A 57,671-nucleotide genomic window follows, 5' to 3' on the forward strand; every position below is an offset into this window, starting at 1 on the left:
AACGCCGTCCGGGGTTGACCAGTCCAGTCGCGCAAGGCCCGCTGCGGTGGTGTCGCCTGAAACCGCAGCGTTGATGACTTCGACTGCGAGGGGTTCCTCGTTGAGGCGTTTTTGTAGTTGATCGGTGAACCCTGCTCCGGATGGCAATTGATACCCAGCAGACAGGCTGTCACCAAAGGAAAGAATTTTGATGGGTTCGGCTGCTTGAATTTTGGACACACTGAATAATGCGATAAGAAAAAAAAGGCCAAATGCGATTGTGATGCGTAGAAAGGTCTGTTGCTGGCCTTGCTCGCGCGTGACTGCTTTGGCTTGGGAGTGGCGTTTTGTTGAGCTCGAAATGAAATGCATAGACGTGTTCACCTGCAGAAAATCGATCTAATTCTTTGATTCTGTCGTTATTGATCCCATATCAGGGAAATCATTTATTCATACGACGTTTGACAATACTGCGGATCATGCCCGCCCTTTCAATATAGGATAGGATAATCGTGACTTCATCCACCAATGCAAATGAATCTGAGAAAGACGGTTCCGGCGCAGTTCATACATCACGGGAAAATCATATTATTTCTCTGCATGATGTTTACTTAAGTCTTGGGTCTGGGCATTCGCGCGTTGATATTTTGCGGGGTATCGATGTTGATATCGATCGTGGTCAATCGGTCGGATTGGTTGGGCCGTCCGGGTCTGGCAAATCCACCTTGTTGATGGTGATGGCTGGGTTGGAGCAGGCCGATCGCGGCAAGGTTTTGGTTGAAGGCAGTGATTTGTCTGTGATGGATGAAGACACGCTGGCTCGCTTTCGTGGCGCGCAGATTGGTATTATTTTTCAGTCTTTCCATTTGGTGCCGACCATGACTGCGCTGGAAAACACAGCCATCCCATTGGAGCTGGCTGGTCGCGCTGATGCGTTCGACATTGCCAAAGCTGAATTGGAGGCGGTTGGGTTGGGGCATCGTATCCAGCATTATCCTGCGGAATTGTCCGGTGGTGAGCAGCAACGGGTGGCCATTGCCCGTTCTCTGGCGCCAAGGCCCTCCATTTTGATTGCCGATGAGCCTACCGGTAATCTGGACGCCGAGACGGGAAAAGAAATTTCTGATTTGATGTTCCGCCTTCACAAAGAGCGGGGCATGACCCTGATGTTGGTGACCCACGATCCCAATCTGGCCGATCGCTGCGAGCGTGTCGTGCGCTTGAAGTCTGGTCAGTTGGTCGAGACGCCGCACCATGATGAAACCGAAACATTGAATTGAGGAGACGGGAATGGAGCAAGTCGCTATCAAACCGGCTCTAAAGACATCAGCGGCACCGGATGCTGATGGATCGGGTCTTCGCGGGCTGTCTTATGTAGGACTTGCCTTCCGTTTTGCCTCTCGCGAGTTGCGCGGTGGCTTGAGCGGTTTTTATATTTTCCTTGCCTGCATCGCATTGGGCGTTGCCGCAATTGGCGGGGTTGGATCAGCCTCCAAAGCGCTAACGGGGGGATTGGAGGAGCAGGGGCGAGAAATTCTGGGTGGGGATATCTCCCTGTCTGTGACGCAGACGCGAATCTCCGATGAGGAGCGTCGATTCCTATCGCAATTTGGCACTATCAGCGAGATTGCGACCCTTCGGGCAATGGCTCGCACGCAGGATTCTGCGGAGCAGGCATTGGTTGAAATCAAGGCGGTCGATGGCGCCTATCCTATGATTGGTAGTCTGGATACCAAAGCGGGGGGCAAACTGTCCGATGGTGTGGTGATTGCTGATCCGTTGTTGTTGGACCGTTTAGAATTGAACGTTGGTGATCCCCTTGTCGTGGGGGTCAAAACTTTCACAATTGGCGATGTTATTGCCAATGAGCCAGATGCTCTGGCGACGGGCATGGCGTTGGGGCCGCGATTGTTGATGATGCAGTCCGATTTGCAACAGACTGATCTGCTGCAACCGGGGTCGATTGTCCGTTGGATCAACCGGATAGCCATGGCTGGAGACCCAGATCTGGCGTCGGTTGGTGCGGTTGTTGAACAAATCAAACAAGCTTATCCGGATAACGGATGGCGTATTCGCTCTCGTGCTGAAGCGGCACGGGGGCTGGCGCGCAATATCGAGCGCTTTGCAGCCTTTTTGGTGCTGGTGGGTCTTGCCTCGTTGATTACCGGCGGCGTTGGCATTGCCAATGCGGTGCAGGCTTTCATTGCATCGCGTCAAACAACCATTGCAAGCTACAAATGCATGGGGGCACCAAGCTGGTTGATTGTCGGGATTTATCTGGCGCAAATCATCTTTATTGCATTGATCGGTATTGCCATTGGGCTGTTTTTTGCCTCGCTGGTGCCGTTCGTTCTAGAGTCCGTAATTCCAGAAACGATGCCACTGGCATCGGCTTTGTTCCACCCATGGGAGTTGGGTAAGGCGGCGCTTTTCGGTCTATTGGCGGCATTGCTATTCTCCATTCGTCCGTTGTTGCGGGCGCGCTCCATTCCGGCAACGGCGCTGTTTCGGGATCAGGTCGCGCCGATACATTATCATGCCAGCAAAATGGATTGGCTGATCACTCTGGGCCTTGCATTGATGCTGGTTGGTCTGGTCTTGGCAACGGCCAGTGTGTTTATGGTTGCGGCGAGCTTTCTAGCCGGCATGGTGGTGGTGTTCGTCCTGCTGCGTTTGATTGCTTATGCCATTATGAAAGGGGCTGCCAAGATGCCCCGCCTCAAACGTGTTGTGCCGCGGTTGGCGATTGCCAATCTGCACCGGCCGGGTGCGTTGACCCCGTCGGTGGCGCTGTCGTTGGGACTTGGGCTTAGTTTACTGGTTACACTGGTGTTGATTGATTTGAACTTGCAGCAGCAATTGACTGGCTCTTTGCAAGAGAAGGCGCCGAATTTCTTTTTCATCAACATTCAGAATAATGAAGTGGATTCATTTGAAGCACGCTTGGATGCTTTGGCACCAGGGAGTGAGCGAGACCGGGTGGCGATGTTGCGGGGCCGCATTGTTTCGCTCAAGGGCATTCCGGCCAGCGAATACAAGGCGCCCGAAGGGGCAGGTTGGGTTTTGCGTGGCGATCGGGGCCTAACCTATTCGGATGTTTTGCCAGAAAATTCCACATTGGCCAAAGGCGAGTGGTGGCCTAAGGATTATACAGGCAAACCCTTGGTTTCGTTCGATGCGGAATCGGCTGAAGAATTGGGGTTGGACATTGGTGATGTCATCGCCGTGAATGTTTTGGGTCGCACAATCGAAGCGGAGATACACAATCTGCGTCAGGTGGAATGGCAATCTTTGGCAATTAATTTTGTCATGGTATTCTCACCCAATACATTTGCGGGCGCCCCCCATGCTCACTTGGCAACCCTGTCTTTGAAGCCACAACAAGGTGCAACTGCGGATACAACACGCCAGCAAGAATCTGCCGTGATGAAGGCGATTGTAAAAGACTTCCCGGCGGTGACATCCGTGCGGGTAGGGGAGGCGCTTGATCAGGTTAATGATTTGGTGCGGCAGTTGGCTTGGGGGATGCGGGCCGCGTCTTCGCTTGCTATCATCGCTTCGATCCTAGTGCTTGCTGGTGCTCTGGCTGCGGGGCAGCGAGAGCGCATTTATGATGCGGTTATCCTAAAGACGCTTGGCGCTAGCCGAGCGCAGGTGCTCGCCGCATATAGTCTTGAATATGGTTTGCTTGGTTTGATTACGGCTATTTTTGCCCTCTTCATCGGGCACGTCGGGGCCTATTTGGTGCTGACTGAGGTGATGACGATGCCCTTTACATGGCAACCCGTTGCTTCTGCTTTGGCCGTCCTGCTGGCGATGGTTTTGACCATCTTTCTGGGGCTTGTCGGGACTTGGTCTAGCCTTAATCGCAAACCTGCGCAGATCTTGCGCAATGGGTAGCGGGTGCTATGAGCGGGTTCAAAATTGGCAGCAAGGTTACAATATTGTAACCTTGCTGCCTGAATTTACAAAAGAACACAAAAAAGACTTGAGCTTATAGTAAAAGCTCCCCATATAATTATCGCAACACCGTTTTAGCGAGCGGCGAATGGGTGTGCTTGGGCAAAGCCTTTAACAGGAGCCGTGCAGCCAAGCCGTTCAGATTTTTGAGTTTATGAGGAGAAACCATGTCGAATGATTTCCGTCAGAGCGCACAGCTTGGTGGCCGCGCCGCCGAAATGGCGCGTATTGATCAAGGCCTGCGCAGCTATATGCTCAAGGTCTATAATTACATGGCCATTGCACTGGGGTTGACCGGTGTTTTTGCTTACGGCATTTTCAAAATGGCGTTTGTACAGCAAGGCGGTGACGTTGTCGGCGTTACCCAGTTGGGTGCAACGTTGTTTAACAGCCCTCTGAAGTGGGTTGTGATGTTTGCGCCGTTTGCAATGGTGATGTTCTTAAGCTTCCGCATTCAGAAAATGAGCGCAGGCACCGCGCAGGTGGTGTTCTGGGTTTATAGTGCGATGATGGGCGTGTCGCTGGCTTCGATTTTTGCCATTTACACTGCGCAGTCTATTACTCAAGTCTTCTTCGTCACGGCTGCCGCTTTTGCCGGTCTCAGCCTGTATGGTTACACCACAACCAAAAGCTTGTCCGGTTGGGGCAGCTTCTTGATGATGGGGCTGATCGGTATTGTGATCGCGTCTATTGTCAATATTTTCCTTGGCTCAAGCGCTCTGCAATTTGCGATCTCGGTGATTGGTGTATTGGTCTTTGCTGGTCTGACCGCTTATGACACCCAGCAGATCAAGGAAATGTACTATGAAGGCGATTCGTCTGACACCATGGGCAAAAAAGCCATTATGGGTGCGTTGCGTCTGTATCTGGACTTCATCAACCTGTTCCTGATGCTGCTGCAACTGTTCGGCAATCGCGACTAATCAATGCCAATATGACAAACAAAAAGCCGCTCCATTCGGGGCGGCTTTTTTGTGTCTTTTTCTAACTTGGATGGGTTGGGCTTTGGTGACAAGGGCGCCTATTTCTCCACGATCTTTAAGAGCTTTTGATTGAGCAATTTTATGATTGTGTTGAGGTCCTGACCACGTTTGAGGATAAGCCCTTGTTGAGACAGCAAACTGTAGGCACCTTGTTTGCGGGCCAGTTTGGGGTCTTTTTCGATGCGGTATATCGGCATTTCGCCTGTACGACGGAAGATGGAAAAGACAGCGCGGTCTTTTAGCGCATCAATGGCATAGTCTCGCCACTCTCCTTTGGCCACCATGCGACCATATATATTTAAAATGGTCATCAACTCAGTACGATTGAAGCTGATTTGCTGAATTGGCTTTTGTTGACTGGAAGGCTGGCTGGCTGATTGATTGGCGCGGCGACTTGCCAGCGAAGTCACACTTTCATCTGCATTGTCGAGCAAGCGATCCTCCTTTTGCGGGAACAGAGCGGCGCGTCTGCGGCGAAAGCAGATCACATCTGTCCATGATTGCCGCAAAATCAAGGCTTGGCAAGGGCAGGGCACACAGAAGCCTGAAAACGAATAAAGCGGCACGCTTCCATGCCGCTTTATTCGTCTATCTGTGGTGTTTTGTCGTTTTAGGCTTAACGGCCTTTGAGCAACATGCCTGCCAACCCGGTTAATACGCCGCCACCAGCGGCACCACCGGCGATTGACCCAACAATCGCACCAATGTCCAGCCCTGAACCTGCATCCCCTGATGCGCCCCCAATCAAGCCGCCAATGATGGGGCCAAGAGCCTGTCCACCGGCAAGGCCGCCGATGCCGCCAGCCAGCAGCTTTGGTAGAATTTGCATGGCTGCCTGTTTTACAACAGTGCCAACGATGCCACCGCCAACGACGCCTGAAATGACCTGAATAATGATTGGAATGAGCATTTCCATTGATTTTTCTCCACAAAATCTGTATCGGACTGCCCCTGGGCAGCCCGTCGCTTCTTGTCTCAACCCAACATCCGTAAATACCACTATAGCAAAAATCACGATGTAGTAACCTGATATTTCGATATTGTTGTTGTGGCTTAGATTTCTATGAAATGATCACAAAATTGCCTTAATTCAGCCCTTGGAAAGCCATGCTACAGCACCAATATTGAACCTGTTGCCTCACGGTACGGCGTTACAGCGGGTGTCTGCCTCTGCCCCCATTGTCAAGCACTCGCACGCTGGGTCTCGATAGGGCGTCTTCGGCCCTAGCCATCGGTTGATGGTGCCTTCTTATTCGAGGAACTGACCGACTTGTCAGGAATTTTTGTCGGTCTTGCCAATTGTGTGACAACATCCCAACAGCTCCTTATCGGGGTGTCTTAACCGGCATCCCGTTTTTTTTGCCTCATTGGGCCGTCTTCACTTGAAAGCGGTTGGGTGTGTTGCTAGATCAGCCGTGACAATCATTAGTGGAAGGACCAATCTATGTCTGATCAAACGCAACAAGCGGCGGGCGAAACCGAGACGCATTCATTCGAAGCAGAAGTCTCCCGTTTGCTCCATTTGATGGTGCATGCGGTATATTCCAACAAGGACATCTTTCTGCGTGAGCTGATTTCGAACGCGGCAGATGCCTGCGAGAAATTACGCCACGAGGCTTTGACCAATTCCGACTTGATCAAGGATGATCCCGACTTCAAGATCACCTTGTCTTCAGACGGTGAAGCGGGAACGCTGACGGTGTGTGACAATGGCATTGGCATGAGCAAAGCCGAGTTGATTGATAATCTGGGTACCATTGCAAAATCTGGTACCCGTGCTTTCCTCGATCAATTGGCCAACAATTCAAACGGCGACGATGGGTCTGCTCTCATCGGTCAGTTTGGTATCGGTTTTTATTCTGCCTTTATGGTGGCGGATAAGGTCGAAGTGGTCTCGCGTCGTGCGGGCGACAGTGAGGCGTGGAGCTGGGTGTCTGACGGGCATGGCTCTTATGAGCTGTCTCCGGCTGCCGATGAAGATGCATTGCCGCGTGGCACCAAGATTGTGATGTATCTAAAAGATGAAGAAAAAAGCTTTGCCGATGCGGTTTCTATACGCCGGATCGTGCGGGATTATTCTTCTCACGTGCCTGTGCCGATCCAACTGATGCAGATGGATGAAGAGTCCGGCCAGCTGGAAGCGGAAGACCTGACCGATGGGTCTGCACTTTGGACCAAGTCCAAGTCAGATATCACGCAAGAGCAATATAAAGACTTCTATCAATATAGTTCTGGTCAGTTTGATGAGCCGGCTTTGACCATCCACTATCGCGCCGAAGGGCGTACCGAATATAGTGTGCTGGCCTTTTTGCCTGAGACCAAACCATTCGATTTGTTTGATCCCAATCGCAAAGGGCGTATCAAGCTTTATGTGCGTCGGGTGTTTATCACCGATGATGCCGATATCCTGCCTGCCTATTTGCGCTTTGTGCGTGGTATCGTCGACAGCGAAGATATTCCGCTGAATATTTCTCGCGAAATGCTGCAAGACAACCCAATCCTGACGGCGATTTCCAAGGGTGTAACCAACCGCATTTTGTCCGAGCTGGAGAAAATGGCGCAGAAAGACGAAGAGAAATTCACGTCTCTCTGGGAGGCATTCGGCGCGGTCATCAAAGAGGGGCTTTATGAAGACCCCGAGCGTCGGGATCAGCTGTTCAAGCTGGTGCGTTTCAACACCACCAAGGGTGAGAATCGCACTTTGGCGCAATATGTTGAGGATATGAAAGAAAACCAGACCTCAATCTATTATGCCTTGGGTGACAGCAAAGAGGCGATTTTGGCCAGTCCTCAGCTGGAAGGGTATCAGGCTCGCGAAGTTGAAGTGTTGCTGTTGGCCGATTCCGTTGACGCCTTTTGGGTTCAGACCGCGCTTGGTTTTGATGGCAAGAGTTTCAAGTCGGTCAGTCAGGGTGGTACGGATCTTGATGCTATCGAGAAACCCAAAGCTGAAGAAGAAACCGACGATAAGAGCGATGAAGACAAGGCCAAAGAGCAGGGCTCTCTTGCCGAGCTGATCACCTTCGTTAAAGAAACGCTGGGTGAAGATGTGTCCGATGTGCGTATTTCAAACCGGTTGGCGACCAGCCCTGTTTGTATTGTTGCGCCTGACTTTGGTCCTGATCGTCAGTTCGAGAAATTGATGCGCGGTCAAAAAGGCATGCAGGTTTCCTTGAAGCCAATTCTGGAAATCAACCCAGATCATGGTTTGGTTCTGGCGCTTGCCAGCCAACTGGAAGGTGCAGCTGACAAAAGTGATCTGAAGGACGGGGCTTATTTGTTGCTCGATCAAGCGCTGATTCTGGATGGGGAGCACCCTGCCAATCCGGCTGAGTTTGCTTCGCGCTTGTCCAAGGTCATGATGGCTGGTTTCAAATAACGGACCGACGCTTTTGATGTTTGACATCTGAATTGAAGCCGCGAAAGATCCTGTCTTTCGCGGCTTTTGTTGTATTTATAGCAAAATCGCTTTGTTTGCGCCGCTGGGATACCGTCTTTGGGGTGGTAATTGGCGCTGTTTTTCGCCATATAAGGCGAAATAGATCCGTCCAGTCTTACTGATGGCGGATCCTATTCTCATTGAAATAACAGGATTGGCTAAGACAGAATGGCCTCGCACGTGCAGTTTTTGAAAATGAATGGTCTGGGTAACGCATTTATTGTGATTGATGCGCGAAAGACGATGCCCCAATTGGGGGCCGATGCTGTGCGTTCTCTTGCCAATGCCCAGACCGGGCCGGGCTGTGATCAGTTCATCACATTGGAAGCGTCCCCCGCTGGTGCCGATGTTTTCATGCGCATCCACAATGCCGATGGTGGCGAAGTGGAAGCTTGCGGCAATGCTACCCGCTGTATTGGTCGTTTACTGCTTGCGGAGACGGGCAAGACTGTCGTCAGCGTTGAAACCGTTGTTGGCGTGTTGACCGCCTATCGCGGCGACAGTCAAGACATGGTGATGGTTGATATGGGCGTGCCCAAATTCGGCTGGCAGGATATTCCGCTTTCCGAGCCGTTTGAAGATACCCGCGCTATTGAGTTGCAGGTCGGGCCGATTGATGCCCCGATATTGCATTCCCCATCGGTTGTTAATGTGGGCAATCCACATGCAATTTTTTGGGTCAAGAATGACGTTGAAAGCTATGGTCTTGAGGCCAATGGGCCAATGCTGGAAAATCATATGATTTTCCCAGATCGTGCCAATATATCTCTGGCTCAAGTGCACAATAGCAAAGAGTTGACGCTGAAGGTCTGGGAGCGGGGTGTTGGTCTGACCCGTGCGTGCGGAACAGCAGCCTGTGCCGCAGCGGTGGCGGCTCATCGCAATCGTTTTACCGAGCGGAAGGTGCTGGTGCATTTGCCCGGAGGCGATCTCACCATCGAATGGCGAGAGGCGGATGAGCATATTTTGATGACGGGATCGACCGAACTGGAATATGTCGGTGACATTTCCCTTGATGATCTGACATGGCGCAAGTTGCCCGATCAAGACAGGGTGGGGTAACTGGATATGACAATCAAGGTTTTAACCTTCGGCTGTCGCCTCAACACTTACGAATCTGAAGTGATGAAGCAGCAGGCAACCGAGGCCGGGCTGGACAATGCCATTTTGGTCAACACTTGTGCAGTGACCAGCGAAGCTGTGCGCACTGCCAGACAGCAAATTCGCAAAGCCAAACGCGAAAACCCCAATGCGCGTATTATTGTGACGGGCTGTGCAGCCCAGACCGAAAGCGAACGCTTTGCTTCGATGGATGAAGTGGATCTGGTGCTTGGCAATGATGACAAATTGAAATCTGAGAGCTACGCCTCTGTGCCTGCATTTGGTGTGCCAATGGCCGAGAAGATACGCGTCAATGACATTATGAGTGTGCGTGAAACCGCGCTGCATCTGATTGACGGCCTTGAGGGGCGCGCGCGGGCTTTTGTGCAGATTCAAAATGGGTGCGATCACCGTTGTACCTTCTGTATCATTCCATTCGGGCGAGGAAACAGCCGTTCGGTGGCGATGGGGCCCATCGTCGATCAGATCGCCAAATTGGTAGACAATGGTTACGCAGAGGTGGTGTTGACCGGCGTGGATATTACCTCCTATGGCGCTGATTTGCCGGGGGAACCCAAGCTGGGGTCCTTGGTTAAATCGATCCTCAAGCATGTGCCTCAGCTGGAACGCTTGCGCATTTCATCTATCGATTCAATTGAAGCCGATCCAGATCTGATGGATTGCATTGCCAATGAGTCTCGTTTGATGCCGCACTTGCATCTGTCGTTGCAATCAGGTGACAATCTGATTCTCAAACGCATGAAGCGGCGGCACAATCGCGAGCATACCATTGCCTTTTGTCGTGATGTGCGGGCCTTGCGGCCTGATATGGTTTTTGGTGCTGACATTATTGTGGGCTTTCCGACCGAAACCGAAGAGATGTTCCAGCGTAGCCTGGATATCGTCGAGGAATGCGATTTGACCCATTTGCATGTCTTTCCTTATTCGGCGCGGCCCGGTACACCAGCGGCACGTATGCCGGCGGTGCGTGGTCCTGTCATTCGTGAGCGTGCCGCGCGTTTGAGACAGGTGGGAGAGGCCGCTCTTGCACGCCATCTGCAGTCCCAGATCGGACGGGATGTGCAGCTGTTAATCGAACGCAATGGTTTGGCGCGCACAGAGCAATTCACCATGACCGAGATTGCTGTCGGTGCGCCCGGTGATATTGTTGCTGCACGCATTGTGGACGCGACACACCGTCATTTGATGGCAGTTGGCCTGTAATAATCGACAGATCGGGCCAATGGGGTTGCGGTCTGAATTTGAAAAGGAGTGGGATCATGGCGAAACAAGGACGTTTCTCGCGGTTTCTGTTTGGGTCCTATGAGGAACCAAAAACAGCCGAGCCCACAGATGCTGATGCGGTTGATGGTGCAGTAGACGATGTTGAAGGCAACCCTGTTGACGTCATCGAAATCGCCGCCGATGATCGGCCCAAAGCTGACACAGATGCAGCTGCTCTGGTTGAAGTTGAGCCTTCACAAGAAGAGCTGCAAGAGATTGCTGCTGATGTGCTCAGCCAAGCCGAGCCAATTGCGGCCCCAGATGCAGACGTTGTGGCAGAAATTCCGGTTGAGCCTGAGACGCAACTGCCTTGGTATCAACGGCTCAAGCGCGGCCTTTCGCGCTCGTCGGGTGCTCTGGGCGAGGGTATTACCTCTATTTTCACCAAGCGTAAACTGGATGACGATACGCTTCAGGATCTGGAAGACATTCTGATACAGGCCGACCTTGGTGTTGAGACGGCGATGACCATCACCGAACGCTTGTCTGATGGGCGCTACAACAAACAAGTCACCGACCATGAAGTGCAGGAAATTCTGGCCGAGGAAGTGGATAAGGTTTTGGCGCCTGTGGCGAAACGGCTGCAGATTACCCAGCTAGAAAGCGGTCCTCATGTCATTTTGATGATCGGCGTTAACGGAGCGGGTAAGACCACCACCATCGGCAAGCTGGCGCAAAAGTTGGGCGCTGAGGGCAAAAAGGTGATGTTGGCTGCGGGTGATACCTTCCGTGCTGCGGCAATTGATCAGTTGAAAGTCTGGGGCGAACGCACGGGTGCGCCTGTGATCGCACGGGATGTCGGTTCTGACGCTGCCGGACTGGCCTATGATGCGATGAGCGAAGCCAAAGAGCAAGGCATGGATGTGCTATTGATTGATACGGCTGGGCGCTTGCAAAACCGCAAAGAGTTGATGGCGGAATTGGAAAAAATCGTTCGTGTGATCAAAAAGCACGATGAAACGGCACCGCACTCGGTGCTTTTGGTGCTGGATGCCACAACCGGGCAGAATGCGCTCAATCAGGTAGAAGTCTTTACAAAAATGGCGGGTGTGACCGGTTTGGTCATGACCAAGCTTGATGGGACCGCGCGCGGTGGTATTCTGGTGGCGATTTCCGCCAAGCATAAAATGCCGGTGCATTTCATCGGGGTGGGTGAAGGCGTGGATGATCTGGAGCCGTTTGAGTCCCGTGATTTTGCGCGTGCGATTGCCGGTTTGGCTGATGAATAGGATGCATCGATCTTGATGAGATCGGTCAAAGGAAATAAAATTATATTATGAGCAATTCAAATATCCCTACCGGACAGACACCAGAGCCGAAAGCTGAGCAAGGCCAATTGATGAAGTTGGTCTTGGAACTTGGGCCGCTGGCTGTATTCTTTTTTGCCAATGCCAAGGGAGACCTTGTGGCAAGCTGGTTGCCGTTTCTGTCTGATATGGAGCCGATCTTTATCGCCACGGCGTGTTTTATGGTCGCCACAATCCTCTCGCTTGCCGTTTCTCGCATCAAGTTTGGCAAGTTACCAATCATGCCGATGATATCCGGCGTGGTGGTGTTTATCTTTGGTGGCCTGACGCTGTATTTGCAGGATGATACCTTTATCAAAATGAAGCCGACGATCGTTAATTTGTTGTTCGGCTCGATTCTTCTTGTCGGTCTGTTGTTCGGCAAAAGCTTGCTTGGCTATGTGTTTGACTCGGTGTTTCAGCTCAATGCCGAAGGCTGGCGGATCCTGACCTTTCGCTGGGGTGTTTTCTTCTTCTTTCTGGCAATCGTCAATGAAGTGGTTTGGCGCAATTTCTCGACTGATATGTGGGTTAATTTCAAGGTGTTTGGCGTCATGCCGATCACGATGATCTTCGGGATGTTGCAAATGCCTCTATTGACCAAACATGGTTTGGAGCAAGACTAGCTCTTTTGCTTTCCTGGCCGCTTTGCTATTTGCTTGGCTTGATGCGCCGGTGGGTGCGGCCGTCCTTGTTGCTTTTGGGCAAGCCGAGCCTGTATTGTTGGCCACGGTTTGATTTAAGGTTTGACTGGCATGCTGCCTTTTTGTTTTTGAGGCAAATTGTGGTGTTGGACTGCTTGTTCTTGCCTGCTGCAAAGGCGGGATGGGCCATTGCTGCAAGGCACATGAAACAAATAGCCAGAGATATAGTGGATCGCATGATGGTCCTTTCCCAGCCCTAGGGGCTATTATGCATTAGGTCGTGGGGAAGAACGCTTTGGTTCAAAAAAAACGGGACCCAAATGAGGTCCCGTTTTTGTGTCTGCCATATTGCCTGATTTATTCTGCGAGAATTTCTTCCAGCTTGGGCATAAAGCTTGCCGCTAGAGAGCGCGGTGTCAGTGCGCCGATATGCTTGTAGCGAATGGTGCCGGTTTTATCGACGATGAATGTTTCTGGTGCGCCATAAACCCCCCAGTCGATGCCAACCCTACCGGATATATCCATGCCAACCGAATCGAAAGGATTGCCGTGATTGGACAGGAAGCGAGCGGAGTTTGCCGGTTCGTCTTTATAGGCAAGGCCGATCAGCTCGAACCGGTCGTCTTGAGTCATGTTTAGCAGCATCGGATGTTCATCCCGGCATGTCGGGCACCATGAGGCCCAAACATTGACGACCGAAACCTTGCCAATAAAATCCGCTGTTTTGAAACCGGGCATACTGCCACCGTCTGGTCGTTTGATGCCAAAGCTTGCATCAAGTGCAGGCAAGTCAAACTGCGGGGCCGGTTTGTTGATGAGCACTGACGGAATTTGGTTGGGGTCGGCCCCGTTGGCCATTTGCCATAAGAACAGGCTGGCCAGTCCCATAAAAATGACCAAAGGCAGTAGGATAAAAACGTTGAAGCCGCCCTTCTTGGTGTCGCTTTGATCGGTATTTTGACTGGACGGTTCGCTCGATTCTGAGGACTTTTTTGTTTCGCTCATCAGGTTTTCTTGCTCGTTTCTAATGTGCTGCAGGGCTGTTGCTGCGTTCGGACCGGCGGTGAATGCCGCGCGCTTCCAGTTCAGTCATCGTTTTGGCCTGTATCCGTCCGTCCCTGATGACCCAGATGATCAGCAAGGCGATTGTCGCAGCGACAATGCCGTAGGAAGCAAGGATAAAGCCGGCGTAATGTCCAAACATGTGTGCCTCCTATTGGCTTGCTGCAGGGCTTTGATTGCCCGGTATGGAGCGGGATGCCGCGGCACCGTTGCCAGAGGCGACTTTGCGTGCTGCCTGCATTTGCATGGTGCGGATACGGCGGCGCAAGATTTCATTGCGCATGGCTTTGAAATGCAAGGCAGTGAATAAAAGTGTGAAAGCCAAGGCCATAACCAAAAGCGGGATCAGGATGGAACTGTGCATCTTGGGGCCGTCCAGTGTGATGACACTGGCGGGCTGATGCAGAGTGCTCCACCAATCAACCGAGAATTTTATGATTGGCACATTGATGTAGCCCACAAGGGTGAGAATGGCGGCTGCTTTTCCCGCACGAATCGGGTCTTCCACGGTGCGCCATAGGGCGATTAGGCCAAAATAGATGATCAGCAGCACCAACATAGAGGTCAGGCGCGCGTCCCAGACCCACCAGGTGCCCCACATGGGTTTGCCCCAGAGGCTACCGGTAATAAGCGCAATGAAGGTGAAAGCGGCGCCCAAGGGGGCTGCAGCCTTGGCGGAGACATCAGCAAGCGGGTGTTTCCAGATCAATGTCCCCAAAGAGGAGATAGCCATCATCGTATAGGCAAACATCGCCAGCCAAGCCGCGGGGACGTGGACGAACATAATCTTGACTGTTGCACCCTGCTGGTAATCGTCAGGAGCAACAAAGAAAGTAAGATACAGCCCGATGGTAAATGTGATGGCAGTCAGTACCACAAGAGGGGTCATGATCTTGTCCAGTATGGCAAGAAAGCGAGTCGGGTTGGCCAAATCCCAGATACTAAACGATTTCTTTTCTGTCGTGGTCATGCCTAGTCCCTGACGTTCGATCATGTGAGCGCATTGGAATGGTCTGGTCAATTCATTCCGTTGGTCCACCTCCCGCATTTATACTTGGTCGGGAGGGGCATTTGTTGGCACATGATTATGGCGCAAAAATGCTCGTTGCTTTGACCAATATCATGTGTTTGACCTCTGGCGGATTACGATTTCGTAAGGAATAATCGCGCCCAAGGTGTTTGTTTTATTCCTGCGCGCTTCTGAGCGCGGCGGCGGCGGCCACGGGCCCAACGATCAAAGATAGTAAGGTGATGGCGCATAAAAAATAGAAAGGCGTGGTGAAAGGTGCTGGATCGGTGATGGCGCCAACCGAAGCACTGACGCCAAAAATCAAGATCGGAATGGTGAGCGGCAAAATCAGGATCGAGAGCAATAGGCCGCCACGTCGTAATATAACCGTCAGGGCAGCACCGATGGCCCCGATCAGTGTCAGCGCGGGAGTACCCACCAGCAAGGTGGCAGAAACGGCGGCGATGCCAAGCGGTTCAAGATTGAGGAACAGCGATAACAGTGGCGTGGCCAGCACCAGTGGCAGGCCGGTGGCGATCCATTGTGCTGCACATTTAACCAGAACCATCAGTTCCAGTGGTTGGTCACTGAGCAACAGTAGGTCAAGGGATCCGTCTTCCTGATCAGCTTGGAACAGGCGATCCAGCCCCAAAAGTGTTGCCAACAAAGCTCCTATCCAGAGAATGGCTGGCCCAAGGCGTGCCAGTAGATTCAGGTCCGGTCCCACTGCGAAGGGAAAGACGGTGACGACGATGAGAAAAAACAGCACCCCCATCAAGGCACCGCCGCCGATGCGCACGGAAAGCTTTATTTCGCGAACGAACAGGGCTCCCATTGCACTCATTGGTCGGTCTCCAGCGTGAGTGTGCTTGGTGGCGAGTCGGCGGGATCGCTAAAGTCATCCACCAAATCGTCTGTTCTGTTGCGATCCAACAGCAATCGGTCGGGATCAAGCAGACCCAGAGGCGCATGGGTAGCTGCGACGATCAGGCCTCCATTGGAAAGATGCTCGGCCATCAGGCTTTCGAGCTTGCGTTCAGAAGCGATATCGAGCGCCGACGTCGGTTCATCCAGCAACCAAAGCGGACGATGACAAACAAGGAGCCGGGCCACTGACAAGCGACGGCTCTGTCCGGCTGATAAATAAGCGGCAGGCATGTCAATCAGGTCTTCCAAATCAACCTCCCCCAGCGCTTCAAAAGCCGATCGTGTGGGATTGCCATAATAGGCTTGCCAAAAATCAAGATTCTCTTTGCAAGTAAAGGCGGGCTTGACCGCATCGGAGTGGCCAAAGTAATGAGCCTGTTGTCCAACCGTCAGGTCATCATCGCCGCCATCAAGCCGCATTGTGCCCGCTTGGGCGCGAACAAGGCCAGCGAGGGTGCGCAACAGTGAGGATTTGCCAATGCCGTTCGGTCCGGTGACAACCAGTGCCTTGCCGCCTTGTAGCTGGAAACCTATATTTTCTAGAACGGGCCGTCCTCCGCGGATGCATCCCAGACCTTCAACGCTTAAATGCATTTTGTTCCCGTCCCAGTCTTTGCCTTACGACTTTTCCATCGCCTCGATTTGAATAGCGTAGTCTATAGGCATCGATAGAGCCAAATGTTGCCTTGATTTTCATCATATTTACATAAATTGCCCGCGTGGCGATATGTCATCTTCCGTAAGTATATGCAAGTGCGAAAAAACCCGCCTCCCGACCTTCGGTTATCTAGCTTTCAAAAACAAAAGGTCCTATATAGTTTTATATCTGTGCCTACGGTCTTATACGAAGCAAATTGGGTTTCACTCTTTGTTGAAGGCGATTTATGACTCTCGTAGCTTTTCCGTATGCGTAATTTTCAATAAGTGCCTTGCTTGATGTTTCTTGCATATCTTGCTCTGCACAACCACCTGACGATCGACGGCGAAGCAATGTTCTACTGTCGAATATATTGCAAGTCGATCTCATTTAATTTAGCACGGCAGTGAATGTGCCTGTCCCTTCTCACCCACTATGTGAGATCCGGTTTCAGGCGGAGTGTACAACTTATACACCGGGACCAACATGACCTTATATACAGACTATCTTGACGAAATTGAAACCAGAGAAATCCAAGGTTTGCACCCCAAGCCCATCGATGATGCTGCTCTATTGAATGAGATTATTGCGCAAATCAAAGATACCGCAAACGAATACCGCAAAGACTCTCTTCACCATTTCATTTACAACACGATTCCGGGTACTACGAGCGCTGCGGGTGCCAAGGCGAAATTTCTTAAAGAGATTATTCTAGGCGAATCTGTCGTCGAAGAAATTTCCACGGGCTTTGCATTTGAGCAGCTGTCTCACATGAAAGGCGGGCCATCCATTGATGTTCTTCTTGATTTGGCGCTTGGTGATGACGCATCCATCGCAGAGCAAGCAGCCGAAGTCTTGAAAACACAGGTCTTCCTTTATGAAGCCGATACGGATCGTCTCGAAGCTGCGTATAAAGCAGGGAATGCAATCGCCAAAGGTATTCTTGAAAGCTACGCCAAGGCTGAATTTTTCACAAAGCTTCCCGAGATTGAGGACGAAGTAAAGGTCGTTACTTACGTTGCCGCCGAGGGTGATATCTCCACGGATTTACTGTCTCCTGGCAATCAGGCGCACTCACGGTCTGACAGGGAACTGCACGGCAAGTGCCTGATTTCTGAAAAAGCACAAAAAGAAATTGAAGCGCTGAAGCTTCAGCATCCGGACAAACGCGTCATGTTGATTGCCGAAAAAGGCACGATGGGCGTCGGCTCTTCTCGTATGTCTGGTGTCAACAATGTGGCGCTTTGGACTGGTAAACAGGCCAGCCCTTACGTTCCGTTCATCAATATTGCGCCGGTTGTTGCCGGTACCAACGGAATCTCACCGATCTTCCAGACCACAGTGGGTGTGACCGGGGGTATCGGGCTTGATCTTAAAAACTGGGTCAAGAAGCTGGACCAAGACGGAAATCCGATCCTGAACAATGATGGCAATCCGGTGCTCGAACAGAAATATTCTGTTGAGACGGGTACTGTTCTGACCATCAACACCAAAGAGAAAAAGCTTTGCAACGAAGCCGGAGATGAAGAGCTCGCGGATGTTGCGTCCGCCTTCAATCCGCAAAAGGTTGAGTTCATGAAGGCCGGTGGCTCCTATGCCATTGTTTTCGGCAAGAAGCTTCAGACTGTTGCGGCAGACGTGCTCGGTGTTGAACCTGCTCCTGTCTTTGCTCCTTCCAAAGAAATATCCCACGAAGGTCAAGGCCTCACAGCAGTTGAAAAAATCTTTAACCGCAATGCTGTTGGATCCACTCCTGGCCTAACGTTGCATGCCGGTTCTGATGTGCGTGTGAAGGTTAATATCGTCGGGTCCCAAGACACGACCGGTTTGATGACCGCGCAAGAGCTCGAAGCGATGGCTGCGACGGTTATTTCACCAACCGTTGACGGGGCCTATCAATCCGGTTGTCACACCGCGTCAGTTTGGGATTTGAAGGCACAAGCAAATATTCCACGCCTGATGAAATTCATGAATAAGTTTGGCTTGATCACCGCGCGTGACCCGAAAGGTGTTTACCCTGCGATGACTGACGTTATTCATAAGGTTCTGAATGACATCACTGTTGATGACTGGGCGATCATCATCGGCGGTGACTCCCATACGCGCATGTCCAAGGGTGTTGCTTTCGGTGCGGATTCCGGCACCGTGGCGCTTGCTCTGGCGACGGGTGAGGCAACCATGCCGATCCCTGAATCAGTCAAGGTGACCTTCAAGGGCTCCATGGCCAGCTATATGGACTTCCGCGATGTCGTGCATGCGACACAAGCTCAGATGCTTGAGCAGTTCGGTGACAATGTTTTCCAAGGTCGTGTGATTGAAGTGCATATCGGCACATTGCTTGCCGATCAGGCCTTTACCTTCACTGACTGGACTGCGGAGATGAAAGCGAAAGCATCCATCTGTATTTCGCAGGATGACACGCTCGTTGAGTCTCTTGAAATTGCGAAGAAACGCATCAAGATCATGATCGACAAAGGCATGGACAACGATGTTCAAATGCTAAAAGGCCTGATTGCGATCGCTGATAAACGAATCAAAGAGATCAAGTCTGGTGAAAAGCCTGCGTTGACGCCAGATGGCAATGCAAAATATTTTGCTGAAGTGGTTGTTGATCTTGATGCTATCGTCGAGCCGATGATTGCTGACCCGGATGTGAATAACATCGAAGTCTCAAAGCGTTATACCCACGATACAATCCGCCCGATCTCCTACTATAACGCGGAGAAAAAGGTTGATCTCGGTTTTGTCGGGTCTTGCATGGTGCATAAGGGCGATATGAAAATCGTTGCTCACATGCTGCGCAATCTTGAAGCTGCCAACGGCAAGGTTGAATTCAATGCGCCTCTCGTTGTCGCCGCTCCGACTTACAACATCATTGATGAACTGAAAGCAGAAGGCGATTGGGAAGTCCTTCAGAAATATTCAGGCTTTGAGTTTGATGACTTGGCGCCCAAGAGCACTGCGCGCACCGAGTATGAGAATATCATGTATCTCGAGCGTCCAGGTTGCAACCTTTGCATGGGCAACCAAGAAAAAGCGGCAAGGGGTGATACCGTTCTTGCCACATCTACACGCCTCTTCCAGGGTCGTGTTGTGGAAGATAGCACTGAGAAAAAGGGAGAATCCTTGCTCGCTTCCACTCCGGTTGTCGTTCTCTCTGCGATCCTTGGCCGCACACCAACACTTGAAGAGTATAAAGCAGCCGTGGAAGGCATCGATCTGACGAAGTTTGCGCCTCCTGTGGCGATACCCGCCAAGTCACAGTCTGTGCATTTCTAAGACCTGTTGATTGCGGCGGTTTGGCTTTGTTCGTCTTGCCGCAGTATCTGAGTTTGAAAGCCCCGGCGTTCGTATGAATGCCGGGGCTTTTGTTTCTGTGGCGTGTTTTGAACGGATAGGCGTTGACAAAATTCCCCGCTTCTTTAGGCTGGCTTCATTATCCCAAGGTTGGAGATTTTATGTCCTGTTGATAGGGGAGCATCCAAAGTTCCCATGATGCATCAAAACCGATTATTCCGCTGGTTTTTGGCTGGCGTAGGTTTTTTGTGTCCTTGCGTATTGACGAAATCAGTCGCGGCACTCCTTGGTGGAGCTGCTTGTGGCGAAGATCTGGACATTTCCAAATTGATTAGAAAATATAAAAACGAAGACACGGACGCGGTGATCGCTGTCTGGCGTGCTGCCAGTGATTTGGCGCATCCCTTTTTATCCAAGGCCTTTCAGGAGATGGCCGAACAGCAAATTCGCCATCTTTATCTACCGCAGTCCGAGACATGGGTCGTTGAGCATGATGGCGCGGTTGTTGGTTTTATCGGGCTTCTCGACTGTTTGATCGGCGGCCTGTTTGTGCATCCTGACTATCATGGCAAAGGATTGGGGCGCGCCTTAGTCGATAAAGCCGTGGCACTGAAAGGGCCTTTGGATGTGGAGGTGTTTGTCGAAAACAAAATCGGCAGGCGCTTTTACAAATCCTATGGTTTTATTGGCACCAAAGAGGTGACTGACCCGCATTCCGGCTTTGAACTTTTGCAACTAAGCTATGAACTGGAATAGCGAAGGCATCTGATAAACCTCTCCCGGCGCTTGAAAGGGCGCCGGGAGAGGCCCTTTTCGATTTTTCTTGCCAGCCTACCGTGGGCTCTGCAAAGCTGCATCAGCAGAGTCCTTTCTTAATGAGATGCCATCATGACCAACCCGACCTCTCCCGTTGATGCGGATGCCCGCCGCGCTGTGAAGCCCGTCATTTGTTATCCAACCGAAACGCTACCCAAGCCCGATCTAGCGCTGTATCAAGCCGCGCGCGTGGGGGCGGAAAAGGTTGCTGAAGTCATCGTGCCGCCACGTGATGCGGCGAGCATTGAAGTGCCAGAGGGCCATTTCTTGCGCATTGTCAGCATCGAGGGGCCGCAGGTCGGTGATCTTGATCTGTTCAACAGCAAGGATCTTTCCGAGCGCTTTTATTCGGGCAAGACGCGGGCGTTGCACGGCACCCATGTGACCATTGGTGATCAACTGTGGTCCAATTTTCCGTTTATGCGTCCGATTGCTACGGTGGTGGACGATACGTTGAATTGGTACGGCATAGATGATTTCGGTGGCTCGGTGCATGATGTGATCGGCACCCGCTGCGATCCTTATACAGGACAGGTGCTCAATGGGGTGGATTATCACCATTGCTGTCATTCAAACCTGACGCGGGCTTTGGCTGCGGCACGGGTGTTGCCTCTTGATGAAGCGGAAGCCCATGTGCACGATGTCCTCAATGTTTTTATGTGCACCGGTTTCACCCGCGATACTGGGCAATATTTCATGAAAGCCAGCCCGGTGCGTTCGGGGGACCATTTTGAGTTGTTTGCTCAAATTGATCTTTTGGCAGTGATGAGCGCATGTCCGGGTGGGGATTGTTCCACAGAGCATTCCAGCGATGCTGCGGCCTGCTATCCAATGCTGATGGAAGTCTATAAAGCAGCGGACGGGCGTCTTGATGATTGGCAAAGCCCAAGCGTGAATGGCTATGATCGTAGTCACGGAACTTAGGGTCTGCTCTTAAAACAGGGCCACCAAAACAGCACCGGACCCAAAATGATCTGGCTATCAGCCCTTTGGCGATCATCTGGCGTTGGGGAGGGCTCAATCTTGCAAAGTGGCAAGCTCTGTTGGCGAGTTCCCTGCTGTCGGGTGGCTCTTTTCGCTTGGCCTTGGCAAAAAAGGGAAATTGGTGGTGGGCTCTTTCTGAAATGACAATTTGTGCTAGTGTTGCAATCAGAGGAATTGAGCGTGGTAGCCAAGATGCCTGCTCGAGAAGATAACACCACTGCTCTTTCCCCGCTGTGGTGACTGTTCAACAACAAATCTCATACCTTTAGAATGCTCAATGGAGGCGCAGATGACTTATTCTCCCGCTGAAACTCGTTATGACACGATGCCCTATCGTCGCTGTGGCACGTCTGGCTTGAAGCTGCCAGCAATCTCGTTGGGTCTTTGGCACAATTTTGGCCATGACACACCGCATGCGACGAAACAGGCCATCTGCCGCACGGCTTTTGACAATGGGATTACCCATTTCGATCTGGCCAACAACTATGGCCCGCCTCCCGGGTCTGCTGAAGAAGCCTTTGGTGATATTTTGCGCACCGATTTTAAAGGCTATCGCGATGAGCTTATTATCTCGTCCAAAGCCGGTTATTTGATGTGGCCTGGACCTTATGGCGAATGGGGTAGCCGCAAATATGTGATGTCATCCTGCGACCAGTCGCTCAAACGGATGGGGCTGGATTATGTCGATATTTTCTATTCTCACCGGTTCGATCCCGAAACACCTCTTGAAGAGACCATGGGCGCATTGGACAGCATTGTGCGGCAGGGAAAGGCGCTTTATGCGGGTATTTCCTCCTATAATTCTGAGCGCACCCGTGAAGCTGTGGCCATATTGAAGGATCTAGGCACGCCCTGCGTCATTCATCAGCCCAGCTACAATATGCTCAATCGCTGGGTGGAGCGCGACGGTCTGAAGGATACTCTGCAGGAGTTGGGTGTCGGTTCTATTGCCTTTACACCGCTGGCGCAGGGTATGCTGACCAATAAATATCTGGGTGGTATTCCTGAAGGGTCTCGGGCGACACAAGGCAAGTCTCTCAAACCAACCATGCTCTCGGACAAGGCGATTCACAATCTTAACAAACTCAATGAGATTGCAGAGCAGCGCGGTCAGACGCTGGCACAAATGGCGATTGCCTGGGTTCTGCGTGACGGCGGCATCACCACCGCTTTGATCGGTGCGTCTCGCCCCGAACAAGTGGTCGACTGTGTTGGTGCAGTGGCCAATCTGGACTTCAGCAAAGAAGAGTTGAGTGCGATTGATGTCTATGCCGATGAAGAAGACATTAATCTCTGGGCGCGCTCTTCAGCCTCCTAACGTGATTTGGGCGCGGATGGCATACAGCCTCTCGCGCCCATTTTTTCGGTAGACTAAAAATCGATTGCCCGACCGTCGATCTCATAATCGTTGTAGCGTGATGGGTCCAGTCCTCCACGACCGCCAAGCTCTTTGGGACGATTGGCACTTTCCTTGATGGCATCGCGCTCTTTGCGCCGCTCCTGAGCTTCTAGCAGGGCGCGTTGGGCTGGGGCAGGCAAATCTTCAAACTTGCGACGCGGTTCGGCCTCTTGCTCTGCCTCGGGCTTGGGTGGGTCATACGCAACTGCGGTTTTAAGCTCTGTTTGTGCCGTTTGGAGCGCTTCGCTTTTGTCTTTGTCAGCCATCACTCATCCTGTTGTGACTTGAAATCTCAATTCTACGCCTAACATATAGGATGTTGAAGCGTGATCCAATTGTTGGGTTTGGAAAAAGAGGACTAAAATCGCATGAATTTCTTCCGCACCGCACTGTTGCTGGCTGGTATGACGGCGTTGTTCATGGCCATCGGCTATATGCTCGGTGGCTCGGGAGGCATGATGATTGCCTTCATTATTGCGCTTGGTATGAACGCGTTCAGCTATTGGAACTCGGACAAGATGGTTCTCAAGATGCACAATGCCGTCGAGGTCGACGCGCGAACTGCACCTGAATATTATGAGATCGTGCAAAAATTGGCTGCAGAAGCCCAGCTGCCAATGCCTAGAGTGTATGTTCTGGACAGCGAACAGCCCAATGCGTTTGCGACGGGGCGCAACCCGCAAAATGCCGCCGTGGCAGCGTCGACCGGATTGCTCAACCGGCTGACCTATGAAGAGGTCGCCGGTGTGATGGCGCACGAGCTGGCCCATATTAAAAATTATGACATCTTGACCATGACGGTGACCGCCACGCTGGCCGGTGCTGTGTCTATGCTGGCAAACTTCGCTATGTTTTTTGGTGGCGGGCGCGACCGTGAGGGAGGCGGTGTTGGCATCATCGGCACTATTGCTTTGATGATTTTGGCGCCTCTTGCAGCTTCCGTCGTGCAAATGGCGATCAGCCGGACGCGGGAATATGAAGCGGATAAAATCGGGGCGCAGATTTGTGGCCAACCGATTTGGCTTGCCTCTGCTCTGGCAAAAATAGCCAATGCCGCAGGGCGCGAGGTGAATGTGACGGCGGAGGCCAATCCGGCTACGGCGCATATGTTCATTATCAACCCGCTATCAGGTCAGAAGATGGACAATTTGTTCTCGACCCACCCTGACACACAAAATCGTATTGATGCGCTTCAGGCACTGCAACAAGAGTGGTATGGGAGCAATGGCCCGCTGAAGGTTAGCTCGGGTGGCACGTTGGGTGCCAACCAGCGTCGTAACAGCCTTGATGACGGGCCGTGGGGGCGTGCCACACATGATGATGAGCCGTCTGGTCCATGGGGCTAGGGGCAAATGATTTGAGTATGAGATGAGCCACTCCGTTTGGGGTGGCTTTTCTTTTGGCTCGTGCGTTGTTTCCAAAGGGATTAGGCAAACTTTGAACAATCGAGCGGAGATGATGCTTGGAAATAGCCTACGGTATTCTTCGCCCTTTGCTGCATTACAGCAATCATCTTCTGATGCCGTTTGCGATCGCACCACAGGTGTTCCCCAAACAGGTTTGGCTGAAAGCGGCATTGATTATGGTGGCGACGATGGCCATAGATCTTGACCATCTGCTGGTTGACCCGACATTTGACCTCAATCGCTGTTCAATAGGCTTTCATCCGCTGCATACGGTCTGGGCGGCGTTGGTCTATGGGGTGTTTCTCATGCTACCCAACTGGAAAGCGATGTGCCATCGGGCTGGGCTGTCTGTGGCATTTGGTGACTGGCTGGATCGATTGTGTATTGGGCGGGATATGGTAATTTTACGCGGTCTGACGTAAGTGGATTATTCGGACTGTATTTGCACTTTTAAGTAGTGAAGTTACATTATGCACAGCTGTTAACTTTCTGTTAACCACCAATCGCCTCGGTGGATGCGAAAGATTAAGATTGTGTTAATTTACAACTGTAGACTGCAAATTCACGATGCATAATTTTAAGGATATTGTTGTGACCCTAAGGCTTGAACACCGTAAAAGCAGACGTCGGCGTGTCTTGAAAGGTGGAAGAATTTTTTATAACAATTATTGCTTTAGCTGTGATTGCATCATTCGTAATGAAAATGATAGTGGCATGCAGCTCAAAGTTGATTCCGGTGCGCTTGTACCAACCGAGTTTGCTATTCTTAATCGCAAGGATGGAACTTTGGCTAATGCCCGAATGGTTTGGCATAAAGACACGCAAATTGGCATCGAGTTCCTGTCCAAATTTGCTGACGTGCGAGACTCCTCTAGGGAGCATATTCGACAGATGTCTGTTCTGGTAACAAGTGGCTAATTTACTTTTTTAGAGTGCCGATTCATTGGATGCGGTAGGCAAAAAAAAGGGGATGCATATGCATCCCCTTTTTGTTTTTCGATTTCAGCTGATCAAGCTGACTTTTTTGCAGCGCGAGACTGTCTCTTGCGATCGTTTGGATCGAGCAAGATTTTGCGCAGGCGGATGGATTTTGGTGTTACTTCCACCAGTTCGTCGTTGGCAATGTATGACAGCGCTTCTTCCAAGCTCAATTTCATTGGCGTGGTCAGTTTAACCGCATCATCCTTGCCTGAAGAACGGATGTTGGTCAGCTGTTTGCCTTTGAGCACGTTGATCTCAAGGTCATTGCCGCGGGTGTGTTCACCAACGATCATGCCTGTATAGACTTTGGTGCCCGGCGTGACCATCATTGGGCCGCGATCTTCCAGCTGCCACAGGGCATAGGCCACGGCTTCGCCGTCGCCATTGGACAGCAAAACACCAGTGCCACGGCTGGCGATTTCGCCTTTGTGGAGGGCATATTCGTGGAAGATGCGGTTAAGGATGGCGGTGCCGCGCGTATCAGACAGCAATTCTGATTGATAGCCGATAAGACCACGAGTCGGTGCGTAGAAAATAAGACGGGTACGTCCGCCGCCCGAAGGACGCATGTCGATCATTTCGCCCTTGCGTTCGGCCATTCCCTTGACCACGGCGCCTGAATATTCATCATCCACGTCGATGATGACTTCTTCGATGGGCTCTAGAACCTTGCCATTCTCGTCTTCTTGCATCACCACCTGAGGACGGCCGATGCCGAGCTCAAAGCCTTCACGGCGCATATTTTCAATCAGAATGGACAGCAGCAATTCACCACGACCCGAAACGATGAAGGCGTCGGCGTCGTCGGCTTCGCGTACTTTCAGCGCAACATTGCCTTCTGCTTCCGATTCAAGACGGGCACGGATGACGCGGCTCTGGACCTTGTCGCCTTCGGTACCAGCCAGCGGGCTGTCGTTGATGCGGAAGGTCATGGACAAGGTTGGCGGATCAATTGGCTGTGCTGCGACGGCATCCTTGATGGAAGGATGACAAATGGTGTCAGCCACGGTGGCTTTTTGCAGGCCAGAGATGGAGACAATGTCGCCTGCAACGCCTTTTTCGATTGTGGTGCGCTCAAGACCACGGAAGGCCATAACCTTGGAAATACGGCCGGTTTCAACAATAGAGCCGTCACGGGCCAAAGCTTTGACCGTCATGTTGGGTGTGACTTCGCCAGCGATGACGCGACCGGTCAGGATGCGGCCAAGGAAGTTGTCAGCCTGAATGGTGGTTGCCAAGAGGCGGAATTCGCCTTCTTCGACCGTAGGCGCAGGCACATGCTTGATGACCATCTCAAACAAGGGCTCAAGACTGTCTTTTGGTCCTTCCGGATCGGTGGACATCCAACCATTTTTGGCTGAGCCATACAGGACTGGGAAATCGAGCTGGTCTTCGTTGGCGTCCAGATTGGCGAACAGGTCGAAACACTCGTCCAGCACTTCGTCTGCACGCTGTTCGGGTTTGTCGATCTTGTTGATGGCAACAATAGGACGCAAACCCAATTTCAATGCTTTGGAAACCACAAATTTGGTCTGAGGCATCGGGCCTTCGGCCGCGTCAACCAGAACGATGACACCATCCACCATGTGCAGGATACGTTCCACCTCGCCGCCAAAGTCGGCGTGGCCAGGTGTATCCACGATGTTGATGCGTACACCATCATGCTCCAGCGATGTGACCTTGGCCAGGATGGTAATACCGCGCTCACGCTCGATATCGTTGGAATCCATCATCCGGTCTTCGGTCTTCTGGTTGTCACGGAACATGCCCGATGATTTCAGCAATTCGTCGATTAGCGTGGTTTTGCCGTGGTCGACGTGGGCGATGATCGCAATGTTGCGCATAGTCATATAGATTTGTCTCTTGTCTTCCGGGCATAGCCAATGGGTCCGGCGGATACCGATTTGATTGGTCGCTCCGTGTCATGCAGGGATTTGGCGCAAGCTCTATACGAATTTTCCCCATTTGGGAAGCATTGTTTCGGCAGAAACCCGCATGTCTTGCCTGTGTTGCATACAAACATAGCTCCCTATCAGCTCTCTATGACAGGGGAATGAAGACAATTAAAGCGTGCGCGTGGTTCTTCGTTCGGAATAAAGTTGCGTCTAAATCGGCCCATCATTGTAAATTTCAAACAAAGACGCACGGGAGGAGATGCCGAGTTTTTCATAGGCTCTGCGGCGATATGTAACCACGGTTGATGGTGCAACATCCATATCCGCTGCTATGACTTCCGCTTTTTTGCCTTGCAGGATGCCATGGCACACCTGTTTTTCTCTGTCTGAAAGAGGGTCAAGGACGGAAGGGTTGGTTTGTTGTGTGTCTGTTTCGTAATGCAAAAGAGCAAGCCAACCCAGAATGGAAATTAGTGAGGGTTTCTCTTGCCGATCTTCTTTTTGGGTGTAGTAGAAGTTGATAATCAGGCGGTGTCGGCTGCCTACAACCAATACGGCATCTTTGTCTTCTATGTGGGCCGATTGGAAGATGCTGGTAAGATCGTTTTTGGATTCAAGTGGCAAAGGCTTCAAAATATCATCGAATGTCCGCAGGCTCATCGCACCCTTTGGCATTGCTAGTATTTCATCTCGCAAGGTATCCGTCTTATAATATTGGGATACATAGAGCATCATCATGCGCGTTGCGGTGAGCGTGTTATTGAAGTTTCTGCAGATAAGCGAGACCGGTTTGCCTTCTCCATAAGACATAATGACAACCTGACAAGCACTTAAGCTGTCAATCAATTCCAAATAGGGTTTGAAAAACGTCTCTGTCCCGCGATGATTGAGACACGCTTCGATCAGTTCAAGCTGTTTTTGTGTTTGCGTTGGAGAAGTCATGTGTCCCCTTCTTTAGTGGACAGAATAATTGTTTTTTATCTGCTACAAGTTGTAACTGTTGATGTATGAGTCCCCCTCCAAGCCATATATCAATATGTAAAACAGATGCGGCATCCTTGAATTAGGCATTCAAGGACAACTTCAGAAGCGATGGTCTTGTCCCCCAACTATAGACCTTCGTTCTTCTAATGTCCCCCACCAAGCGGTCCCTCCCCGTGCTTGGTGAGGGACAAAATTTTACTCGGCTTTGGTATCAATTTCTCACCAGAGTATGGGTAAATATGCCTAGTTTGTAAATACTCCAAGCAATGAATTACAGGTTTGCGCCGCACTGTCAGTCTAGTCTATTAGGATTAGGGCTGCTTCGTTGCGGAGGTAGAGCGGGTGCCGCGGGTGACCTTCTTTTGACAATCCCAAGTGGTGTAAACTGATTTTTTCTGACCTGAGTAGCGTTTGCACAGCCGGTCCCATGCCCATATAGGCCCCGTGGGTGCCCCACGCACATATGATCGTGTCTGCCCAGCGCGCGCTTTCTAGCAAATAGGCCAGATTTTCCGGGCCGATGGGGTCTTTTGCTTTTTTCAGATCGCGTGGATCGGTGGCACGAAAGGCAAACAAGTTACAGACTCGAAAAGCCCCGAATTCCAAGGTGCGAGCGCGCCGCTCACAGCGCTCGACTGTCGGATCGTTTTTAAGTTCGGTTGCCGTCGACGGATTGAGCATGATGAACAACAGTCTGGGTGTTGTGTTGTCCCATATCCGCGTCAGAGCATAACGATAGATCTCGCAAGAGGAATAAACCGCGACCGAATGCACAGCATTTTGTGTGAAGGAATTTTCTTTCAAACGGTCTTTCATGACGCTCCATCAGATGAAGATGGCTTCGGGCCTCTGTCAGGTTGGGGCTTGCTGCCTTTGAGCAGGAAAACGCCGACAAAAATAAGAGCGGTTGCAAAATAGCTGCTGAGCTGGATTGGTTCGCCAACAAGGAACACCCCGATCAACAATGCGACTACGGGGGGGATATAGGTTACGGCTGAAGCTGCGACCGCGCCAAGCGTACCGACGATGAAATAGTAGATTATGTAAGCACAGCCCGTGCCCAGCAGACCGAGGCCAATCACAAGGCCAACAGCTGCGCGTTGATCGCTCCAGAAGGCATCGGGAACGGTGAAGTCAGTCAGCAAAGCCAATGTCACAAGGCCAAAGCCCAATTGGTATGTTGCCAATGCGACAGGAGCAATTTTATGCGCGGAGAGGTATTTTCTGGCATAGACGAAAGAGCTTCCGACGCTCAGAGCACCCAGTGCCATATAGGCTACACCTTCCAGATTGGTGGCGGCGAGATCAGACCCGAAGGGGTTTGCTATGATCAACACACCGGCAAATCCAATCATGACACCGAACGATTTGCGAACGGACCGGTTTTCTTCCGGCAAGAAAGCAATGGCCGCTATGAAGGCAAACAGCGGGATGGCGCCGCTCAGTGCACCCGCAACGCCAGACAGCAAAAGCGATGTTCCTTTGGCAAATCCGAAAAAATAAACGCTAGTGGCGAGCAGAGACATAACAAAAAAATGCTTTGCCAATCGGATATGCACCCACTTTAATGCGCCTGTGGCGACGGCATAGAGTGCGATTGGGACAAAGCCGAACAGCACACGCCAGAAAACAATCTGTGTGGGTGTGAGATAGTCCGCAGCCCATTTCATGAAAATGAAATTGCTGCCCCAAATGATGCCCAAACTGCAAAAGGCAATCAAAGGCAGGAATTGGCGCGTTGGGGACTTTATCATATGGGACTCTTTTGTTTGTTCTATCCACTAGGAATAGGCCGTCTTTGACGGTGTGGCAAACTTTGTATGGTTGAGAACGAAAATAGGCGGAGCAATGCCCCGCCTGTTGTTCATGCTATCTGTCTTGCGTTCAGCCTGCCGTGCTTAGCTTTTGGCTTTGCGGTTGCGGTAGCCGATAGTGCGCAGGCGCAGGGCGTTTAGTTCAATGAAGCCAGCGGCGTCATTGTGATCATAATCGACCGCACCTTCTTCGAAGGTGACCAAATCTTCTGAATAGAGGCTGAATTCAGAATCGCGTGCAATGACATCGGCGTTGCCTTTGTAAAGCTTGAGCTTGACTGTGCCGGTGACATATTCTTGCGATTTGTCGATCAGGGCCTGCATCATTTCGCGCTCTGGGCTGTACCAGAAACCGTTATAGATCAGTTCGGCATAGCGTGGCATGATGGAATCTTTCAGATGCGCGGAGCCGCCATCGATAGTGATAGATTCGATGCCACGGTGCGCTGCCAGAAGGATGGTGCCGCCCGGCGTTTCATAGATGCCACGGGACTTCATACCGACAAAGCGGTTTTCCACCAGATCCAGACGACCGATGCCGTTGTCATGACCCAGTTCGTTGAGCTTGGTTAGGATTTCTGCCGGGGTCATTCTTACGCCATCAATGGAGACAGCGTCGCCTTTTTCAAAGCCGACTTCAATGATCGTGGCTTTGTCTGGCGCGGCTTCCGGGCTGAGAGTGCGGGAATAGATATATTCTTCTGCTTCAACCGCTGGGTCTTCCAGTACCCGACCTTCAGACGATGTATGCAACAGGTTGGCATCGACTGAGAAAGGCGCTTCGCCGCGTTTGTCTTTGGTAATAGGAATTTGATTTTGTTCAGCAAATTCAAGCAGTTTGGTGCGTGATGTCAGATCCCATTCGCGCCAAGGGGCGATGACCTTGATATCCGGATCGAGTGCGCGCGCGGCGAGCTCGAAGCGAACCTGATCGTTGCCTTTGCCGGTTGCGCCATGCGCCACAGCATCAGCGCCAACCTCTTGAGCAATCTCAACGAGGCGTTTGGAGATCAGGGGGCGCGCAATGGAGGTGCCGAGCAAATAGACGCCTTCATACAGCGCGTTGGCGCGGAACATCGGAAAGACAAAGTCGCGCACGAATTCTTCGCGGACATCTTCAATACGGATGTCTTTGATGCCCATCATTTCAGCTTTTTTGCGCGCTGGTTCCAGCTCTTCACCCTGACCTAGGTCAGCGGTAAAGGTAACCACTTCGCAGCCATATTCGGTCTGCAGCCATTTGAGGATGATGGACGTATCGAGGCCGCCGGAATAGGCCAGAACGACCTTTTTAATATCGCCTTTTATAGCCATGCGATTTCACCTGATTTGCTAGCGGGCGCTTGGGCACGCAAGCCGCAAGCAGGCCCTCGGGTCTTTGAGAAAGGGTGCATATCGGCGGCACTATAGGCGCTGTGGCATTCTGCGCAAGAGGGTTTGGCGCGAAAGTGTGGTCGAATGCGGGTCAGTTTTCGTCTCTGTCGTCCGGTTGTGCATTTGTCTGGTTGTTTGCCGTCTTTTTGCGCAGTTTTTGCTCAATTTTACCCAAATTGCTTCGCAAGCGAATTCCGGCCTTGTCCCACGCCTCTTCCAGCTGGTTTGAATCGCTTCCCCAAAGGGGATCTTCGCGGAACAATGACCACAGCACGACCATGACCCAGCCGGTCAGCGCCCATGACAATAAAATGTCCGAAAGATAGTGACCGCCAAAAACGATGCGGTTGAATGAGACCAATAGAGCGAAAGTCGCGATGATCCAGAAGCTGACTTTGCGCCAGCCAAGGGGCAACAGCAAAATGAGCCCAAGCATCCAAAAAGACATCGCTCCCTCACCAGAGACGAAGGAACAATTTTTTTGGCAATTGTCCGCGATCACCCAGACTTGTGAATAGGGCCAGTCACCGCCAAACAGGTCGGTTTGTACTGGCCGGGCTCTGCCCCAATTGGCTTTTAACAACAGATTGACAATGAGGCCGGGCCCGATGATGGCTGCTACCATCAGGAACAACATGTGCGAGAGGGCAAACAATTTTTTAAGATTGGGCCAGAACAGGCGCGCCACAAAAAACAGCGCCATGAGAATGATAATCAGGCGAGGGGCGAAAATGCCCAGTTTGCGCAATCGCAACGGAAACCAAGCGCCCTTGAGCCAGAATTTATCCTGTGCGTCAAAGAACAAACCTGAGACCCAGAGGTCAATTTCTGGCACCACAAGAAAGACCATTGAAAGCAACAGCACCAAAAGTGTTGCGAAATAAATCGGGCGTGTTCGGGCGTCGGTTTTCAGCACGTCGAGCATGGATGCGGTCCGGTCATTGGGCCAGTGTCAATTTGACAGGTCCTAACCGATTTTTGCCCACAAGGAAAGCAGTCAAAACGGAAGAGGGCTGTGACTGTTTCTATGCGCAGTTGTCGCGACCGTGTTTGTTTTGGGTGTTGTCTCAAAATGTCAGGTTCTATGGTAGAGCTCAATCCACTTGAGGAATGGCCGCCATTCGGGGCTTTCCAACGGATCTGCGAAGGCGTTCTTACGTCCCTTTTGTGGTTTGAATGTGGATGTCCAAAGATACAGGCTTTGTATTTGCGACATAGGATTTCCTCTCAATTTGGCACAGATCGACCGGTCGCGCTTTGCGATAACAAAGGCTTTGAGATCAGTGAATGCTGGATTGTCGGTGGTCGTTTGGGTGTGACTTGCGCAAGGCTGCGAAATGCGCACCGGTGTTGTTTCAAACATAGCATCGTCAGAAGGCGCGGTGTAGATTGCTGAATGAAAATCGCTTTTCACCGGTGTGTGTTGAAAGCAACCGGGTTTGCGCAGAGTATCAGGATATGGAATCAAGCTGGGACGATCTAAAACTGTTTCTTTATGTCGCCGAAGAAGGCGGTTTGTCTGCGGCTGCGACGCGTACCGGCATCAGCGCCCCGACGATCGGTCGACGCATGCTGGCGCTTGAGCGGACGATGAATCGTATTTTGTTCGAACGGAGTCGTCGGGGCTATGAGCTCGCCGCCGATGGACTTGCCTTGCTTGAACGCGTCAGGGAAATGGAACGGGTGTCGTCAGATATATCTGCATGGCATGGTGGCGCTTTTCAAGATCCCTTCGTTGGCCTTGCCGGTGACGCCTGGCTGGCCCGTTTTCTAGCCAACCACAGCGATCAGTTATCAAATGGTCCGGGGGATGTGCGCTTTTGCTGCATGGACGCGCATGCCGGTCTCAGTATGGCCAATCGGGACAGCGATATTGCCATCATTGCTGAGCCTCCCAAGAGCGGCAATTTTGCCGTCCGTCCGTCGGTCTCCGTGGCGTATGCCGTTTATCAACATCCAGATTTGGGAAAGGCAGAGGATCGCCCTTGGGTGTCCCTTGGCAAAGAAGAATCGCGGTTTGCCGCTGACCGCTGGGTTTTTGAGCATTTTGATTTGAGCGTTTATGGCTGGACCAACAGCCCTCATGTGCTGTTGCAGATGATTGTCTCGGGCCAAGGGCGCGGCGTGTTGCCCTGCTTCATCGGTGACAGCCATAGGGAACTCGAGCGAGCCAGCGATGTCATCCAAGACCTGACGACGCGCTTGCATATTGTGGTCAATGATGATGACCGGCATCGACCTGAAGTGCGTTTGATGCTGGATCGAGTGGCGGCGTTGCTGACCGATCATGCGGCGCTATTTGCAGGACAAATGTCTCGGGGCTAGAGAGACTTGGGGCGATTGTCCTTGGTTCTCTGCACGATGCCTGCACCACGGCCAGCAATCAGCCAATAGACAAAGCCGCCAACCAGACCAGCTGCCAGGGCACGCATGTCCAATGCAATGGCAAGACTGTCCACCGGTTCACCCGGCGCATGGGTGGCAAACAGGGATAGAGCGAGGCCAAAGCCCAGATAGATCCACAAGCTGCGCCAAGAGAAAAATTCGGTAATCATCAACCCCAGAATGGCGGGATAAAAGGCAATTGAGCCCAGCGTTCCTGCCAGAAAAACACCGGTGAAGAGGGTGAAGGCATTCTCGACAGTCGGATCGCTCGCCGGTGCGGGGTCCATGGAGAAGACGGCAAAGCTGAGGAAAATGCCTGCAGCGAGAATAGCCAAGATCAGCCCGAACGGGACCATCATGAGGCGGGCGAGGAGACGGGAAAAGCTCAACGAATCATATCCTGTTTGCAATGGAATAGGCGTGCGAGATCGGTTACGCCACGTCCTCTTCTTCCATATCGTCATCCATGCCGTCGCCTGCAAGGTTGGACAGGCGCATTCTTTCCAGTGCTTCCAACTCTGCTTCCAGCCTGTCGCGGTCAACTTTGCGCATGCGCTCGGTTTCGGATTTCAGCTGACCACAGGCGGCAAAAATATCACGGCCGCGCGGGGTGCGGACCGGAGAGGCATAGCCAGCCCGGTTGATGAAGTCCGCGAAGGTTTCGATTTGATCCCAATCGGAGCATTCATGCTGAGTGCCGGGCCAAGGGTTAAACGGGATGAGGTTGATTTTTGCCGGAATGCCGCGCAGCATTTTAACCAACTGGCGGGCGTCTTCGAGAGAGTCGTTGACGCCCTTGAGCATGACATATTCAAACGTGATACGTCTGGCATTGGAAACACCGGGATAGGTGCGGCACGCTTCAAGCAGGTCTTTGAGGGGCCATTTTTTGTTGATTGGTACCAGTTCATCACGCAATGTATCATTGGTGGCGTGCAGAGAGATAGCCAGAGCGCAACCTACCTCGGCACCGATGCGCTCGATATTGGGCACATGACCTGATGTAGACAAGGTGACGCGACGTTTGGAGATGGAGAGGCCTTCGCCATCAGACATGATCAACATGGCTTGTTTGACATGGTCATAGTTGAACAAAGGTTCGCCCATGCCCATCATCACCACATTGGTGACAAACCGGCCTGTTTTGGGGACGATTGCGTTACTGTCCGGCTCGCGTTCGGGGAAATCATTGAGCATTTCGCGTGCGACGCGCAGCTGGGCGATAATTTCTTCGGCGGTCAGGTTACGGACCAGTTTTTGCGTGCCGGTGTGGCAGAAGGTGCAATTGAGCGTGCAGCCGACCTGACTGGAGACACATAGCGTGCCGCGTTTGTTGTCCGGGATATAAACGGTTTCCACTTCCACCGGTCTGCCTGCGCCGCGTGGCGGGAACCGCAACAGCCATTTGCGGGTGCCGTCAACCGAGATTTGTTCGGCAACCAGCTCGGGGTGGGTGACGGTATAGACCAGATCCATTTTGGCGCGCAGATCTTTGGACATATTGGTCATCTGGTCAAAAGAATAGGCGCCACGCACGTAAATCCAGTTCCAGATCTGCGCAACGCGCATGCGGACTTGTTTGTCTGCAACTCCAACCCGGCGCATGGCCTCGCCCAACTCATCACGATCCATGCCGACCAGATTGAGCTTGTCCGGATCGAGTGTCGGCCATTTTTGGCCTTGTGGAATCGCGATTTCAACAGGTGCAGTCGGAGTCGAGAGAGTGGTGGCAGGCTGTGTTGTGGCGTGTGTCATGGCTTAGTCCCGCTGTTTGGTTGCGGGCCCTCTTTTCAAGGTCGACCGCCCGTTTGCGGTCCTTGGAAAACACCATTCCGGACCGACTGATTTGCGCGCCTTGGGTGCGTGCCCAACGCTAAACCAGCCATGATCCTTGCCCTTTAGCCAAATTGCCATCAGGGGGTGTTCTGTGAAGTGGGGTGTATAATGCAAAAAAGCGGCCTTGTCAGCCGCTTTTTCGAATCAGATGTCTTTCTTGCCTGCTGCTCGCCAAGAGCCTAGTTGCAGGAAGCGAGCGCTTTCCTCGTTGCGGCAGTGATGCCGGACAACGAGTAAGTGTCAACGGTCACTGTGCCACGGCTGGATGTGCCACGGACAACCATGGAAGACCCCTTACGCATCGCTGCGACAAGTCGTGCTTCTTCGGCTGCATTTTCAAGCCACGCACCGTCACCTGATGTATACAGGGTGAATCTGTCGGAGCCGACCTGAATAGAGGTCTTTGAGCCTTCTTTATAAGGATAACCGGTGATCACGTTGACTTCCTCGCGGACGCCTTCACGAGGTCGGGTTGTAACAAAGAAATAAACCGGGTCACGGTTCACATTCTTTGGCTCCATGTCTTTGGGCTGACTGACAGCGAAACACATTTTGCCGCGCTGTGGGTCATTAAAGACGTAAGCGCCCCAATCTTTGAATTGTTCTACACGCGTTGCCGCTCCCTGCGCTGAAGCTGCAGTTGTGGAAAGGGCGGTAAGGGCGAAAAGTGCGGCTGCACCAAGGATTTTTACGCTTTTCATGTCTACCTGTCGCTGTTCGACTGGATGCCAACAGGAGCCAAGGGCTCCAATTCATTCACTCTACATTTACCAAAGATGGGGTTACCAAACTGTGAAGCAATCGGGAATTTTGCGCATTTTCTGCATCACACCCAATCATAAACGCAAATTTGAACCGGTTTTTGGTTTGATTAATGGCAGAGTTCAGGGCAAATGCGGCAATAGCAGGGCATTGTTGCAAGTTGGCCTGTATCGGCCGTGCAAAGCATCTTTTAAGCGGTGGATCTCTCTTATCCTTTGAGTGCATCCGGTGTTCCAGAGCGGAATCTGGGTTTGCCATGCAAGTGGACGCGCTCTTGGGTTGGCCCCCCGACTCGTACGGGTCGTTCGGTGAAACCGCCCATGGACTGAACCCGATCATACATGATTATGGCACCTGCGGTGGCGACATTGAGACAAAAGCGGGTCGGGATCTTGATGATGAACTCGCATTGGTCCTGCATGACACGGGTCAGGTTGCCACGCTCCGGCCCCAAGAGATAAGCGGCCTTGGTGGGGTGGCGAAAGGATGGCAGCGATACCGCATCATCCGTCAGCTCAACACCGACCAACCGGCAATCCTTTGGCAACAGCATGTCTTGTGGTGTGTCCCAAGGGTAGTAGGGTATGTGATCTGAGCTGCGGGAGGTATCCGTGCCGGGGCGAGAGAATCGCTTTTCAGCTGCGATGGTGAAAAAGAAACTGGCCCCGAATGCGTGGGCTGTGCGTACCAGATTGCCAAAGTTTCCTTCTTTGGACATGCCCTCTACACCGATTGCGAAATAGCCGCGCATTGGCCCCTCATTTATTTATGATTTAAAAGGTTCCGCTTTGCCGCCTGATTGCTTGCGTAGTGGCTGTTTTGATGCGGAATTGCGCCTTTCTAGACCAAATGTACATAAAAAGGAACCATCGAGACGAGGGAAAATGGAGATCCCTGTTGTGGAATGCCACTCTGCCAATGGCCATGAGATCTACATCTCTTGGATAGTTTGTTGTTACTTACGGGCGTGATAGGCATCTCATAGATGCGCGTTTCACGCAAGGGATGGAGGCAGACATGCGGGCAATCATGTGTGAGGTTTTTGGATCAGCTGACCATTTGGTGTTGGCCGAGATTGAAAAACCCAAAGCGGGGCCGGGGCAAGTTTTGATCCGCGTCCGAGCGGCGGGCCTCAATTTTTTCGATACACTGATCATTCAAAACAAATATCAATTCAAGCCCGCATTGCCATTTTCTCCCGCAGGAGAAATCTCTGGTGAGATCGAAGCGGTGGGCGACGGCGTCGATGCGGCGCGGCTGGGTCAGCGTGTGGTCGCCTATGTCCGCTGGGGTGGAGCGCGGGACTATATTGTCATTGATGAGGGCGAAGTGATTGTCATGCCTGATGGGCTCGGGTTCAATGAGGCCGCCGGATTGATGATCACCTATGGTACGACCATTTATGCCCTGCGAAGTCGGGCCAACTTGCAGCCCGGTGAAAGCCTGGCTGTATTGGGAGCCGCTGGCGGGGTTGGACTGGCTGCCGTTGAAATTGGCAAGCTGATGGGGGCCAACGTGATCGCCTGCGCTTCGTCACAAGACAAATTGGATCTTTGTGCCGCTCATAGTGCGGATGAATTGGTAAATTATACCGAGGTCGATCTGAAGCTGAGGTTGAAGGCGCTGACGTCAGGACAGGGGGTGGATGTGGTTTACGATCCGGTTGGCGGTGATCTGTCGGAAGCCGCTTTGCGGGCTACCGCTTGGTATGGGCGGTTTTTGGTGATTGGCTTTGCTTCGGGCACCATCCCGAAAATGCGGCTCAATCTGGTCATGCTGAAGAGTGTCGACGTGCTTGGTGTTTTTTGGGGTGAGGCTATCGTCCGCGACCCTAACGGTCATGCGCAGAATATGGCGCTTATCATGGACTGGGTAGCACGTGGGGATTTGAAGCCGCATATCGGCCATATTTACCCCTTGGAAGACACGCCCAAAGCCATTGCGTCGATTGCCAATCGGCAGGCCAAAGGCAAGGTGATTATCGCTCTCTGACCCCTTTGTGGGTCGCGTGATTCAAATGTTTCGAGTGGTGCTGTTATCAACGTTCGACATGGATGTCATGCTCAGACAGAGCCTGCTTGGCGTGCAAGCGATGCTCTGGTGTTATATGGGCATGAACTGTTTTAAGCGCGGCAGCCAATATGGCCAAATCATCGCCAAAGCCGACACCCAGAATGACGTCCGGGATAAAGTCGATCGGCATGACAAAATAGGCCAACGCACCAATCAGGGTGAGGCGGACCTTGAAAGGGGTTTTGGCGTCAAAGGCACAATAATATCCTGCGACGACATCTTCCATGATCGGTATTTGGCGGGCGGCTTTCTTCATCACAGACCAGAATTTATCGCGCACTTTACCGGCTTTGCGGGCAGCCTTTGCATCGCGATGACCGCTTTCGTCTTCGGCTACTTTTTCTGGTGGCAGAAGCTCCAGTTCATCCTCGTCATAATGCTTGTGCATTTGTGCCATCTGCGATTCCCCGTTGGTGTTCTCAGTTGAATATGGGGTGATACCATAGGAAAGCAAGTCATGGGGGGCTGTAGGAGCGGGGTGGCGGTTTGATTGCTTTCGTTGCAAATGTGGGGCGCGCTTCTCTCTGTGGCCCTGATGGTTTGTTGTTGACTAGTCTGCTTTATCAAACGGAATAATAGATTCTAATAATACTTATCTCATTGTATTATATGTAATATAACGTCGCAGTAGACGTACACGTAAATTTGAGATACCTCTCAATCACAAGAGCTCGATTAGAGCGGCTCTGAATGGGCAAGTAGAGGAGAGGGATCAAAATGGAAATCAAAACCGCAAAGGCGGCCATTGTCACCGGTGGTGCTTCTGGCCTTGGTGAGGCTACTGCGCGGCGTTTGGCTGCAAAAGGGGCAAAAGTGGCTCTGTTTGACATGAATGTCGAGCGGGGTGAAAAAGTCGCCAGTGAAATTGGCGGGCTGTTCTGCTGCGTGGATGTGACCGATGAAGCGAGCGTTGATGCGGCTCTCACAGTGGCGCGCAGTGCACACGGGCAAGAAGCGATTTTGGTCAATTGTGCGGGCATCGTTGCGGGCAAAAAAACAGTCAGTCGGGATCGTGAAACCGGAGTCTTGAAGGCGCATGATCTGTCTTTGTTTGCAAAGGTGATCGAGGTGAATCTGATAGGCACCTTCCATATGATTTCCAAATGTGCGACCGGCATGGCCGGACAAGATGCTTTGGACGACAATGGTACACGTGGTGTGATCGTCAACACCGCGTCGGTTGCGGCCATTGACGGGCAAATGGGGCAGGCCGCCTATTCTGCCTCTAAAGGCGGTATTGTGGGGCTGACATTGCCGGTGGCGCGGGATCTAGCACGGGAAGGCATTCGGGTCTGTGCAATTTTGCCGGGGCTATTCCATACGCCGATGTTTGATAGTTTGCCTGCCGATGTTGTGGAGTCTCTGGGCGCGAAAACGCCTTTCCCCAACCGCTTGGGGACTGGCGATGAATATGCCAAACTGGTTCAGCATATTGTCGAGAATGATATGCTCAATGGTGAGGCTATCCGTCTGGATGGTGCCATTCGGTTGGAGCCTAAATAAGCTAAAGCAGCCAGCTTCAAAAAAGCCCGGATCAGTATACTGACCCGGGCTTTTTTGTTGCTTCTTTATGTCGTCTGGCACCGTGCCTAGTGGCGGAAGTGGCGCATGCCGGTCATGACCATGGCAAGGCCAGCTTCGTCGGCAGCATCGATCACGTCCTGATCCCGCATGGAGCCACCCGGCTGAATAACGGCGGTGGCGCCAGCCGCTGCTGCGGCCAAGAGACCATCCGCAAAGGGGAAGAAAGCGTCTGATGCGACAACGCAGCCGTTGGTTAGCGGCTCTGGATGTCCAGCGGCCTCGGCGGCGTCTTCTGCTTTGCGAGCCGCAATGCGGGCCGAATCTACGCGGCTCATCTGGCCCGCTCCGACACCGACTGTTGCGCCGTCTTTGACATAGACAATGGCGTTGGATTTGACATGCTTGCAGACGCGGAAGGCAAATTTCAGATCGGCCAGTTCCTGTTCGCTAGGCTGGCGTTTGGTGACGATCTTGAGATCAAGATCGTCGATATTGCCATTGTCGCGGTTCTGAACCAGCAAACCACCGGAGACCGATTTGACGGTCATGCTTTCTTCGCGCGGATCGGCGAGAGAGCCAGCCAGCAACAGGCGTAGGTTTTTTTTGGATGCGATCAGTGCCTTGGCATCATCGGTGGCGTCCGGCGCGATGATGACTTCGGTGAAGATCTTGATGATTTCCGTTGCTGCTTCTGCGTCAAGGGTTTTGTTCAATGCTACAATGCCGCCAAAGGCCGAAACAGGGTCGCATTCCAGTGCCTTCTCATAGGCGTCTTTCAGGCTGCTGCCCGTCGCCACGCCGCATGGGTTGGCATGTTTGATGATGGCGACGGCTGACGTGATGGACGGATCAAACTCGCTGACCAGCTCAAAAGCTGCATCGGTGTCGTTGATGTTGTTGTAGGAAAGTTTTTTGCCTTGCACTTGGGTTGCAGTGGCGACGCCGGGGCGGGTGGAGGCCGTTTTGTAGAAGCCCGCTTTTTGGTGGGGGTTTTCACCATAGCGCATCACTTCGGCCAACTCACCGCCAAAGGCGCGATAGGTGGGGGACTCAATAGCCAAAGCGTCTGCGAACCAGCCCGAGATGGCGGCGTCATAGGCCGCCGTGCGGGCGAAGGCTTTGGCTGCATAGCCTTTGCGGGCTTCAACCGGCACACCGCCATGTTCATTGATCAGCGCCAACAAGTCCACATAATCAGCGGGGTCCACCAATGTGGTGACAAAGGCATGGTTCTTGGCCGATGCGCGGATCATTGCAGGGCCACCAATATCGATATTTTCAACGGTGGTCGCGTAATCAGCGCCTTTTTTGATGGTTTCCTCAAATGGGTAGAGATTGACAACCAGCAGGTCAATTTCCGGAATACCGTGTTCTTTCATAGCGTCTGTATGGGCTGCAACGCTGCGGGCACCAAGAAGGCCGCCGTGGACACGTGGATGCAGGGTTTTGACGCGACCATCCATGATTTCGGGAAATTCTGTGATTTCGGAAACATCTTTGACTGCAATGCCTGCATCGGCAATTGCCTTGCAGGTGCCACCCGTTGAGACCAGCTCAACGCCTTTGTCGGCCAAGGCTTTGGCAAATTCGATGATGCCAGATTTATCGGAAACGGACAGCAACGCGCGTTTGATTGGAACTATTTCCGGTGCGGTCACGGAAAGAGGAGCTACGGACATTGGGCAACCTGCAAATTGGGGTGAAAGCAACGCTCAGGATCGGCTTGTGGATCCGAGTTTTCTGAGCCAAGCGGTATCATATTTGCGGTCTGAGGGGAACAATCTATTTGGTACGGTTTGGCATCATCATGATGCCTTTTGGGCATCAATTGCGTAAATCCCTAAAGGAGAAGCTTGGGATCAGGCGTATGCGACCCGCTCGAAGTGCCAATGTATGGTCGGGACATGGCTGGCATGACCATAAAGAACAAGCTGTTTGGTGGGCTGAATGCCGTGAATATCGGACAGAAAGACACTGTCCTCAATGGATGGCTCGATTTCCTGTGAGGCAAATTTCCAAATTTCCCCACTGGACAGGCCCAAATAGATCAGTTCACCATCATCAGCTTTTTCCATTTGAACCGAGGGATGCAAATGGAACCGGATGGCAAAACTGTCTTTACCCTTTTTGATGCCGTGTCCGATGGATTGCAATTGATCGCGGCCATCTAGGCGACGGCCATCGATCGTCATCCAAAGCTGTCGATCATGCTGAATACCAAACAGGGGGCCATAGCCATCGTGGCTGGCGTGGACCGTTTCTTGTGCTTGATCCATGGCCCGTTCGGAGATCACTTTGGTTGCTTCACACAGAAGAGGCCTGCCTCCTAGGTCAAAGGGGTTGGGGCCAATGCTACAGGTTGAATGATCTTGTACGGTCAGGGTTGAATGGGCCGCTGTGCTGCGCGCCAATTCGCGCCAACCAGCATGGCGGCTGGAGGGCGCGCCGCAATTGATCACGAATGCCGAGGTGCCGACGGACAATTCAAATGACAAAGTCCCGGCGTGTGCTTGAACCGACTGTTCCAACGGTGGGCAATGGCCGGTATCCATAAGAATGACGGTTTGCTCTGCCTGAATCCGCTGATATCCAGAGAAGGTTGCATTGGAAACCGGCGCACCTCGGGTATCGTCATAGGCGAGAATGGTGGCCAATTGATCTGCTGGTGTGGCTCCTGACCCGTTGAATCGGCCAAAATCGCCACTGGGGTGGCGGAAAAACCGCAGCATGGGCATCATGCGCTCGATGGCTCTGTTGATGCCGTCTGGGGGCACCATGTCGCGGGACAAAAAGGTCTGTCTTAGGGGCAACAAGTCCAGCAATATGGAGACGATAACCTGAGGATTGCGTGACACATGCCCGCCATCAGGGAGAATTTGCGCATCCAGTTCCGCAACCAGTTTTTTCGATGCCGAGCGCGCATAGCGCTCCTTGCCAGATAGGCACAACCAACCAGCAAGCTCCGCCATCAGCACATGCAGCCTTTGGGCGTTGTCAGGCATTCCAGCATTGGATGCGCGCAAATATCGAACCTGTAAATAGAGTGCACGCAGAAAGCTGCGATATATATCGTGATCTGCATTTTGCAGGATGATGGGGGAATTGTTGAGCCAAGCGAAGACCCTGTTTGCGACAACGGGCAGGGCCCAGGCCTCTGCGGGCAATTTCGAAGAGTTGCTGATCCAGTCCTCGACCAAAACCCGTGCATTGGAGCGCGAAAGACTGGCATCGGATGCGCGCAAATGTCTCAACCAACGGAAGCCATGCAATTCATGCAACCATTCGGTGCTTGGCGCACGAATGAGAAAAGGCGACTGGGCTTCACAATTTTCGACTTGTCCGGCAAATACAAACAGGCCCGCATATATATCTTGGGCTATGGTTGGATCAGAGGTGCGCAAGTCTTGCGGGGCTATCAATAAGCGCTCGGGAAGCCTCGGGACATAGCGGGCCTGGCAATTTGGACGCCGAATGCCGACACGCTTGGCGCGTCTTGCCAATGCTGCCAGCTGCAATCTCAAATTTTGCCAATTCTTTGACACGCAATTGTCACCCTAATTCGGTTAAACTGATGCTTCCGGACATCAGATGTCGCTTTTCGCCGACCAGATCATTTCATCAGGTCGGTTACATAAGTTTGGTAAGCGAACCGTTACTATTTTATCAAGAAAGGGTTAACAAGCTCTATAATGAAGCGGTATTGATTCAGGCTTGCAAACAAAAGACCTGCTACTCACATTTGCGCAAGCGCATGGCAAAGAAGCCATCCATTCCGCCTTTTTCGCCCCATTGATCCGGTCTGGTTCTCATCGTGCCATCATTTTGAATGAAGGGTGCAATGCCAGCAATCTCATCAGGCTCGATTGGTTCGATGCCGAAATCGGGATTGTGCATGAGGAAATCGGAAATAAGATCAGGCCCTTCTTCGCTTTGTAGCGAACATGTACAGAAGACGATCAATCCGCCAGGCGCAACTTGATTGGCAATGCGATTCAACATTTTGGCCTGCAATGACGCAAAGTGCGTGATGTCTTGAGCTGCACGCTGATGGATCAGTTCGGGGTGCCTGCGGATTGTGCCCGTCGCCGAACAGGGGGCATCAAGCAAAATAAAGGGCCATTTTTTGCCTGTTTCATGGGTGAGCACATCGCCGGTGACCAAAGTTGCGGTCAGGCCAACGCGATCCAGATTTTCCTGCACGCGTTCAAGGCGCTTTGTTGACAGGTCTAGCGCTGTGACATTGGCGCCTTTTGCTGCCAACTGCATGGTTTTGCCGCCTGGAGCCGCACATAGATCAAGCACATCCTGACCGGTAACATCTCCGAGCAATTTGACGGGGAGGGTTGCTGCAGCATCCTGTACCCACCATGCGCCTTCGTCAAAGCCAGCAAGGCGGTCTACGCGGTCGTGGGTGGCCATGCGCAGGTTGCCGGTTGGCATGATTTCGGCTTCTAATTTCTCAGCCCAATGTGCGCTGTCATCTCCATTCTTCAATGTGAGATCAAGCGGGATTAGAGGTTTGAGAAACTGTTCCATCATGGCATTGGTGGCGGCAAGGCCATAAGTCTTGGTCCAGGATTGATAAAGCCAGTCAGGCAGGTTGGCTTTGGCAGGGTCGATTGAAGCCAATTCCTTGGCCCCGTCTTTGCTCACCCGCCGCAGGATAGCATTGGTCAGTCCCTTGAAACCTGCGTATTTGCGCCACTTGCGATAGTGCGTGACGGCGCAGTCGACAACAGCATGAGCGGGATTGTCCAGATAGAGCAATTCGGCCACGCCAATGCGCAGGATATTGCGCAACGGGCCTGATTTATTTGGCATGCCCCGATCCATAAACCGGCTTAGAACGATGTCGATTTCGCCCAGATGCTGCAATACTGTAATGGCAATGCGTTTGGCAAACGCGCGGTCGTTGCCGTTGAGCCGTCGCAGCTGTCCCTCGGTGATTTCATGCCTGTAGGCGTCATCAAGCAAGTATTTGTCACTGAGCACTGCATGAATGAGGCGCAGGGCCCCGTCGCGTGCGGCCATGCCGCTTTTCTTTGAAGATTGGTGTGTATCAGTCATGGCGGCGCCTTAGATCATATCAGTGCCCCGCTTGCAAGGGGGCGTGGGGGATAGCCTGTGCTATTTTGGTGAGGCATTCAATTTTGCCAAGATTGGTGCGTGATCCGAGGGTTTTTCCCAGCCACGCGCTGCGCGATAGACCTCGACTTGCTCCACTTTATCGGCAATCGCGTCGGTCGCCCAGATATGGTCAAGGCGGCGGCCTTTGTCGGCATTTGACCAATCTTTGGAGCGGTAACTCCACCAGCTGAAGAGGCGATGTTCGACGGGAATATGATTGCGCACCACATCCTGCCAAGGGCCGGCGGCCTGTACGGCATTGAGGGCATCAACTTCGCCGGGGGTGTGGCTGACCACTTTGAGCAGTTGCTTGTGGTTCCAGACGTCATTTTCATGCGGGGCGATGTTGAGGTCACCAACCAGAATTTCAGCGCCAGTGGTTTCTTCGCCCGTTAGCCATTCTTGCATCTCGGTCAGGAAATCCATCTTGTGGCGGAATTTGTCATTCTCATCGGGGTCGGGAATGTCGCCACCTGCCGGAACATAAAAATTGTGAATGCGGATCGGTCCAACATCGGTGTCGATTGTGACTGCCACATGGCGGGCATCACCCTTTTCACAAAAGCCGCGTGTCTCGACCGAGGCGAAGGGTATGCGCGAAAGAATTGCGACGCCGTGATAGCTTTTCTGGCCATTGATTGCCAAATGCTCGTAGCCCATTTTTTTCAACGCAGCGCTTGGAAACTGGTCATTGACAACCTTGATTTCCTGCAGGCAAAGAATGTCTGGTGCACGGTCTGAATCGAACTGTTCGACATGGTGCAGGCGGGGGCGGATGGAGTTGATGTTCCAGGTGGCAATGGTAATGGGCACGGGCAACTCTTTACTTGAAAAGTTTTGGGAAAAGGCGTGATCAATGCTGCCCAGAAGGGCGGCGGGAATCGAATGTCATTTCCGTTATAGCAGGGACTGGTAACAAAGAAAGCACCGCAATGCTCTGACTCGCCAGCTCTAGGGGGCTATGGATCATGCATCGGGCGATGTTGGTGCCCTGCGATGGGTCGATCCCCAAGCATGCAAGGCTTGGATGACCCCGCGCAATTGTTGCCCTTTTTCGGTCAGGCTATACTCGACGCGGGGTGGCACGACGGCAAAGACCTTGCGATGCACGATCGCGTCGGCTTCCAGTTCGCGCAGTTGTTTGGTCAGGCTGCGCTGGGTGACGTTGCCTGTCCGGCGTAACAGTTCGTTGAAGCGCAAGGTTCCTTCCAGCAAATGGAAAACAATCAAGCCTTTCCATTTGCCCGCGATCTGCTCAAGGGCGGCCTCAACCGGACACCCTTCGTTGCAATTATAGTGGGAAAATCTTTGCGGGTTGGTGCCTTCGGTTTGTTTTACAGTATCCATTATGTGCCTATATGCCAAAAATGTGCGTACTTGCGATATTTATCCTTAGAAGGCATATAGCCAAACAGAGACAAATGCAAACCGAGACAAATTCAAAGGTAAAACACAATGACACTGACAATCGTAGCGCAAATAACAGCAGCAGCAGGAAAAGAAGATCTGGTTCGTGCCGAATTGGAAAAGCTGGTTCCGATCACCCGCGCCGAGCAAGGGTGCTTGCAATATGATCTTCATATCGACAATGCAACGCCCGGCTTTTTTGTCTTTTTTGAAAATTGGGAAAACCGTGATCTATGGCAGCAGCATATGGGCGCAGCGCATTTGAAAGATTATATGACTGCCACAGATGGGGCCGTTGACCAGTTTGTCGTTAATGAAATGACCAAGATTGCTTGAATGTGAAGGATAGATTGATGAAAGCTGTTGGATATAACACACCCGGCTCTATCGACCGTGATGACGCATTGCTCGATATCGAACTGGACAAACCAAAGGCCACAGGACGTGATTTGCTGGTTGCTGTGCGTGCGGTTTCGGTAAACCCCGTTGATTATAAAATCCGCCAGACGCGCCCCGCTGATGGCAATGTTCCTGCTGTTTTGGGTTGGGATGCCGTTGGAGAAGTGGTTGAAACTGGCGACGCTGTGTCAAATTTCAAACCCGGCGATATGGTTTGGTATGCAGGCGCGATCAATCGCACGGGCACCAATGCAGAATATCATCTTGTTGATGAACGGATCGTTGGTCGCAAACCAAATTCGGTAACAGATGCCGAAGCCGCTGCGTTGCCTTTGACCACCCTGACCGCCTATGAAATGCTGTTTGATCGGCTGCGGGTCAATGAGCCGGTATCCGGTGGTGCCAATGCGGTGGTGATTATTGGTGGAGCTGGCGGTGTTGGGTCTATTGCTATCCAGTTGCTGCGGGCCTTGACCGATATGACGGTCATCGCGACGGCGTCTCGGGCCGAGACCAAGGATTGGGTTAAAAAAATCGGTGCCCACCACGTCATTGATCACAGTGAAGCGCTTGCTCCGCAGATTGAGGATCTGGGCATCGGCCAGCCCGGATTCGTCTTTTCTACCAATCAGACAGGCAGCTATATTGAACAAATTGCCGAGTTGATTGCCCCTCAGGGGCGGTTCGGATTGATTGACGATCCTGAGCAATTGAGCATTATGCCTTTCAAGGTGAAAGCTGTATCCCTGCATTGGGAGTTGATGTTTACACGCCCCTTGTTTGAAACGCCCGATATGGCGCGTCAGGGGGACATTTTGAATGAAGTGGCCCAGTTGGTGGAAGACGGCACAATCAAATCCACCACGACAGACAGCTTGGGTATCATCAACGCCAGCAATTTGAAGCGTGCCCACGCTATGCTCGAAAGTGGCAAGACACGCGGAAAATTGGTGTTGGAAGGATTTTAGAGCCTGCTTGCAGCATTAATCCGTTTGTTTGCAGAAACAAAAAACACCTGCGCTGTTGTGACGGCGCAGGTGCATTGAGCGGACTTGATAGCGGCTGGAGCCTATTTGTTTTCAGCAAACAGGTCGCGCTTGATTTTGAACAAGGATTGTTTGATCGGGCGGCCTGTCTCCACATTGTAGACGGTGACCGTTGTGTCATTGCCTTGCGCGTCGCGGATGGTCCATTGACGCAGGAGCGAGGAATCTCTCTCAAAAATCAATGTCAGAATGCCGTCTCCGAACAGGCTTTCCTGTTCCACCACCACACTGACGATATCGTCAGCAAGGGACGTCTGGCGCACCCGTTTATCATTGGCCAGATCCATGCGGTCCGACAATAGAACCTTCAATGGTGTCTTGGACAGAGGATAGATATCCTGTGTTTTGAGCTTGCGATCTTCGATAGACAGCGTTTTGCCATCGGAAATAATGTCGGTGTTGGATGGTTTGGAATAATAAAAGCGGATTTTGCCGGGGCGCTCGATGAAGAAGTAGCCCTGCAAAGTGTCACCGCTTGGGGCGGTCTGGATAAACTCGCCATTCAGGGTTTTTGTCTTGTTGAAGGACTTAGAGATGATATCCAGCGCGGTCTTTTCTTCCACCGTCAAGGCCTGCGCGGCTTGAGCGAACAAAAGCGCAAGCACCAAAAGCAGGCTGGCGAGAAAGACGGGGGCGTGATGTGATGTTTTCATTGCTGATGTCCGGCTTGTCGCGGCAGTGCGTTGCGTTTCGTACATAAGGAAAATCCTTCAGAATTTCGAGCTCAAGCGCAAAAGGGCTCTTTTAAATGTGTGTTCATCTCAAGATACGGCCCTATTGCGGCAAAATGGCGATGGGGATTTGTCCATTTTGTGATCGCAGAAAGTGCCTTCTTCTGCTTGATTGGGGTCCGCCTACATCGGTGAGCCTTCTTCGGGCACCAGAATCTCTCTTTTGCCAGCATGGTTGGCGGCGCTGATGACGCCTTCTTGTTCCATTTGTTCGATCAATGTTGCTGCGCGGTTGTAACCTATGGAAAGGCGGCGCTGAATGTAGCTGGTCGAGGCCTTGCGGTCACGAATGACGATGTCGACCGCCTTGTCATAAAGGGTCTCTGCGTCACTGCCGCCGCTGCTACCGCTGGCGCCACCTTCGGCCTGCTCGGCTTCGGTGTCTGCGGTGACTGCTTCGAGGTAATCCGGTGTGCCTTGCAATTTGAGGTGGCTGACAATTTCTTCAACCTCTTCATCGGCAACAAACGGCCCGTGGACACGTTGAATACGTCCACCACCGGCCATATAGAGCATGTCACCCATGCCCAGCAGTTGCTCGGCGCCCATTTCGCCCAAAATTGTACGGCTGTCGATTTTAGACGTGACCTGAAACGAAATACGGGTTGGAAAGTTGGCCTTGATCGTACCGGTAATAACATCAACCGATGGGCGTTGGGTTGCCATGATCAAATGGATGCCCGCAGCGCGAGCCATCTGGGCGAGGCGTTGGATGGCGCCTTCGATGTCCTTGCCTGCGACCATCATCAGATCGGCCATTTCGTCAACAACGATGACGATGTAGGGCATCGGCTCCAGATTGAGCGCTTCTTCCTCATAGATGGGATCGCCGGTTTCCGGGTCAAAACCGGTCTGGATGGTGCGGGTTACGCTTTCGCCCTTGGCGAGTGAATCGCGCACACGTTTGTTGAAACCATCAATGTTACGCACGCCCATCTTGGACATGTTTTTGTAGCGTTGTTCCATCTCGCGAACTGCCCATTTCAGGGCGACGACGGCTTTGGCCGGATCGGTTACGACAGGGGTCAAAAGATGTGGGATGCCGTCATAAATGGACAGTTCCAACATTTTGGGGTCGATCATGATCAAGCGGCATTCTTCTGGCCGATGCCGATAAAGCAGCGACAGGATGGTGGTGTTGATGGAGACCGATTTACCCGAACCGGTGGTACCAGCCACAAGCACATGTGGCATGCGGGCGAGATCAACGACCACCGGATCGCCAGAAATATTCTTACCCAGACAGATAGGCAGTTTGGCTTTGGATTTTTCAAAATCCTTGGATGCCAGCATTTCGCGCAAGAAGACCGTTTCGCGGCGTGCATTGGGCAGCTCGATGCCGATGGCGTTGCGGCCGGGCACGACAGCTACACGGGCTGAAATGGCGCTCATGGAACGGGCGATGTCGTCCGCCAAGCCGATAACCCGCGAGGATTTAATACCCGGAGCTGGCTCCAGCTCATACAGGGTGACAACAGGGCCGGGGCGCACCTTGATGATTTCACCGCGGATGCCGAAATCGGACAACACGCCTTCCAGCAAGCGGGCGTTATGCTCAAGTTGATCGGCGGTTAGACCTGCATTGGGACCGAGGCTTTCCGGTTCAGCCAACACATCCAGTGGCGGATATTGATAGACTTCCTTGCGACTGAAAAGATTGCCCTGACCAGCCTTAACCATGCGCTTGCCGCCCTTGCCTTGTGCGGCTGTGGCGACCGGTTTGGTCTGGGCGGTTTCGTTGGTTGCAGCGTGATGCGACTGGTTTGTTGTGCGATCAAGCTCGGGTGGAGCAATGCCCATCGGTTGGCCCCGTTCATTCAACGGTGTGTCGTCATCGTAACCGTCTTCTCCGTCCCAAGGTGGCATATCGCCATAGTCCGGATCGCCCTGATAATCAGCTGCGTGGGGTGGCGCAAAATCTTGCGGACCGGCATATCCCATATCAACCGCGGTTTGCCGGTTGGGCCGGGGACCGGGCCCGGTGTCCAAGTGAGGGTCCAGCCGGTTTGCAAGCTGGTCAAGCCCATCATCTTCCTCGCCCAACAGGCGCCCGAAGATTGAGGGTTTGGCCGGTTTTGCTTGGCGCAGGGTTTGCTGTTCTTGTTGTTTCAGGCGGCGTTTGGCGGCCTTTCGAGATAAGAACCAATGGGAAAGCGCGCCCAGCGGAATGGAAAAGACAGAGGTTCGTTTGGCATTTGGACCTTTGGTGCGATCAAGCCCACCCTCGAAGTTTTCTGCAATGACGTCGTCGTCCGGATCTTCGTCTTCCCAGTCTTCTTCTTCCTCATAGGAAGAGGCGTTCTCATCTGGGGTGTCGCCTAGAATCTGTACCGGTGCGCGGCGGCGACCGGGTAGTAGTCCTCGCAAGGTCAGGTCAGATGCATTCAGCAACAGCAGAGCACCCAATGTCGACGCGCCAGTGCCAACGATGATGGCACCAAGCCCGCCCATGAAGTTTGTATCGATGCGCTCGATGAGCGAAAGGAAGCCATCTCCAATCATGCCGCCGAGGCTGAGAGGTAGTGGCCAGCTCGTCGGCGCAGGAATGGAGGAAAAAGCGATGGCTATGGCTCCGAGACCACCAAGCCATGCCATGATTTTCTGGCGGCTCATGCGCATTGGCTGCAAGCGGGTCAGCCGCCACAACCAGACGACAGGTGGAATGAGCAAAAAGGCACATCCGAGACCGAAGCCTTGAATGAGCAAATCGGAAATCATTGCTCCGGGCAGGCCAAGAATATTGCGTGGATTCAGTTCGGTGGCGTTCGACAGAGAGGGGTCTGCCACATGCCATGTGATGAGGCTGGCCGCAATTGCCGTACATACAAGCAGGCCAAGCAGCCCCATGGCTGCATAAGTGTTGCGACGCAAAGCTTGGCGTAGGGCGCCGTCTTTGTTCCGATTCCTCATGGCGCGGCCTTCATGATGTACGGTTTCATATTCATCGAATGCGGTCATGACTGCTTCATTTCCAATTCAACCTGAGCCAACAGATGCCTGCAAGTTCAATGCGTCCAAATTCTGTGCGGTCCTCCCGACAAATGGACTGTCAGGCGTTTTGGTCGATTGCCAACCGGCCTTGGTTACCCGATCAGGCAGTGGCGCAATCGCGTCAGAGCTTCTTGTGTCTCGGCCAGATCGGCAACCATTGCAATGCGCAGGAAGCCGTCTCCGGGATTGACACCCGATTTGTCTGTTCGGGCTAAATAAGAGCCGGGAAGCACGCGCAAGCCAACCTCCTGCCAGAGCTTTTTTGTAACCGAGACATCATCGCCAAAGGCGCTGACATCCAGCCACAGAAAGAATCCTGCTGGCGGTGTCTCATGGGGCAGCTTTTTGCCCAAAATACGGTTGGCGGCATCAAATTTTTCGTTATAGAGACGGCGGTTTTCAATGACGTGGGCTTCGTCACGGAAGGCCGCAGCGCCCGCTGCGAGCAACGGCATCGACACTTGCGGCGCAACCAAATTGCGATATTTGGTCCAATGGGTCAGAAACGCGCCATCCCCTGCAGCAAAGCCACAGCGCAAGCCAGCAAGATTTGAGCGCTTTGACAAAGAATGGAAGGTCACAACATGGCTCAAATTCCCCTCACACGCCTGCAAAATACCCGGTGGCGGGGTGTCTCGATAGAGCTCGGAATAGCACTCGTCAGCGAAAACCAAAAAATCATGTTTGCGCGCCAAGGCGATCAGTTTTTTCCATGTTGCAATGTCAGCAACGCTGCCCTGAGGGTTGGATGGCGAGGCGTAATAGAAGGCGATGGTGCGATCCAGCAGCTCGGTTTGGGTTGCCAAATCCTCCAGATCAGGCAAGAAACCCGATTCGGCAGACCCATTCAGGAAGACCGGCTCGGCATCAATGGCGCGGGCTGCGCCGATATAGGTGTGGTAGAAGGGATTGGGTAACAAAACGGCGGCGTTGCTGGTGTTTTTGCCAAACTGTTGTCGTGCCCAGTCGCGCGCACCAATCACGGCATGAAATAGCCCTTCACGGGTGCCGTTGAGTGGCAGGATGTTTTTTTCGGCCAAGGGCAAATCCCCAAGCGCATAGCGCATATTCAGCCAGTCTTCGACGCTATGGCGGAACTCATCGCTGCCGCGCATGGGGGGATACCGGCGGAATTTTTCAGCATGCTGCGCGATGATATCGGGCACAAAGTCCGGGAACGCGTGGCGCGGTTCGCCCAAGGTCAGGTCGATCGGTTGTTGATCTGCAGCCGTCTCTGGTTCGAGCCCCGATAACAGGTCAGCCAGTTTTTGAAAAGGAGAGCGTTCGTCTTGCATATGCTGCCGAGGCCTTTGTGCCGCTAAAAAGTGAGTCAGGGATTCACTGGCTATGTTACCGGCTTGTTGGTTAAGACAGTTTTAACTTATGCAATCTGCGCAGTGCGAGCCAAATGGTATGCGTTTGGGGTTTGGGGCAATATCTGGACAGGGGATGGCGGTGTCACTACCATCATCTCAAAGCTGATTCGGGAGCGAGCATCTGCAAGGGTTCGCTACCCCGCCCGTACCGGAGATTGCTATGACCATTATTGTAGAGGATATGGACCGGTTTTCTATCGTTGAATTGCTCGATGGGACCGACAATGTGGGCATAGAGCTTGGTGTGGCTGCCGGTGGGTTTTCTGCAAATATGATGCAGAGTGGCAAGCTCAGCAAAGGGTTTGGCGTCGATCTATATTCTGATCACCATGATATGGCCGAATATAAAAAGGCTCTTTTGACCGTTGGGATGGATGCCAATTATTCGTTGCTGAAAATGAGCTTTGACGATGCGCTGGACTTGTTCCCTGATGATCATTTTGATTTCATCTATATCGATGGTTACGCTCATACCGGTGAGCAGGGAGGCAAAACCTTTTTTGACTGGCTGCCCAAACTGAAACAGGGCGGTATTCTGGCTGGGGATGATTATGCGGACCGATGGCCTTTGGTTAAACAAGCGGTCCACTATTTTGTCGAGCAGGTCGGGGCCGAGTTGCATGTGACCGATCCGAGCAAAGTGCATTCGGGCAGTGTCTTTAACGCTTCTCCTTCTTGGTTCATCTACAACAAAGATCTGAAAAGTGATTGGCGACGGAACGAGGAGATGGAGGCCCATGGGCTATCTGTCAGTCAGGTGACACAGGAAAAGCACAATAGCCAGCTTGAGCTTGGCAAGGTTTTTCTGGCGCTTATCAATGAGACGATGCAAAAACAGCAACCTGCTTTTGTTGAATATGGTGACAAGCGGATCTATGTGGTCGCCAAATAACGCACCCACGATTGCAATAAGAAGACCCCGGCCAGAGCCATTCTGACCGGGGTCTTTTGGTTTGTTCTTTGGTACGCGCTAGAGGTCGCGGGCCAAATCTGAAAGCAGGCCTGCGGCAACCGCAAGTTTTGAAACGGTCAAATCTTCACTTTCGGTGATCTTATTGACCGCTTTGACCGTGCGTTTGATTGCCGCTCCACCGGTTTCTAGCCAAACATCCAGACCATTTTGGTCTTCTGTGGCAAGGCCAAGAATGCCGACCGTCATCTGATTGTGTGCATTGGAGAGAGAATCTCGCACGCGATCTAGAGCCAGACCTTCATAATAGTCCGAAACATCAAGGCTTTGAGCGAGGGCATCTATGCGCCCGATTTTGAAGTGGCCCGTAATCGCGAAATAGGCTTGGGCCGCTTTATCAAGGGACTGGCCTGCACGTTCGGCAACCAACACGATGTCAGGAATGCGCGAGATGAGCGACAGATGGGCGATTTGGCTTGCTAAGTTTTGCGGGACTTCATGCTCCACATAGCGTTCGGTTTGCACTTTCAAGCGTTCGGCAAGATAAGGAGGCAAATATTGGTCCATCTTGACGGACAGTTCTTTGATGCCCCCACGATACAGCTCGACCGCTTGTGCAATGCTCATGGATGTCGGGATATTGCGCATGAACCAGAGAATCTCGGCCAGTAGCAGCTTTTGCACCTGTTCATAGAGTTCCAGCTGTACTGCACCGGACACCTTGTTGTCCAACGCGTCGATGGCGCTGTGCAGGCCTCGCAGGTCGAAGGAATCACGCACAGCGACGTAAGCGCGGGCAATCTCAACCGGTGAGGTGCCGGTTTTATCGGCGATGCGCGGCAGCAAGGTCGCACCACCGCGGTTGATCATAGAGTTGGTGATTACGGTGGAGATGATTTCGCGGCGCAGGCGGTGCGAAATAATGTCATCTGCATGAGCTTTTTGCATTTCCGCAGGGAAATACCGGAACAATTCGTGTTCCAGATAGTCCTCGTCTGGCAAATGACTTTGCAGCAACTCGTCATAAAGCGTGTTTTTGGCATAGGCCAGAAGCACACCGATTTCGGCACGGGTAAGAGGCTGCCCCTTTTTGCGGGCTTCGTTCAAGGCCTCATTGTCTGGCAGGAATTCAACGGCGCGATCCAGCTCGCCTGCTTCTTCGAGGCGTTCCATCAAACGGACCTGATAGCCAAAGTCTTCCATACCCCGCATTTGGGTGAGTGAAATAGACAGGGTCTGGAGATAGTTGTTGCGCAGCACCAGCTCGGCAACATTGTCGGTCATCTTGACCTGCAATTTGTTGCGGGTGGCCGTGGTGAGTCTTTTGTCGCGCACGGCCGTTCCGAGCGCGATCTTGATGTTGACTTCCATGTCAGAACTGTTGACGCCAGCGGAGTTGTCGATGGCGTCGGAGTTGCTGCGCCCACCAAGCTGATTGAACTCAATGCGCGCGCGCTGGGTGACCCCAAGGTTGGCACCTTCGCCCAAAACTTTAACCCGCATTTCTTTTGGTGTAACGCGGATCGCATCATTGGCACGATCACCTGCATCCGCGTCTGATTCACTAGACGCGCGGATATAGGTGCCGATACCACCGAACCACAACAAATCAACATCAGCCATTAGAATGGCTTTCATTAATTCTTGTGGCGTGACTTTGGCTTGGCGCATACCCAATGCGGTTTGAGCTTCTTTTGACAGGGTGATGGATTTTTCGGAGCGAGAGAAAATGCCACCGCCCTTGGAGATCAGGCTCTCATCATAATCGCGCCAGGATGAACGATCCAGTTCGAAGATGCGTTTGCGTTCTGCCCAGCTTTTGGCGGCATCTGGATTGGGATCAATAAAGATATCGCGGTGGTCAAAGGCAGCAATCAGGCGGGTTTCCTTGGACAACAACATGCCGTTGCCAAATACGTCACCGGACATATCGCCGACACCAACGGTGGTGAAAGGCTCTGTTTGAATATCACGGTCCATTTCGCGGAAGTGGCGTTTGACCGCTTCCCATGCCCCGCGTGCTGTAATGGCCATTTTCTTGTGGTCGTACCCTGCAGAACCACCGGATGCGAAGGCATCGCCGAGCCAGAAATTATGGTCTTCTGAAATGGAGTTGGCGATATCAGAGAAGGTGGCTGTGCCTTTGTCCGCTGCAACAACGAGATAGGGATCATCTTCGTCGTGGCGTATGACATTTTCGGGTGGCAGGATATTTTTCCCGTCCAAATTATCCGTCACATCAAGCAAGGATGAAACAAATATCTTGTAGCAAGCGATACCTTCAGCCATGAAGGCGTCGCGACCACCCTCGGTGGGCAAATGTTTGGGAACAAAGCCTCCCTTTGAGCCAACCGGCACGATCACAGCATTTTTGACCTGCTGGGCTTTGACCAGTCCCAGCACTTCGGTGCGGAAATCCTGTGGCCGGTCAGACCAGCGCAGTCCGCCGCGGGCAACTTTACCAAAGCGTAAATGCAAACCTTCTACACGTGGGCTGTAAACAAAGATTTCGCGGAACGGTTTGGGGGTCGGCATGTCTTCCATGGCGCGTGGATTGAGCTTGATCGACAGGGTTGGCTTGAAACCACCTTCTTGTGTGCGCTGGTAAAAGTTGGTGCGCAAGGAGGCCTGAATGATCGCGAGGAACTTGCGAATGATCCGATCATCGTCGAGGTTGGAAACCTGTTCGAGAGCGGCCAGAATGCCACTCGACAAGCGTTTGCATTCTTCTTCGCGCTGGTCTCTGGCAGGGTCAAAGCGCGCGTGGAACAATTGGACCAGAAGCGCGGAGAGGTCTGGATAGGTGTTGAGAGTGCCCCACATATAATCCTGATCATAGGGAATGCGGATTTGGCGTAAATACCGTGAAATGGTGCGTAGGATGGTAATGTCGCGCCAGTCCAGCTCTGCAGCCATGGCCAGTTGGTTATATCCGTCATTCTCTGCGCTGCCGTCCCAGACAGCAAGGAAGCAGGCTTCAAGTTTTGCACCGACGTCATCGATGTCGATGGCTTTGCCATTGGCACGTTCCAGTTCCATGTCATGCATCCAGAAGGTGCGGTCACCGTCCAGTGGTGTGATGGCATAAGATCGCTCGTCGATAACACGGAAACCCATATTTTCAAGGATTGGGACTCGCTCCGACAGCGGAATGGGGTTGGCCTGATGGAATAATTTCAGGGCAATGCGGTGCGGCGCCCCTTGGTCCTTGCGATAGAATTGAATAGCGGTGCTGACCGAGCCATTCATGCCTTCCATTGTCGCTATATCCGCGACAGCGATTTCAGGGCTGAAAGTGTCGCGATAAGCATCGGAGAAGGCTTCGCAATAGCGATTTATCAACTGGCTTGCGCGTTTGAGTGAGCTGCTGTCACGAACCGCCTGGGTGAGCCCATCTGCCCATGTGCGTACAATGGCATTGACAGCTTCTTCCAGCTTGGTGCGGGTCGGGGTTGGGGTTTTGCCTGTTGAGCGGCCGATGATGAAGTGTACCCGCGCCAATGGCCCATCTGGGAAATCGGGATAAACGGCGGACAAACGACCATCGTAGACATCGCTCAGATATTCGCCAATTTGAAGACGAATGGAGGTGTTATAGCGGTCACGCGGTACATAAACCAAGCAGGAAACAAAGCGATCGAATTTATCGACACGGGACAGGATTCGGATCCGAGGGCGCTGATGCAGACGCAGAATTTGCTGACAGTTGGCCAGCAACGTTTCTTGATCTACCTGGAACAATTCATCACGGGGATAGCCCTCGAGCACGTTCAATAGGGCTTTGCCCGAGTGACCCGACGGATCAACAGTTGCCGCTTCCAGTGTGTTAGCGACTTTGCGCCG

The 57,671-nt window shown here is 52.4% G+C and carries 52 protein-coding genes (2 of these 52 cut by a window edge); 21 read left to right on the top strand and 31 right to left on the bottom strand.

Features of this window, described 5'->3' with window-relative positions:
- Positions 1 to 351, bottom strand: partial view of an arylesterase gene (locus C0081_RS15670; protein WP_101534762.1) — the start only. The gene continues 360 nt to the left of window position 1, outside the view; the window shows 351 of its 711 coding nt (coding positions 1–351); the start codon lies at positions 349 to 351; the stop codon falls past the left edge of the window.
- Between the two features lie 215 nt (positions 352 to 566).
- Here C0081_RS15670 and C0081_RS15675 point away from each other — a divergent pair, with 215 nt between their 5' ends.
- The 3 genes from C0081_RS15675 (at position 567) to C0081_RS15685 (ending at position 4,862) form a co-directional block, all read left to right on the top strand.
- Positions 567 to 1,259, top strand: coding sequence for an ABC transporter ATP-binding protein (locus C0081_RS15675; protein ID WP_101534933.1), 693 nt, complete (start codon positions 567 to 569; stop codon positions 1,257 to 1,259).
- 10 nt (positions 1,260 to 1,269) lie between these two features.
- Positions 1,270 to 3,879 carry an ABC transporter permease gene (locus C0081_RS15680; protein ID WP_101534763.1) on the top strand — a complete coding sequence of 870 codons (2,610 nt, stop codon included), beginning with the start codon at positions 1,270 to 1,272 and terminating at the stop codon, positions 3,877 to 3,879.
- A gap of 227 nt (positions 3,880 to 4,106) precedes the next feature.
- Complete coding sequence (locus tag C0081_RS15685; protein ID WP_101534764.1) at positions 4,107 to 4,862, top strand: Bax inhibitor-1/YccA family protein; 756 nt, start codon at positions 4,107 to 4,109, stop codon at positions 4,860 to 4,862.
- 98 nt (positions 4,863 to 4,960) lie between these two features.
- Here the strand turns inward: C0081_RS15685 and C0081_RS15690 are convergent, their stop codons facing one another.
- Together C0081_RS15690 and C0081_RS15695 are read right to left on the bottom strand one after the other, a co-directional pair.
- On the bottom strand, positions 4,961 to 5,332 hold the full coding sequence (locus tag C0081_RS15690; RefSeq protein WP_373236792.1) for a DUF2794 domain-containing protein: 372 nt from the start codon (positions 5,330 to 5,332) through the stop codon (positions 4,961 to 4,963).
- Positions 5,333 to 5,538: 206 nt separating this feature from the next.
- Complete coding sequence (locus tag C0081_RS15695; RefSeq protein ID WP_101534765.1) at positions 5,539 to 5,838, bottom strand: hypothetical protein; 300 nt, start codon at positions 5,836 to 5,838, stop codon at positions 5,539 to 5,541.
- Positions 5,839 to 6,366: 528 nt separating this feature from the next.
- Between C0081_RS15695 and htpG the strand changes: the two genes are divergently transcribed.
- The 5 genes from htpG (at position 6,367) to C0081_RS15720 (ending at position 12,658) form a co-directional block, all read left to right on the top strand.
- Positions 6,367 to 8,301 carry a molecular chaperone HtpG gene (gene htpG / locus C0081_RS15700; protein WP_101534766.1) on the top strand — a complete coding sequence of 645 codons (1,935 nt, stop codon included), beginning with the start codon at positions 6,367 to 6,369 and terminating at the stop codon, positions 8,299 to 8,301.
- 228 nt (positions 8,302 to 8,529) lie between these two features.
- On the top strand, positions 8,530 to 9,423 hold the full coding sequence (gene dapF, locus C0081_RS15705) for a diaminopimelate epimerase (protein ID WP_101534767.1): 894 nt from the start codon (positions 8,530 to 8,532) through the stop codon (positions 9,421 to 9,423).
- Positions 9,424 to 9,429: 6 nt separating this feature from the next.
- Positions 9,430 to 10,686, top strand: coding sequence for a tRNA (N(6)-L-threonylcarbamoyladenosine(37)-C(2))-methylthiotransferase MtaB (gene mtaB / locus C0081_RS15710; protein WP_101534768.1), 1,257 nt, complete (start codon positions 9,430 to 9,432; stop codon positions 10,684 to 10,686).
- A 56-nt stretch (positions 10,687 to 10,742) separates the two neighbouring features.
- On the top strand, positions 10,743 to 11,975 hold the full coding sequence (gene ftsY, locus C0081_RS15715) for a signal recognition particle-docking protein FtsY (protein WP_101534769.1): 1,233 nt from the start codon (positions 10,743 to 10,745) through the stop codon (positions 11,973 to 11,975).
- Positions 11,976 to 12,022: 47 nt separating this feature from the next.
- Positions 12,023 to 12,658: a septation protein A gene (locus C0081_RS15720; RefSeq protein WP_101534770.1), complete on the top strand. Its 636-nt coding sequence runs from the start codon at positions 12,023 to 12,025 to the stop codon at positions 12,656 to 12,658.
- A gap of 25 nt (positions 12,659 to 12,683) precedes the next feature.
- On the opposite strand, the gene C0081_RS15725 is transcribed toward C0081_RS15720, so the two are convergent.
- The 6 genes from C0081_RS15725 to ccmA form a co-directional block, all read right to left on the bottom strand.
- Positions 12,684 to 12,914, bottom strand: a complete 231-nt coding sequence (locus tag C0081_RS15725) for a hypothetical protein (protein ID WP_101534771.1) — start codon at positions 12,912 to 12,914, stop codon at positions 12,684 to 12,686.
- 119 nt (positions 12,915 to 13,033) lie between these two features.
- The gene (locus C0081_RS15730; RefSeq protein WP_101534772.1) at positions 13,034 to 13,681 is read right to left on the bottom strand and encodes a DsbE family thiol:disulfide interchange protein; all 648 of its coding nucleotides are present in this window, start codon (positions 13,679 to 13,681) and stop codon (positions 13,034 to 13,036) included.
- A 19-nt stretch (positions 13,682 to 13,700) separates the two neighbouring features.
- The gene (gene ccmD / locus C0081_RS15735; protein WP_101534773.1) at positions 13,701 to 13,880 is read right to left on the bottom strand and encodes a heme exporter protein CcmD; all 180 of its coding nucleotides are present in this window, start codon (positions 13,878 to 13,880) and stop codon (positions 13,701 to 13,703) included.
- 9 nt (positions 13,881 to 13,889) lie between these two features.
- Positions 13,890 to 14,708: a heme ABC transporter permease gene (locus C0081_RS15740; protein WP_101534935.1), complete on the bottom strand. Its 819-nt coding sequence runs from the start codon at positions 14,706 to 14,708 to the stop codon at positions 13,890 to 13,892.
- Between the two features lie 214 nt (positions 14,709 to 14,922).
- A complete protein-coding gene (gene ccmB, locus C0081_RS15745; RefSeq protein WP_101534936.1) occupies positions 14,923 to 15,582 on the bottom strand; it encodes a heme exporter protein CcmB in 660 nt (219 codons plus the stop codon).
- 5 nt (positions 15,583 to 15,587) lie between these two features.
- On the bottom strand, positions 15,588 to 16,268 hold the full coding sequence (gene ccmA, locus C0081_RS15750; protein ID WP_101534774.1) for a heme ABC exporter ATP-binding protein CcmA: 681 nt from the start codon (positions 16,266 to 16,268) through the stop codon (positions 15,588 to 15,590).
- A 529-nt stretch (positions 16,269 to 16,797) separates the two neighbouring features.
- Between ccmA and C0081_RS15755 the strand changes: the two genes are divergently transcribed.
- The 4 genes from C0081_RS15755 to mgrA all read left to right on the top strand — a co-directional run bounded on the left by C0081_RS15755 (position 16,798) and on the right by mgrA (position 22,726).
- On the top strand, positions 16,798 to 19,590 hold the full coding sequence (locus tag C0081_RS15755; RefSeq protein WP_101534775.1) for a bifunctional aconitate hydratase 2/2-methylisocitrate dehydratase: 2,793 nt from the start codon (positions 16,798 to 16,800) through the stop codon (positions 19,588 to 19,590).
- Between the two features lie 279 nt (positions 19,591 to 19,869).
- Positions 19,870 to 20,364: a GNAT family N-acetyltransferase gene (locus tag C0081_RS15760; protein WP_210200526.1), complete on the top strand. Its 495-nt coding sequence runs from the start codon at positions 19,870 to 19,872 to the stop codon at positions 20,362 to 20,364.
- Positions 20,365 to 20,496: 132 nt separating this feature from the next.
- Positions 20,497 to 21,348: an urea carboxylase-associated family protein gene (locus tag C0081_RS15765; protein ID WP_101534776.1), complete on the top strand. Its 852-nt coding sequence runs from the start codon at positions 20,497 to 20,499 to the stop codon at positions 21,346 to 21,348.
- A gap of 349 nt (positions 21,349 to 21,697) precedes the next feature.
- Positions 21,698 to 22,726: an L-glyceraldehyde 3-phosphate reductase gene (gene mgrA / locus C0081_RS15770; RefSeq protein WP_101534777.1), complete on the top strand. Its 1,029-nt coding sequence runs from the start codon at positions 21,698 to 21,700 to the stop codon at positions 22,724 to 22,726.
- Between the two features lie 53 nt (positions 22,727 to 22,779).
- Here mgrA and C0081_RS23780 read toward each other — a convergent pair whose 3' ends face one another.
- Positions 22,780 to 23,073: a DUF1674 domain-containing protein gene (locus C0081_RS23780; RefSeq protein ID WP_101534778.1), complete on the bottom strand. Its 294-nt coding sequence runs from the start codon at positions 23,071 to 23,073 to the stop codon at positions 22,780 to 22,782.
- Positions 23,074 to 23,175: 102 nt separating this feature from the next.
- Here C0081_RS23780 and htpX point away from each other — a divergent pair, with 102 nt between their 5' ends.
- From htpX to C0081_RS23110, 3 genes are all read left to right on the top strand, one after another.
- The gene (gene htpX / locus C0081_RS15780; protein ID WP_101534779.1) at positions 23,176 to 24,153 is read left to right on the top strand and encodes a zinc metalloprotease HtpX; all 978 of its coding nucleotides are present in this window, start codon (positions 23,176 to 23,178) and stop codon (positions 24,151 to 24,153) included.
- A 116-nt stretch (positions 24,154 to 24,269) separates the two neighbouring features.
- The gene (locus C0081_RS15785; RefSeq protein WP_210200527.1) at positions 24,270 to 24,635 is read left to right on the top strand and encodes a DUF6122 family protein; all 366 of its coding nucleotides are present in this window, start codon (positions 24,270 to 24,272) and stop codon (positions 24,633 to 24,635) included.
- A 292-nt stretch (positions 24,636 to 24,927) separates the two neighbouring features.
- Complete coding sequence (locus C0081_RS23110) at positions 24,928 to 25,131, top strand: hypothetical protein (protein WP_146006480.1); 204 nt, start codon at positions 24,928 to 24,930, stop codon at positions 25,129 to 25,131.
- Positions 25,132 to 25,223: 92 nt separating this feature from the next.
- Here the strand turns inward: C0081_RS23110 and typA are convergent, their stop codons facing one another.
- The 7 genes from typA to C0081_RS23420 form a co-directional block, all read right to left on the bottom strand.
- Positions 25,224 to 27,044 (bottom strand): translational GTPase TypA, encoded by a 1,821-nt coding sequence (typA, locus tag C0081_RS15795; RefSeq protein ID WP_101534781.1) that lies wholly within the window; start codon positions 27,042 to 27,044, stop codon positions 25,224 to 25,226.
- A 255-nt stretch (positions 27,045 to 27,299) separates the two neighbouring features.
- A complete protein-coding gene (locus tag C0081_RS15800; RefSeq protein ID WP_101534782.1) occupies positions 27,300 to 28,031 on the bottom strand; it encodes a helix-turn-helix domain-containing protein in 732 nt (243 codons plus the stop codon).
- Between the two features lie 339 nt (positions 28,032 to 28,370).
- Positions 28,371 to 28,889 (bottom strand): DUF1643 domain-containing protein, encoded by a 519-nt coding sequence (locus C0081_RS15805; protein WP_101534783.1) that lies wholly within the window; start codon positions 28,887 to 28,889, stop codon positions 28,371 to 28,373.
- Complete coding sequence (locus C0081_RS15810; protein ID WP_101534784.1) at positions 28,886 to 29,827, bottom strand: DMT family transporter; 942 nt, start codon at positions 29,825 to 29,827, stop codon at positions 28,886 to 28,888. The genes C0081_RS15805 and C0081_RS15810 overlap by 4 nt, the downstream gene beginning before the upstream one ends.
- Positions 29,828 to 29,971: 144 nt before the next feature.
- Positions 29,972 to 31,201 (bottom strand): argininosuccinate synthase, encoded by a 1,230-nt coding sequence (locus tag C0081_RS15815; RefSeq protein WP_101534785.1) that lies wholly within the window; start codon positions 31,199 to 31,201, stop codon positions 29,972 to 29,974.
- A gap of 151 nt (positions 31,202 to 31,352) precedes the next feature.
- Positions 31,353 to 32,186 carry a phosphatase PAP2 family protein gene (locus tag C0081_RS15820; RefSeq protein ID WP_101534786.1) on the bottom strand — a complete coding sequence of 278 codons (834 nt, stop codon included), beginning with the start codon at positions 32,184 to 32,186 and terminating at the stop codon, positions 31,353 to 31,355.
- A 150-nt stretch (positions 32,187 to 32,336) separates the two neighbouring features.
- Positions 32,337 to 32,477: a hypothetical protein gene (locus C0081_RS23420; protein ID WP_210200528.1), complete on the bottom strand. Its 141-nt coding sequence runs from the start codon at positions 32,475 to 32,477 to the stop codon at positions 32,337 to 32,339.
- A 242-nt stretch (positions 32,478 to 32,719) separates the two neighbouring features.
- Here C0081_RS23420 and C0081_RS15830 point away from each other — a divergent pair, with 242 nt between their 5' ends.
- Positions 32,720 to 33,586 (top strand): LysR family transcriptional regulator, encoded by an 867-nt coding sequence (locus C0081_RS15830; RefSeq protein WP_101534788.1) that lies wholly within the window; start codon positions 32,720 to 32,722, stop codon positions 33,584 to 33,586.
- Here the strand turns inward: C0081_RS15830 and C0081_RS15835 are convergent.
- From C0081_RS15835 to C0081_RS15855, 4 genes are all read right to left on the bottom strand, one after another.
- The gene (locus tag C0081_RS15835; protein WP_146006482.1) at positions 33,583 to 34,035 is read right to left on the bottom strand and encodes a hypothetical protein; all 453 of its coding nucleotides are present in this window, start codon (positions 34,033 to 34,035) and stop codon (positions 33,583 to 33,585) included. The genes C0081_RS15830 and C0081_RS15835 overlap by 4 nt on opposite strands.
- A 43-nt stretch (positions 34,036 to 34,078) precedes the next feature.
- The gene (rlmN, locus tag C0081_RS15840; protein ID WP_101534790.1) at positions 34,079 to 35,401 is read right to left on the bottom strand and encodes a dual-specificity RNA methyltransferase RlmN; all 1,323 of its coding nucleotides are present in this window, start codon (positions 35,399 to 35,401) and stop codon (positions 34,079 to 34,081) included.
- A 260-nt stretch (positions 35,402 to 35,661) separates the two neighbouring features.
- Positions 35,662 to 36,183 (bottom strand): invasion associated locus B family protein, encoded by a 522-nt coding sequence (locus C0081_RS15845; RefSeq protein WP_245417969.1) that lies wholly within the window; start codon positions 36,181 to 36,183, stop codon positions 35,662 to 35,664.
- Positions 36,184 to 36,452: 269 nt separating this feature from the next.
- Complete coding sequence (locus C0081_RS15855) at positions 36,453 to 36,995, bottom strand: RNA methyltransferase (protein ID WP_101534792.1); 543 nt, start codon at positions 36,993 to 36,995, stop codon at positions 36,453 to 36,455.
- Between the two features lie 266 nt (positions 36,996 to 37,261).
- Between C0081_RS15855 and C0081_RS15860 the strand changes: the two genes are divergently transcribed.
- A complete protein-coding gene (locus C0081_RS15860) occupies positions 37,262 to 38,236 on the top strand; it encodes an NADPH:quinone oxidoreductase family protein (RefSeq protein ID WP_101534793.1) in 975 nt (324 codons plus the stop codon).
- Between the two features lie 46 nt (positions 38,237 to 38,282).
- On the opposite strand, the gene C0081_RS15865 is transcribed toward C0081_RS15860, so the two are convergent.
- A complete protein-coding gene (locus C0081_RS15865; RefSeq protein ID WP_245417970.1) occupies positions 38,283 to 38,714 on the bottom strand; it encodes a YkvA family protein in 432 nt (143 codons plus the stop codon).
- A 320-nt stretch (positions 38,715 to 39,034) separates the two neighbouring features.
- Here C0081_RS15865 and C0081_RS15870 point away from each other — a divergent pair, with 320 nt between their 5' ends.
- Entirely contained in the window at positions 39,035 to 39,820 is a 786-nt protein-coding gene (locus C0081_RS15870; protein WP_101534794.1) for an SDR family NAD(P)-dependent oxidoreductase, read from the top strand.
- Between the two features lie 86 nt (positions 39,821 to 39,906).
- Here C0081_RS15870 and purH read toward each other — a convergent pair whose 3' ends face one another.
- The 5 genes from purH to C0081_RS15895 form a co-directional block, all read right to left on the bottom strand.
- Complete coding sequence (purH, locus tag C0081_RS15875; RefSeq protein ID WP_101534795.1) at positions 39,907 to 41,520, bottom strand: bifunctional phosphoribosylaminoimidazolecarboxamide formyltransferase/IMP cyclohydrolase; 1,614 nt, start codon at positions 41,518 to 41,520, stop codon at positions 39,907 to 39,909.
- 180 nt (positions 41,521 to 41,700) lie between these two features.
- A complete protein-coding gene (locus tag C0081_RS15880; protein WP_101534796.1) occupies positions 41,701 to 43,383 on the bottom strand; it encodes a heparinase II/III family protein in 1,683 nt (560 codons plus the stop codon).
- Positions 43,384 to 43,570: 187 nt separating this feature from the next.
- Positions 43,571 to 44,908, bottom strand: a complete 1,338-nt coding sequence (locus tag C0081_RS15885; protein ID WP_101534797.1) for an RsmB/NOP family class I SAM-dependent RNA methyltransferase — start codon at positions 44,906 to 44,908, stop codon at positions 43,571 to 43,573.
- Between the two features lie 60 nt (positions 44,909 to 44,968).
- The gene (xth, locus tag C0081_RS15890) at positions 44,969 to 45,781 is read right to left on the bottom strand and encodes an exodeoxyribonuclease III (protein WP_101534798.1); all 813 of its coding nucleotides are present in this window, start codon (positions 45,779 to 45,781) and stop codon (positions 44,969 to 44,971) included.
- Positions 45,782 to 45,934: 153 nt separating this feature from the next.
- A complete protein-coding gene (locus tag C0081_RS15895) occupies positions 45,935 to 46,315 on the bottom strand; it encodes a winged helix-turn-helix transcriptional regulator (RefSeq protein WP_101534799.1) in 381 nt (126 codons plus the stop codon).
- 108 nt (positions 46,316 to 46,423) lie between these two features.
- Between C0081_RS15895 and C0081_RS15900 the strand changes: the two genes are divergently transcribed.
- Together C0081_RS15900 and C0081_RS15905 are read left to right on the top strand one after the other, a co-directional pair.
- Positions 46,424 to 46,711 carry a putative quinol monooxygenase gene (locus C0081_RS15900; RefSeq protein WP_101534800.1) on the top strand — a complete coding sequence of 96 codons (288 nt, stop codon included), beginning with the start codon at positions 46,424 to 46,426 and terminating at the stop codon, positions 46,709 to 46,711.
- 17 nt (positions 46,712 to 46,728) lie between these two features.
- On the top strand, positions 46,729 to 47,742 hold the full coding sequence (locus C0081_RS15905; protein ID WP_101534801.1) for a zinc-binding alcohol dehydrogenase family protein: 1,014 nt from the start codon (positions 46,729 to 46,731) through the stop codon (positions 47,740 to 47,742).
- A gap of 101 nt (positions 47,743 to 47,843) precedes the next feature.
- Here the strand turns inward: C0081_RS15905 and C0081_RS15910 are convergent, their stop codons facing one another.
- The 3 genes from C0081_RS15910 to C0081_RS15920 form a co-directional block, all read right to left on the bottom strand.
- Positions 47,844 to 48,473 carry a LolA family protein gene (locus C0081_RS15910; protein WP_180966924.1) on the bottom strand — a complete coding sequence of 210 codons (630 nt, stop codon included), beginning with the start codon at positions 48,471 to 48,473 and terminating at the stop codon, positions 47,844 to 47,846.
- 201 nt (positions 48,474 to 48,674) lie between these two features.
- The gene (locus C0081_RS15915) at positions 48,675 to 51,509 is read right to left on the bottom strand and encodes a DNA translocase FtsK (RefSeq protein WP_245417971.1); all 2,835 of its coding nucleotides are present in this window, start codon (positions 51,507 to 51,509) and stop codon (positions 48,675 to 48,677) included.
- 125 nt (positions 51,510 to 51,634) lie between these two features.
- The gene (locus C0081_RS15920) at positions 51,635 to 52,837 is read right to left on the bottom strand and encodes an aminotransferase class I/II-fold pyridoxal phosphate-dependent enzyme (RefSeq protein WP_101534803.1); all 1,203 of its coding nucleotides are present in this window, start codon (positions 52,835 to 52,837) and stop codon (positions 51,635 to 51,637) included.
- Between the two features lie 241 nt (positions 52,838 to 53,078).
- Here C0081_RS15920 and C0081_RS15925 point away from each other — a divergent pair, with 241 nt between their 5' ends.
- Positions 53,079 to 53,810 carry a class I SAM-dependent methyltransferase gene (locus C0081_RS15925; protein WP_101534804.1) on the top strand — a complete coding sequence of 244 codons (732 nt, stop codon included), beginning with the start codon at positions 53,079 to 53,081 and terminating at the stop codon, positions 53,808 to 53,810.
- Positions 53,811 to 53,888: 78 nt separating this feature from the next.
- On the opposite strand, the gene C0081_RS15930 is transcribed toward C0081_RS15925, so the two are convergent.
- Positions 53,889 to 57,671, bottom strand: partial view of an NAD-glutamate dehydrogenase gene (locus tag C0081_RS15930; RefSeq protein ID WP_101534805.1) — the 3' portion only. The gene runs 1,047 nt beyond the window's last position; only the last 3,783 of its 4,830 coding nucleotides appear in the window; its start codon lies off the right edge, out of view — the gene reads right to left on this strand; the stop codon is at positions 53,889 to 53,891.

The organism is Cohaesibacter celericrescens (assembly GCF_002866925.1).
Taxonomy (GTDB): domain Bacteria; phylum Pseudomonadota; class Alphaproteobacteria; order Rhizobiales; family Cohaesibacteraceae; genus Cohaesibacter; species Cohaesibacter celericrescens.

Bases quoted from the DNA above. Each gene is read 5' to 3' on its own strand.
- C0081_RS15680 (WP_101534763.1), top strand. From the start codon at position 1,270: ATGGAGCAAGTCGCTATCAAACCGGCTCTAAAGACATCAGCGGCACCG.
- C0081_RS15685 (WP_101534764.1), top strand. From the start codon at position 4,107: ATGTCGAATGATTTCCGTCAGAGCGCACAGCTTGGTGGCCGCGCCGCC.
- C0081_RS15695 (WP_101534765.1), bottom strand. From the start codon at position 5,838: ATGGAAATGCTCATTCCAATCATTATTCAGGTCATTTCAGGCGTCGTT.
- htpG (WP_101534766.1), top strand. From the start codon at position 6,367: ATGTCTGATCAAACGCAACAAGCGGCGGGCGAAACCGAGACGCATTCA.
- dapF (WP_101534767.1), top strand. From the start codon at position 8,530: ATGGCCTCGCACGTGCAGTTTTTGAAAATGAATGGTCTGGGTAACGCA.
- mtaB (WP_101534768.1), top strand. From the start codon at position 9,430: ATGACAATCAAGGTTTTAACCTTCGGCTGTCGCCTCAACACTTACGAA.
- ftsY (WP_101534769.1), top strand. From the start codon at position 10,743: ATGGCGAAACAAGGACGTTTCTCGCGGTTTCTGTTTGGGTCCTATGAG.
- C0081_RS15720 (WP_101534770.1), top strand. From the start codon at position 12,023: ATGAGCAATTCAAATATCCCTACCGGACAGACACCAGAGCCGAAAGCT.
- C0081_RS15725 (WP_101534771.1), bottom strand. From the start codon at position 12,914: ATGCGATCCACTATATCTCTGGCTATTTGTTTCATGTGCCTTGCAGCA.
- C0081_RS15730 (WP_101534772.1), bottom strand. From the start codon at position 13,681: ATGAGCGAAACAAAAAAGTCCTCAGAATCGAGCGAACCGTCCAGTCAA.
- ccmD (WP_101534773.1), bottom strand. From the start codon at position 13,880: ATGTTTGGACATTACGCCGGCTTTATCCTTGCTTCCTACGGCATTGTC.
- C0081_RS15740 (WP_101534935.1), bottom strand. From the start codon at position 14,708: ATGACCACGACAGAAAAGAAATCGTTTAGTATCTGGGATTTGGCCAAC.
- ccmB (WP_101534936.1), bottom strand. From the start codon at position 15,582: ATGGGAGCCCTGTTCGTTCGCGAAATAAAGCTTTCCGTGCGCATCGGC.
- ccmA (WP_101534774.1), bottom strand. From the start codon at position 16,268: ATGCATTTAAGCGTTGAAGGTCTGGGATGCATCCGCGGAGGACGGCCC.
- C0081_RS15755 (WP_101534775.1), top strand. From the start codon at position 16,798: ATGACCTTATATACAGACTATCTTGACGAAATTGAAACCAGAGAAATC.
- C0081_RS15765 (WP_101534776.1), top strand. From the start codon at position 20,497: ATGACCAACCCGACCTCTCCCGTTGATGCGGATGCCCGCCGCGCTGTG.
- mgrA (WP_101534777.1), top strand. From the start codon at position 21,698: ATGACTTATTCTCCCGCTGAAACTCGTTATGACACGATGCCCTATCGT.
- C0081_RS23780 (WP_101534778.1), bottom strand. From the start codon at position 23,073: ATGGCTGACAAAGACAAAAGCGAAGCGCTCCAAACGGCACAAACAGAG.
- htpX (WP_101534779.1), top strand. From the start codon at position 23,176: ATGAATTTCTTCCGCACCGCACTGTTGCTGGCTGGTATGACGGCGTTG.
- C0081_RS23110 (WP_146006480.1), top strand. From the start codon at position 24,928: ATGCAGCTCAAAGTTGATTCCGGTGCGCTTGTACCAACCGAGTTTGCT.
- typA (WP_101534781.1), bottom strand. From the start codon at position 27,044: ATGACTATGCGCAACATTGCGATCATCGCCCACGTCGACCACGGCAAA.
- C0081_RS15800 (WP_101534782.1), bottom strand. From the start codon at position 28,031: ATGACTTCTCCAACGCAAACACAAAAACAGCTTGAACTGATCGAAGCG.
- C0081_RS15805 (WP_101534783.1), bottom strand. From the start codon at position 28,889: ATGAAAGACCGTTTGAAAGAAAATTCCTTCACACAAAATGCTGTGCAT.
- C0081_RS15810 (WP_101534784.1), bottom strand. From the start codon at position 29,827: ATGATAAAGTCCCCAACGCGCCAATTCCTGCCTTTGATTGCCTTTTGC.
- C0081_RS15815 (WP_101534785.1), bottom strand. From the start codon at position 31,201: ATGGCTATAAAAGGCGATATTAAAAAGGTCGTTCTGGCCTATTCCGGC.
- C0081_RS15820 (WP_101534786.1), bottom strand. From the start codon at position 32,186: ATGCTCGACGTGCTGAAAACCGACGCCCGAACACGCCCGATTTATTTC.
- C0081_RS23420 (WP_210200528.1), bottom strand. From the start codon at position 32,477: ATGTCGCAAATACAAAGCCTGTATCTTTGGACATCCACATTCAAACCA.
- C0081_RS15830 (WP_101534788.1), top strand. From the start codon at position 32,720: ATGGAATCAAGCTGGGACGATCTAAAACTGTTTCTTTATGTCGCCGAA.
- rlmN (WP_101534790.1), bottom strand. From the start codon at position 35,401: ATGACACACGCCACAACACAGCCTGCCACCACTCTCTCGACTCCGACT.
- C0081_RS15845 (WP_245417969.1), bottom strand. From the start codon at position 36,183: ATGAAAAGCGTAAAAATCCTTGGTGCAGCCGCACTTTTCGCCCTTACC.
- C0081_RS15855 (WP_101534792.1), bottom strand. From the start codon at position 36,995: ATGCGCGGCTATTTCGCAATCGGTGTAGAGGGCATGTCCAAAGAAGGA.
- C0081_RS15860 (WP_101534793.1), top strand. From the start codon at position 37,262: ATGCGGGCAATCATGTGTGAGGTTTTTGGATCAGCTGACCATTTGGTG.
- C0081_RS15865 (WP_245417970.1), bottom strand. From the start codon at position 38,714: ATGGCACAAATGCACAAGCATTATGACGAGGATGAACTGGAGCTTCTG.
- C0081_RS15870 (WP_101534794.1), top strand. From the start codon at position 39,035: ATGGAAATCAAAACCGCAAAGGCGGCCATTGTCACCGGTGGTGCTTCT.
- purH (WP_101534795.1), bottom strand. From the start codon at position 41,520: ATGTCCGTAGCTCCTCTTTCCGTGACCGCACCGGAAATAGTTCCAATC.
- C0081_RS15885 (WP_101534797.1), bottom strand. From the start codon at position 44,908: ATGACTGATACACACCAATCTTCAAAGAAAAGCGGCATGGCCGCACGC.
- C0081_RS15895 (WP_101534799.1), bottom strand. From the start codon at position 46,315: ATGGATACTGTAAAACAAACCGAAGGCACCAACCCGCAAAGATTTTCC.
- C0081_RS15900 (WP_101534800.1), top strand. From the start codon at position 46,424: ATGACACTGACAATCGTAGCGCAAATAACAGCAGCAGCAGGAAAAGAA.
- C0081_RS15905 (WP_101534801.1), top strand. From the start codon at position 46,729: ATGAAAGCTGTTGGATATAACACACCCGGCTCTATCGACCGTGATGAC.
- C0081_RS15910 (WP_180966924.1), bottom strand. From the start codon at position 48,473: ATGAAAACATCACATCACGCCCCCGTCTTTCTCGCCAGCCTGCTTTTG.
- C0081_RS15915 (WP_245417971.1), bottom strand. From the start codon at position 51,509: ATGACCGCATTCGATGAATATGAAACCGTACATCATGAAGGCCGCGCC.
- C0081_RS15920 (WP_101534803.1), bottom strand. From the start codon at position 52,837: ATGCAAGACGAACGCTCTCCTTTTCAAAAACTGGCTGACCTGTTATCG.
- C0081_RS15925 (WP_101534804.1), top strand. From the start codon at position 53,079: ATGACCATTATTGTAGAGGATATGGACCGGTTTTCTATCGTTGAATTG.